The 41713-nt window shown below is 69.0% G+C and carries 38 protein-coding genes, 1 pseudogene and 1 riboswitch; of the genes and pseudogenes, 16 read left to right on the forward strand and 23 right to left on the reverse strand.

All coding sequences use genetic code 11. The features are described from left to right. Nucleotides 1–68: 68 nt before the first annotated feature. The 7 genes from CRYAR_RS42220 to CRYAR_RS44440 form a co-directional block, all read right to left on the reverse strand. Nucleotides 69–797, reverse strand: a complete 729-nt coding sequence (locus CRYAR_RS42220; RefSeq protein ID WP_084701668.1) for an AAA family ATPase — start codon at nt 795–797, stop codon at nt 69–71. Between the two features lie 59 nt (nt 798–856). Beyond that, entirely contained in the window at nt 857–1663 is an 807-nt protein-coding gene (locus tag CRYAR_RS42225) for a CPBP family intramembrane glutamic endopeptidase (protein WP_051571827.1), read from the reverse strand. A gap of 120 nt (nt 1664–1783) precedes the next feature. Continuing rightward, nucleotides 1784–2233 carry a 50S ribosomal protein L9 gene (rplI, locus tag CRYAR_RS42230; protein ID WP_035859649.1) on the reverse strand — a complete coding sequence of 150 codons (450 nt, stop codon included), beginning with the start codon at nt 2231–2233 and terminating at the stop codon, nt 1784–1786. A 13-nt stretch (nt 2234–2246) separates the two neighbouring features. After that, on the reverse strand, nt 2247–2483 hold the full coding sequence (rpsR, locus tag CRYAR_RS42235; protein WP_035859653.1) for a 30S ribosomal protein S18: 237 nt from the start codon (nt 2481–2483) through the stop codon (nt 2247–2249). 60 nt (nt 2484–2543) lie between these two features. Beyond that, complete coding sequence (locus CRYAR_RS42240) at nt 2544–3071, reverse strand: single-stranded DNA-binding protein (RefSeq protein WP_035859657.1); 528 nt, start codon at nt 3069–3071, stop codon at nt 2544–2546. A 78-nt stretch (nt 3072–3149) separates the two neighbouring features. Next, nucleotides 3150–3440 (reverse strand): 30S ribosomal protein S6, encoded by a 291-nt coding sequence (gene rpsF / locus CRYAR_RS42245; RefSeq protein ID WP_035859660.1) that lies wholly within the window; start codon nt 3438–3440, stop codon nt 3150–3152. Nucleotides 3441–3571: 131 nt separating this feature from the next. Further along, complete coding sequence (locus CRYAR_RS44440; protein ID WP_157018530.1) at nt 3572–4537, reverse strand: hypothetical protein; 966 nt, start codon at nt 4535–4537, stop codon at nt 3572–3574. A 125-nt stretch (nt 4538–4662) separates the two neighbouring features. Between CRYAR_RS44440 and CRYAR_RS42255 the strand changes: the two genes are divergently transcribed. After that, a complete protein-coding gene (locus tag CRYAR_RS42255) occupies nt 4663–5439 on the forward strand; it encodes a deoxyribonuclease IV (protein WP_035859664.1) in 777 nt (258 codons plus the stop codon). Next, nucleotides 5436–7139 (forward strand): hypothetical protein, encoded by a 1704-nt coding sequence (locus CRYAR_RS42260; protein ID WP_157018532.1) that lies wholly within the window; start codon nt 5436–5438, stop codon nt 7137–7139. The genes CRYAR_RS42255 and CRYAR_RS42260 overlap by 4 nt, the downstream gene beginning before the upstream one ends. Here the strand turns inward: CRYAR_RS42260 and CRYAR_RS42265 are convergent. The 3 genes from CRYAR_RS42265 to CRYAR_RS42275 form a co-directional block, all read right to left on the reverse strand. Next, the gene (locus CRYAR_RS42265) at nt 7095–8582 is read right to left on the reverse strand and encodes a glycosyltransferase family 87 protein (RefSeq protein WP_035859667.1); all 1488 of its coding nucleotides are present in this window, start codon (nt 8580–8582) and stop codon (nt 7095–7097) included. The two genes, CRYAR_RS42260 and CRYAR_RS42265, sit on opposite strands and share 45 nt — an antisense overlap. Nucleotides 8583–8670: 88 nt before the next feature. After that, nucleotides 8671–10815 (reverse strand): transglycosylase domain-containing protein, encoded by a 2145-nt coding sequence (locus tag CRYAR_RS42270; RefSeq protein ID WP_051571835.1) that lies wholly within the window; start codon nt 10813–10815, stop codon nt 8671–8673. A 770-nt stretch (nt 10816–11585) separates the two neighbouring features. After that, nucleotides 11586–11990 (reverse strand): DUF5318 family protein, encoded by a 405-nt coding sequence (locus tag CRYAR_RS42275; RefSeq protein ID WP_035859670.1) that lies wholly within the window; start codon nt 11988–11990, stop codon nt 11586–11588. Between the two features lie 157 nt (nt 11991–12147). Here CRYAR_RS42275 and CRYAR_RS42280 point away from each other — a divergent pair, with 157 nt between their 5' ends. Continuing rightward, nucleotides 12148–12750 (forward strand): PadR family transcriptional regulator, encoded by a 603-nt coding sequence (locus CRYAR_RS42280; protein ID WP_051571837.1) that lies wholly within the window; start codon nt 12148–12150, stop codon nt 12748–12750. A gap of 62 nt (nt 12751–12812) precedes the next feature. Next, nucleotides 12813–13886 carry an inositol-3-phosphate synthase gene (locus tag CRYAR_RS42285; protein WP_035859673.1) on the forward strand — a complete coding sequence of 358 codons (1074 nt, stop codon included), beginning with the start codon at nt 12813–12815 and terminating at the stop codon, nt 13884–13886. A 39-nt stretch (nt 13887–13925) separates the two neighbouring features. Here CRYAR_RS42285 and CRYAR_RS42290 read toward each other — a convergent pair whose 3' ends face one another. Together CRYAR_RS42290 and CRYAR_RS50535 are read right to left on the reverse strand one after the other, a co-directional pair. Continuing rightward, the gene (locus tag CRYAR_RS42290) at nt 13926–14444 is read right to left on the reverse strand and encodes a GNAT family N-acetyltransferase (protein WP_051571839.1); all 519 of its coding nucleotides are present in this window, start codon (nt 14442–14444) and stop codon (nt 13926–13928) included. Beyond that, nucleotides 14444–15130: an NUDIX hydrolase gene (locus CRYAR_RS50535; protein WP_084701670.1), complete on the reverse strand. Its 687-nt coding sequence runs from the start codon at nt 15128–15130 to the stop codon at nt 14444–14446. The genes CRYAR_RS42290 and CRYAR_RS50535 overlap by 1 nt, the downstream gene beginning before the upstream one ends. Nucleotides 15131–15166: 36 nt before the next feature. Between CRYAR_RS50535 and CRYAR_RS42300 the strand changes: the two genes are divergently transcribed. Further along, complete coding sequence (locus CRYAR_RS42300; RefSeq protein ID WP_035859680.1) at nt 15167–16498, forward strand: MFS transporter; 1332 nt, start codon at nt 15167–15169, stop codon at nt 16496–16498. 3 nt (nt 16499–16501) lie between these two features. On the opposite strand, the gene CRYAR_RS42305 is transcribed toward CRYAR_RS42300, so the two are convergent. After that, nucleotides 16502–17950 (reverse strand): CCA tRNA nucleotidyltransferase, encoded by a 1449-nt coding sequence (locus CRYAR_RS42305; protein ID WP_035859683.1) that lies wholly within the window; start codon nt 17948–17950, stop codon nt 16502–16504. Nucleotides 17951–18043: 93 nt separating this feature from the next. On the opposite strand from CRYAR_RS42305, the pseudogene CRYAR_RS42310 reads away from it, so the two are divergent. The 9 genes and pseudogenes from CRYAR_RS42310 to CRYAR_RS42350 form a co-directional block, all read left to right on the forward strand. Next, nucleotides 18044–18604: pseudogene (locus CRYAR_RS42310) on the forward strand (NUDIX hydrolase); the annotation flags it as partial. Between the two features lie 11 nt (nt 18605–18615). Beyond that, nucleotides 18616–20484 (forward strand): murein biosynthesis integral membrane protein MurJ, encoded by a 1869-nt coding sequence (gene murJ / locus CRYAR_RS42315; protein WP_051571842.1) that lies wholly within the window; start codon nt 18616–18618, stop codon nt 20482–20484. Nucleotides 20485–20874: 390 nt separating this feature from the next. Continuing rightward, a riboswitch (cyclic di-AMP (ydaO/yuaA leader) is annotated at nt 20875–21046 on the forward strand. Nucleotides 21047–21208: 162 nt separating this feature from the next. Continuing rightward, nucleotides 21209–21877 (forward strand): C40 family peptidase, encoded by a 669-nt coding sequence (locus tag CRYAR_RS44450; RefSeq protein ID WP_051571845.1) that lies wholly within the window; start codon nt 21209–21211, stop codon nt 21875–21877. 304 nt (nt 21878–22181) lie between these two features. Continuing rightward, nucleotides 22182–23594, forward strand: a complete 1413-nt coding sequence (locus CRYAR_RS42325) for a protein kinase family protein (RefSeq protein ID WP_035859688.1) — start codon at nt 22182–22184, stop codon at nt 23592–23594. An 11-nt stretch (nt 23595–23605) separates the two neighbouring features. Beyond that, the gene (sigM, locus tag CRYAR_RS42330; protein WP_035859691.1) at nt 23606–24193 is read left to right on the forward strand and encodes an RNA polymerase sigma factor SigM; all 588 of its coding nucleotides are present in this window, start codon (nt 23606–23608) and stop codon (nt 24191–24193) included. Further along, complete coding sequence (locus CRYAR_RS42335) at nt 24190–25050, forward strand: hypothetical protein (protein ID WP_035859695.1); 861 nt, start codon at nt 24190–24192, stop codon at nt 25048–25050. Before sigM ends, CRYAR_RS42335 begins: the two co-directional genes overlap by 4 nt. Before the next feature lie 92 nt (nt 25051–25142). Continuing rightward, entirely contained in the window at nt 25143–26081 is a 939-nt protein-coding gene (gene trxB / locus CRYAR_RS42340) for a thioredoxin-disulfide reductase (protein ID WP_035859699.1), read from the forward strand. Between the two features lie 27 nt (nt 26082–26108). After that, nucleotides 26109–26435: a thioredoxin gene (gene trxA, locus CRYAR_RS42345; RefSeq protein WP_035859700.1), complete on the forward strand. Its 327-nt coding sequence runs from the start codon at nt 26109–26111 to the stop codon at nt 26433–26435. Between the two features lie 292 nt (nt 26436–26727). Further along, a complete protein-coding gene (locus CRYAR_RS42350; RefSeq protein ID WP_035859702.1) occupies nt 26728–27882 on the forward strand; it encodes an N-acetylmuramoyl-L-alanine amidase in 1155 nt (384 codons plus the stop codon). On the opposite strand, the gene CRYAR_RS42355 is transcribed toward CRYAR_RS42350, so the two are convergent. Continuing rightward, complete coding sequence (locus CRYAR_RS42355; RefSeq protein ID WP_035870137.1) at nt 27875–28504, reverse strand: GNAT family N-acetyltransferase; 630 nt, start codon at nt 28502–28504, stop codon at nt 27875–27877. The two genes, CRYAR_RS42350 and CRYAR_RS42355, sit on opposite strands and share 8 nt — an antisense overlap. Before the next feature lie 235 nt (nt 28505–28739). Here CRYAR_RS42355 and CRYAR_RS42360 point away from each other — a divergent pair, with 235 nt between their 5' ends. Both CRYAR_RS42360 and CRYAR_RS42365 read left to right on the forward strand, forming a co-directional pair. Beyond that, nucleotides 28740–30053 carry an aminotransferase-like domain-containing protein gene (locus CRYAR_RS42360; RefSeq protein WP_035870141.1) on the forward strand — a complete coding sequence of 438 codons (1314 nt, stop codon included), beginning with the start codon at nt 28740–28742 and terminating at the stop codon, nt 30051–30053. Then, a complete protein-coding gene (locus CRYAR_RS42365; protein WP_035859705.1) occupies nt 30050–30991 on the forward strand; it encodes a D-alanine--D-alanine ligase family protein in 942 nt (313 codons plus the stop codon). The genes CRYAR_RS42360 and CRYAR_RS42365 overlap by 4 nt, the downstream gene beginning before the upstream one ends. Nucleotides 30992–31041: 50 nt before the next feature. Here the strand turns inward: CRYAR_RS42365 and CRYAR_RS46645 are convergent, their stop codons facing one another. The 9 genes from CRYAR_RS46645 to rpmH all read right to left on the reverse strand — a co-directional run bounded on the left by CRYAR_RS46645 (nt 31042) and on the right by rpmH (nt 41536). Next, nucleotides 31042–31686 carry a GNAT family N-acetyltransferase gene (locus CRYAR_RS46645; protein WP_157018537.1) on the reverse strand — a complete coding sequence of 215 codons (645 nt, stop codon included), beginning with the start codon at nt 31684–31686 and terminating at the stop codon, nt 31042–31044. Between the two features lie 2065 nt (nt 31687–33751). Then, a complete protein-coding gene (locus CRYAR_RS42380; protein WP_035859714.1) occupies nt 33752–34744 on the reverse strand; it encodes a ParB/RepB/Spo0J family partition protein in 993 nt (330 codons plus the stop codon). Next, entirely contained in the window at nt 34741–36120 is a 1380-nt protein-coding gene (locus CRYAR_RS42385; RefSeq protein ID WP_425389383.1) for a ParA family protein, read from the reverse strand. The genes CRYAR_RS42380 and CRYAR_RS42385 overlap by 4 nt, the downstream gene beginning before the upstream one ends. Nucleotides 36121–38143: 2023 nt before the next feature. Further along, on the reverse strand, nt 38144–38929 hold the full coding sequence (gene rsmG, locus CRYAR_RS42390) for a 16S rRNA (guanine(527)-N(7))-methyltransferase RsmG (RefSeq protein WP_084701682.1): 786 nt from the start codon (nt 38927–38929) through the stop codon (nt 38144–38146). Further along, nucleotides 38926–39447 (reverse strand): Jag family protein, encoded by a 522-nt coding sequence (locus CRYAR_RS42395; protein WP_035859721.1) that lies wholly within the window; start codon nt 39445–39447, stop codon nt 38926–38928. Before CRYAR_RS42395 ends, rsmG begins: the two co-directional genes overlap by 4 nt. A gap of 61 nt (nt 39448–39508) precedes the next feature. Beyond that, entirely contained in the window at nt 39509–40624 is a 1116-nt protein-coding gene (gene yidC / locus CRYAR_RS42400) for a membrane protein insertase YidC (protein ID WP_063725843.1), read from the reverse strand. Continuing rightward, complete coding sequence (yidD, locus tag CRYAR_RS46655; protein ID WP_084702062.1) at nt 40621–40890, reverse strand: membrane protein insertion efficiency factor YidD; 270 nt, start codon at nt 40888–40890, stop codon at nt 40621–40623. The genes yidC and yidD overlap by 4 nt, the downstream gene beginning before the upstream one ends. A gap of 101 nt (nt 40891–40991) precedes the next feature. Beyond that, the gene (gene rnpA, locus CRYAR_RS42405) at nt 40992–41381 is read right to left on the reverse strand and encodes a ribonuclease P protein component (RefSeq protein ID WP_035859726.1); all 390 of its coding nucleotides are present in this window, start codon (nt 41379–41381) and stop codon (nt 40992–40994) included. Nucleotides 41382–41398: 17 nt separating this feature from the next. Beyond that, on the reverse strand, nt 41399–41536 hold the full coding sequence (rpmH, locus tag CRYAR_RS42410) for a 50S ribosomal protein L34 (RefSeq protein ID WP_035859730.1): 138 nt from the start codon (nt 41534–41536) through the stop codon (nt 41399–41401). Nucleotides 41537–41713 lie beyond the last annotated feature (177 nt).

Genomic DNA, 41713 nt, shown 5'->3' on the forward strand with positions numbered 1-41713 from the left:
GTTGGTTACAGCGCGTATGCCTTCACATCACTGCGTACACGTTCTATCCACAACCGCGGTTCAGCGGTTCAGCGTCGACGAGCGGTCGGCGCCAGCACGATCCGGCGCGCGACGTCCCGGGTGATCGTGTGCACGGACTCGAAGCCCGGCTCGCCGTCCTCAGTGACCGGGCGCAGGCGTGACCACCTCCGCCAGTGCCGCCGCAGCGTCCGCTCGGGCACCTTCCGCCCGCGGATGCGCTGACCGTCCAGCGACTCGGCCAGCGAGACGTTCAGCCAGAGAAGCAGCGCCGGTCGACCCGAGAGACGCGCGAGAATGCTCAGCACGCGGCGGGCCCAGCCGCGGGTCGCGGTGTCGTGGAGCACGATCGTCTTCCGGCCGGGCAGCGCGAGCAGCAGCCGGACGTAGTGCTCGAGGTAGACCAGCGGACGCCAGTACCGGTAACCGCGTCGACCGCCGAGCAGCCGCTCCCAGCGGGTCCGGATGTCCTCCGGGTCGCGGACGCTGAACACACCCCGCGGCGACGTGACGCGCAGCCGGTGCAGCAGCGTGCTCTTGCCGGCCCCAGGCACCCCGCCGACGATCACGAACGCCCGGTACGGCAGGTCGAGCCGCGAGGTCTGACCGGGGTCCGGATCGGCCGGATCGAGTCGCGTCGGACCGCCTCGGGACGCGCCGCCACCCCGCGGGACCCGAGCGGCGGCTGGGACGGGCTCCGGCAGCGTGTTCAGATCGGGCACGGGGGTAGTAGGGGCGAAGAACAGGGCAGATGAAAGAACGGCGGTCCCGACCTTCATGCTTTAGTGTGCACACGCCCAGGCAAGAGTTTGCTGAGGGAAGTCGCTAGCCGGACAGTTCACGGAAGCCAGGACAGGCGGCCTTTCAACAGCGTGTACCCCACGAACGCGACGACATCGATCAGCCAGTGTCCGAGCACCAGCGGCCAGAGCCGGTTGGTGCGCTGCCAGAACCGGCCGTAGACCAGCCCCATGATCAGGTTGCCGAGGAAGCCACCGAAGCCCTGGTAGAGGTGGTACGAACCACGGAGGACGGCGGCGGAGAGCAGCGAGGCGTTCTCGCCGAGGCCGAGCTGGCGCAGCCGGGTGATGAAGTACCCGACGACGAGCACCTCCTCCGCCCAGGCGTTGGCCAGGGCGGCGAGGATCAGCACCGGCGCCCGCCACCAGACGTCGTCCAGAGCCGCGGGCACGACGGTGAGGTTGATCCCGATCGCGCGGGTGATCAGATAGAACCCGAGCCCGGGCAGCCCGATGAGAGCCGCCAGACCCGCGCCGCCGGCGAGGTCGCCGCGGATCCGGTCGCGGTCGAGGCCGATCGCTCGCAGGCCGATGCCGGAACGCCAGAGCAGATACAGGCCGAGACCGCCCCAGACGCCCAGCTGCCCGGCCGACACCAGCTGGTAGGCGAGGTCGATCAGATCCGCCGCCGCGCGCGAGACGTTGAGCGCGACGGTCTGGTCGGCCAGTCGTTCGGGCTGCAGCAGCGAGTCGAGCAACGACAACAGGCTGCGGACGCCGGAGAGCCCGAGAGTCAGGGCGAAGACGAGGAAAACTTCGAGCCCGAGGGCGCGCCGCTCGGCGGGGTCGGTCACCGTGAGCGGCTCCGCCGGCCGAGCGGGCGCCAGAATCGCACGCACGCTCACCGTCGCAGGTTACCCATCGCGTCCTCGCGAGCTCCCGCCGAGCGGCCCGCGCGTTCCGGGTGACCCCCGGACACGACGATGGCCGGCCCGCTCGGCGGTCCGGCCATCGAAGGGTCTGACTTACTTCTCCGCGACGACGTCGAGCGAGATCTGCGCGGACACGTCGGGGTGCAGGCGCACCGCGACCTTGTGCGACCCGGTCGTCTTGATGTGACCGGGCAGCTCCAGGCGACGCTTGTCGAGCTCCGGGCCACCGGCCCGGACGACCGCGGCGACGACGTCGGCGGCGGTGACCGAGCCGAACAGCCGGCCGCCCTCGCCGGCCCGGGTCGAGAGCTGAACCTTCAGCCGCTCGACCTCGGACTTGATCTCCTGGGCGTGACCGAGGTCGCGCACCTGGCGAGCGTCACGCGCGCGCTTGATCTGCGCGACCTGCTTCTCCTGGCCGCGGGTGGCCGCGATGGCCTTGCCCTGCGGCAGCAGGAAGTTGCGACCGTAGCCGTCCTTCACCTCGACGATGTCGCCGGGCGAACCGAGACCACTGACCTCAGAGGTGAGGATGATCTTCATTTCCTCGCCTTCCTCAGCGCGCGGTGCTGGTGTAGGGCAGCAGCGCCATCTCGCGGGCGTTCTTGATCGCGCGAGCGATCTGCCGCTGCTGCTGGCTCGACACACCAGTCACTCGACGGGCACGGATCTTGCCGCGGTCGGAAATGAACTTCCGCAGCAGCGCCGTGTCCTTGTAGTCGATGTAAGTGATCTTGTCTTTGTCGAGCGGGTTGATCTTCTTCTTGGGCTTCCGCACGGGCGGCTTGGCCATGGGTCTTCCTTACTCTGCTCTGGCTATCAGTGGCTCTACGCGGCTGTGGCCGACGCGGCGTCAGAAGGGGGGTTCGTCGGCGAACGCGCCGCCGCCGCCCCCTCCGGCCGGAGTCGACACGGCCCAGGGGTCGTCCGCGGGCGCCCCACCGCCGGAGTTACCGCCGCCGCCGCCGGAACCTGAACCGGACGAGCCGAAGCCGCCGCCGGAGCCACCACTTCCGCGGGTCGTCTTGTTGACCCGCGCAGTCGCGCTACGGAGCGACGGGCCGACCTCGTCGACCTCGACCTCGAAAACGGTGCGCTTCTCGCCTTCACGCGTCTCGTAGGACCGCTGCCGGAGCCGGCCCTGAATGATCACGCGCATGCCGCGCTGCAGCGACTCGGCCACGTTCTCCGCCGCCTGACGCCAGACGTTGCAGGTGAGGAAGAGGCTCTCGCCGTCCTTCCACTCCCCGCTCTGCCTGTCGTAGGTACGCGGCGTCGACGCGATCCGGAACTTCGCCACAGCCGCGCCACTCGGGGTGAAGCGCAGCTCGGGGTCGTCAACCAGGTTGCCGACCAGGGTGATGACGGTTTCGCCTGCCATGGGGTGCGATCCTCCTCAACCGGTTTCGTCGAACACCATGCACGAGGGGTACGACGAAAAGCGGTTGATCTCAGCGCATCAGCGCTGGTCGGGGCGGATGACCTTCGTCCGCAGAACGGACTCGTTGAGGTTCAGCTGACGGTCGAGCTCCGCAACGGCCGGAGGCTCCGAGTTCAGGTCGACGATGGCGTAGATGCCTTCGACCTTCTTGTTGATCTCGTACGAGAGCCGACGGCGGCCCCATACGTCGACCTTCTCGACGCTGCCACCAGCAGTGCGGATCACGTTGAGGAACGTGTCGAGCGAGGGCTGGACAGTGCGTTCCTCGAGATCGGGGTCGAGGATCACCATGACTTCGTAATGACGCAAGGTAGAACCCACCTCCTTTGGACTCAGGCGGTCACGGTCGGTCCGTGACAGGAGGGTCGATTGCGTCATGCAATCCCCGCCACCTTACCAGCGGCCACGGAGTGCAACCGCCCCGAGCAGCGGCCTGTGGATCAGGAACGACGGCGGACGGCTCGCCGGGCCCGGCTGGCCGCCTGGGAGTGGGCTCCCACCTCGACCACCGGGCGGCAGGCCAGCACCGTGCGGAATCCGGCCGTCCCCAGGCCCGCCGCGACGACGAGCGAGAGCAGGACCACCAGACCCAGCTGGTCGTGCCGGCTCGAGAAGCCGGGGAAGGGTGGGAGGGCCGGGGTCTCTTCGACCTCGGATTCCTCGGCGTCCGGTCGTGCCGGGTTCGACGGGGTCGCACGGTCACCGGCTCCGTCCCGGTCACCGTCGTCCCGGTCCCCGGTCCCGCCGGCGGCCGGGGGCGAGGCGTCGGCTGAGGGTGAGGTCGCCGCGGACGGTGACGTCGGGCTCACGGGGGTGGCGTCCTGGGTCGGGTCGGCGTCCGGGGTCGCTTCCGGGCTCGGCGTCGATCCGGATGGTGCCGATGTCGAGCCGCGGTCGGAGGGGGTGCCCGGGTCTGCGACCGGCGGATCGTCGGAGCCGGAGTTCCCGCTGTCCGACCCCTTCACGGTGCCGGACGGCCCGTCGGCGTCGCTCTCGTTCCCGCCGTCGTTGTCCTCGGCGCCGTTCCCCTTGTCCTTCCCGTTCCCCTTTCCCTTCCCGTTGCCGTTCCCGTTGCCCTGGCCATTGCCGTTGCCGTTGCCGTTGCCCTGGCCGTTGCCGTTCCCGTTTCCGTTCCCGTCGGCCTTGGTGGGAGCGCCGCCGAGCCCGATCGCGGCCGGCTGCACGACGAGCACGGATCGCACGGTCGACACCGTGACCCGCCCGACCGAGACCGTCGTGGTGCGGACCCGCGTCACCTCGCTCGTCGTGGTCACCGAGACGTCGGTGTCCACCGACTCGGCCCGACCGACACCGGGGAGAGCCAGCGCACCCCCGAACAGGCCGAGCAGCACCGCCAGCGTGAGGAATACAGAAGGCGCGGCGACGCGCTGCTGATGTCCTGACACCGGCCCTCCCGTACCTGGTCTGTACCGAGGCCAACGATGTCGCCGGACGTCGGTGACGCACGCTGTCTAGGGGCACCCCCGCGCCGGGCGCGGCGCTCGTGACACAGGGCCTAGGCTCTCGTTCCATGCGAATCGGTGCCCATGTCGACCCCGCCGACCCCCTGGCCGCCGCCTCCGTTCGCGGCGCCGACGTGGTCCAGTTCTTCCTCGGCGATCCGCAAGGCTGGAAAAAGCCGGTCCCGCGGGACGACGCCGAGGCACTGAAGGCCAGCGACGTCGACATCTACGTCCACGCGCCGTACGTCATCAATCTGGCCAGCACCAACAACCGCATCCGGATCCCGTCGCGGAAGATCCTCGGCCAGCACGCCGAAGCGGCCGCGGGCGTCGGAGCCAAGGGCCTGATCGTCCACGGCGGCCACGTCGGCAAGGGCGACGACGCCGAGGTCGGCTTCGAGAACTGGCGCAAGGCGTTCGCGCAGGCCGCCGAGTCCGGCGGGTTCCCCCTGCCGATCCTGGTCGAGAACACCGCCGGCGGTGACAATGCGATGGCCCGCCGATTCGATCGGCTGGCGATGTTGTGGGACGCGATCGGCGAATACGAGCCGGGCTTCTGCCTCGACACGTGCCACGCCCACGCCGGGGGCGAAGACCTGCTGGACATCGTCGACCGGGTGAGGGCGATCACCGGCCGTATCGACCTGGTGCACGTCAACGACTCCAAAGACCCGTTCGACTCCGGGCGCGACCGGCACGAGAACCTCGGCAGCGGCCAGATCGACCCCGACCTGATCGTCGCCACCGTGAAAGCGGCCGGAGCGCCCGCGATCTGCGAGACGCCGGGCGGCGACGACGGTCAGACCGCGGATATCCAGTTCCTGAAGGAGCGGCTGGCCAAGTGAGCGTGGCGGTACCGGAGAGAGTCCGCCGCTTCGGCACCAGCGAGTTCACGCTCGTCGGCGTCGGCTTCGCGCTCGTCGCGGTGATCCTCACCTGGCCGACGCTGAAGCACCCGGCCACCACCATCCCCCAGGACACGTTCGACCCGCTGCTCATCGCGTGGGAGATCGCCTGGGGCGGCCATGCGCTGCTCACCCAGCCGGGCGCGCTCTGGCAGGCCAACGTGCTCTTCCCCGAGCACGACTCGTTCGCGTTCACCGACAGCCTGCTCGGCTACGCGCCGCTCGGCTTCGTCGGCGAGGGACCGGTCGCGGCCGTCGTCCGCTACAACATCGCGTACGTGCTGGCGTTCTACCTGGCATCGGTCGGCGGTTACGCGCTCGCGCGCCGGCTCGGATCGGCCTGGCCCGGAGCCGTTCTGGCCGGCCTCGCCGTCGGCTACGCGCCGTGGCGGCTCGGCCAGGCCGGTCACCTGCACGTGCTCTCCACCGGCGGCATCGCGCTGGCACTGGCCGCGCTGGCCAAGGGTCACGGTTACTCGTTCACCCGCGGCTTCCGGCCGGAGGAGGTGCGCCCGGGCTGGGCCGCGGCCGGCTGGGGCCTGGCGTGCTGGCAGATCACGATCGGCTTCGGCGTCGGCCTGCCGTTCGGCTACGTCCTCGGCGGCGTCTGCCTGGCGTCCGCGATCGGCTGGCTGGTCACCGGCCGGCCGCAGCTACCGAAGAAGCTGCTGATCGCCGACGGCGTCGGCATCCTCGGGTTCCTGACGATCACGGCGCTGATGGCTCGGCCGTACCTGCGGGTCGTGGAGGCCCACCCGTACGCCCGCCGCACCGAGGCCGACCTCGGGCTGTTCTCGCCGCCGTTCCGCGGGTTCCTCACCGCGCCGGAGACGTCCTGGCTGTGGGGTGAATCGTCGGCCCGGGCCCGGGAGACGCTGCTCTGGGCACCGGAGATGACGATGCTGCCCGGCATCTTCGTCGGAGCGGCCGCGGTCGTCGGCCTGTTCATCAGTTCCTGGACGCTGCGGCAGCGGATCCTGCTCTGGGTGGCCACCGTGGTCAGCCTCGTCCTGGGGATGGGGACGACGTTCCTCGGCAGCGGCGAGTTCGGTTACCTGCTGCTCTACCGCTACCTGCCGGGCTGGGACGCGATCCGCACCCCGGGTCGCCTGGTCGTCTGGACCAGTCTCCTGCTCGCGATCCTGGCCGCCGGAGCGATCACCGCGATCGGCGAGCGATTCGCGAAACCGACCGGCTGGCCCCGGTTCGTCGTCGCGCTCGCGCTGATCCCGGCCCTGCTGGTGGGCGTCGAAGGGATCAACACCACGCCGCACCCGCGGGTGCCGGCCCAGCCGCAGTCGTTCAAGGACGTCGTCGGCCCGGCGCTCGTGCTGCCCAGCGACGCCCGCGACCAGTGGGTGATGCTCTGGTCGACCGACGGGTTCCCGAAGATCGTCAACGGCGGCTCGGGCTTCACGCCGCAGTCGCAGTCGATGATCCGGGAAGCGGCAAAGGTCTTCCCGAGCGAGCAGAGCATCGCCTACTTCCGCCGCCTCGGCATCAACACCGTGCTGGTGCTGCAGTCCGGCGACCTCAGCGCGGTCGGCGGGGAGTACCAGAACGCGCTGACGGCCGACGTGAGCGGGCTCGACGTCCTACGTCGCGACCGCGGCGACGGGGTGTTGTTCGACCTCCGGTGAGCGGGGCGGTGGTGTCTCGTCGAGCACACCGCCCTCCGGATCGTCGACGCCGTCGCGCCGGACGACGTCCAGTTCCGGACGCAGGATCTCGCGGACCACCAGACCGCAGAGCACGGCGACGCTGACCCACCGGGCGATGCTCGCCAGCGTGAACGCCGCCTCGGGGAGCACCGTGGTCTTGCCGCCGGAGACCCGGATCAGGATCTGGTAGAAGCTGAAGAAGTAGGCCAGCTCGGCGGCCTGCCAGATCAGGATCGCCCGCCACTTCGGCCGGGCCAGCACCGCGAGCGGGATCAGCCACAGCACGAACTGCTGCGACCAGACCTTGTTCGTCAGCAGGAACGCGGCCACGACGAGGAACGCCACCTGGCCGAGGCGGGGACGACGCCGGGCGAACAGCACCAGCGCGGCGATGCCGATGCAGCACAGCGTGAACGTCAGCCACGCCACCGTGTTCAGCGCCGGAATGTGTTCGCCGAGCCAGACGAACGGCGGCAACCCGAGTTCCGGCTTGCCTTCGGCGTCCCGGCCGACCGGGATGTGGGTGCCGATGTACCAGAACGTGCCCCAGTCGATCGGCCGCTCGGACGACAGCCGGAAGAAGCGCGACCAGCCGTCCGGCGCCATGATCGCGAACGGCACGTTGATCACCAGCCAGGTGAACACGCCGGTGCTGACGGTGACGAGCGCCGAGAGACGCGCCTCCGCCGTCCGCCGCCGGAAGCACAGCAGCACCAGCGGGCCGAGGATGAGCAGGGGGTAGAACTTCGCGGCGGTCGCCAACCCGAACAGCACACCGGCCCAGCCGGGGCGTTTCCGCGACCAGGCGAGGATCGCCAGCGCGGTCAGCGCGATCGCCAGGTAGTCCCAGTTGACGGTCGCGGTGACGAACACCGCGGGGGCGAGCGCGACGATCGCCCCGTCCCATGGTCGTCGTTCCCGGGTGCGGACCACCGCCCAGGCCGTCACGAGACCGAAGCCGGCCAGCGCCAGCGCCGTCAGGTCGTAGAAGACCGTGCCTTCGTTGATGTTGCCCGGCGTCAGCGCGTCGACCGCACCGCTGGAGATCAGCGCGTGGACCGGTAGCCCGATGACGCCCATCATGATGCCGGTGAGCACCGGGTACTCGACCTCGTGATCGAGGTAGGGGATGTACCCCTTGTTGAGTTCCTCGGCGTAGTAGAGCGCCAGGACGTCGGTGTAACAGGCGTTGCGGTACTGGTCGTAGTTCTCCCAGGCGCCGTCCCGGCAGGGGGACTTCTGCACCCAGTTGAACGCGAACACCAGCGTGGTCAGCAGCAGGATGACCTGCAGCGGCGTCCAGAACCGCCGGCGCAGCGTTGCGTGCAGGCCCAGCGGGCCGCCCACGGCCCCGGACAGGCCCGCCACGACCGGATCGCGGTGGCTCGGGAGCACGATGTCGACGTCGGTTCGCTCGGTCACGCCCCGATCCTGCCGCACGGGGCAAAGGCAGATGCGACAGCGCCCCACCCGGCATCTGCCGGGCGGGGCGCTGTCGACTCAGGCGGCGCTAGTTCGTGTTGAAGAAGCCGTTGCCGCCGTCCTGTTGTTGCCCGTCGGGATTCGGATTCTCACCCTGCTGCTGTCCGTCTCCGTTGGTGCCGTCGGAGGGACTGGGCGACTGGCCACCGTTCTCCCACCAGTTGCCACCGTCGTTCTGACCGTCGGGGTTGTTCGGGTCCGGCGTGTCGGACGGCGTCGGGTCCGGTTCCTCGGTCGGCGCGTTTCCTGCCTTGTCGCCCTCGTGCAGCGGATCGTCGAACTTCTGCTTGTCCACACCGTCGAGCGTCGTCTTCATGAACGCGCTCCAGATGCGGCCGGGGATTCCGGAGCCGTAGACGATGCCGCCGTTCACCCGGTCTTTGAGCTTGATGTCCTTGTCGGCGCCACTGCCGACCCAGACCGCGGTGGCCAGGTTGGGCGTGTAGCCGCACATCCAGGCGTGGGCGTTGTCGTCGGTGTTCTGGTACTGCTGCGTGCCGGTCTTGATCGCGGCGTCGCGGTTGATCTTGTTCTTCGACGCGCTGTTGTAGACCTGCTGCATCGCGTACGAGACGTCGCGGCCGACGGACCGGTCGAACGCCTGCACCGGCTGCGCCGCGTTGTCGGCCCGGTTGTAGAGCACGGTCTTGCCGTCGGCGTCGATGACCTTCGAGATGAAGTACGGCTCGTGGTACGTGCCGTAGCTCGCGAACGTCGCGTAGCCCGCCGCCTGCTCGAGCACCGAGACCGAGTACTGGCCGATGCCGATACCGGAGTTGATGCCCTTGCTGATCCGGTCCTCGACCGGCATGCCGTCGAGCGTCTTGACCCCGGCCTTCTCCGCCAGCCGCGCGACCTTCTTGGCCCCGACCTCGAGGGTCAGTGCCCAGTAGACGGTGTTGATCGACTGGATCGTCGCCTGGGTCAGCGTGCACTGCTTTCCGCAGCTGTCGTCGTCCGAGTTACGCAGTGGCGTTTCGCGGTCTTCGAACGTCTGCCCGGACGTGCCGTCCCACTTCGAGTCGATGCTGTAGCCCTCTTTGACGCCTTCCGCGAGGACGAAGGGCTTGAACGAGGAGCCGGCCGGGTGCGGGGCCTGCGACGACGCGAGGTCGAGGTTGCCGTAGCCGCGATCGCCGCCGTAGTAGGCCCGGACCGCTCCGGACGTCGGGTCGATCGAGACCATGGCGGTGGCCATGTCCTTGTCCTGACCCTTGAGCTGTTCTTTCGACGCCTTCGCGGCCGCCTTCTGGGCCTTGCTGCTGATCGTGGTCTGAACGGTCAGGCCACCGGTGTTGATGTCCTGCTCGCTGAAGCCGAGCTTCTTGAGTTCGGACTCGATCTTCTGACCGAGGATGCCGGTGGAACCGCTCCGCCACTCACCGGTGCGCTTGGCCTCCGGCAGCACCTTCGGATAGGTCATCGCGGACCGGGCGGACTTGTCGAGGTGGTTCGTCACGACCATCTGGTCGAGCACGTAGCCCCAGCGCCCCTGTGCGCTCTCCGGCTTGTTCGACGGGTCGAAGTTCCTCGGGTCCTTGATGACCGCGGCGAGAACCGCGCCTTCCTCGACCGTGATCTTGCCGATGTCCTTGCCGAAGTACGCCTGCGCGGCCTGCTGGATGCCCCAAGCGCCACGGCCGTAGTAGATCGTGTTCAGGTAGCCGCCGAGGATCTGGTCCTTCGACATGCTGTCGGAGAGCTTCCTGGCGAGGATGATCTCCTTGACCTTGCGGGTGTAACTCCGCTCCTTGGTCATGTTGAACACGTTCCGGATGTACTGCTGGGTGATCGTCGAACCACCGCCGGCGCCCTCGTCGCCCTTGACCAGGCCCCACACCGCACGCGCGGTGCCGCGGAACGAGACGCCCTTGTTGTTCTCGAAGTCGGGGTCCTCGACCGCGGTCACGGCGTACCGGACGTGTTCGGGCACCTTGTCCAGGGGCACCTCGACCCGGTTCTCGGCCGAGAACGTGGCGAAGGTGACGTTGTCCGAGAACTGGATCTGCGTGGTGCCGCTGGCGTCGGGAATCGGGGGCAGGTCGGTGCTCGCGTAAGCCACCCCGCCGCCGACGAGACCGAGCAGCATGGCGACCGCGGTGGCCACCCCGACGCCGATCAGGATCTTCTTGCGGCGTCCCGGTTTTCTGACCTTTTGGTCTTTCGGTGGCATACCACCGAATTCTGGGAGTAACTGGTCATCTTCCAGCGCTGCCGCGCGGCTACGCGGTCCAACACCGGCCGGCCGATCGCCGATGGCGGTGCTGCCGTAGGTCGTTCCGGACGACGGGGCCGAGCCGTAGGTGGTGCCGCCCGACCCGTACGTGGTGCCGCCGGGCGCACCGCCAGAGCCATAGGTCGTGCCGCCGCTGGATCCATAGGTGGTGCCGCCGCGACCGGCCGCCGACGATCCGTACGTGGTGCCGGACGACGAACTTCCCGACGCCGAACCCGAGCCGTACGTGGTGCCGCCGGAAGCAGCGCCGGAACCGTAAGTGGTACCGGACGAACTGCCGGAGGAGCCGCCGGACGAGCCACCGTAGACGGTGCCACCGCCCGATCTGGCCGCACCTGTCGATGCCGATCCGCCGTACACAGTCCCGCTCGACGGACGCTCGCGCGCCCCGGGGTTACCGTCACCGCCCTCGGGAGTCTGGCCGTAACTCATACGCCCACCATGCCCCGGAAGGACCAAGCGATCAAAACAGCCGCACGCTCCTGTGACATGCCGCTCACAGAGCAATCACCATTTCCCACGCCTTGCGTAAACGGACCTTCGCTGTCCGAGTCTCCCCTATGGCATGGGCACCACGGGGCAACCCGGTCACATCCTTAACCAGCTTTAATCCAAACGACAGACAGCAGCCGGTTGATCACTGGCCAGTACACCGTGCCCCGGCAACGCGCCGGAAGTCAGGGCCGGAATTCGAGCCGTACGGGTGATCAGTCCGCTGCTCGGCGCCGCTCGTCGGCATCGTCGCCGAGGCCGTCGCGTCCCAACACGTATTTCTCCACCAGATGGTTCCAACCGCACCCGCGGCACACCTCGACGACGTAGACGTCGAAGGCGCGGTAGTTCATGGCCAGCGCGGTCAGCTCCGCGCGCGGGCGCGCCTGCCCCGCCGACGTACGCAGCTCGTCGCCGTAGATGTAGTTGACCTGCCACAGCGGTTCGCGCCGACAGATCGGGCACGGCGCCTCGGTGGCGTCTCCGAAGAACTTCGACGCCCGGATCAGGTACGGCGACGCGTCGCAGACCTCCGTCGTGCCGACCCGGCCGGCGCGGATCTCACGCAGAAGCGCACGCCGCTTCAGCGTGTAGTCGACGATCTGCCGCTGGGTCCGCACAGCCGAAGAATACGCCGTGACCGAGTGACCACTGGTTGTCGATAAGAGCCCATGACGTGAATTACTTCCGTGTCCCGTGCGTCGAGGCATCGGTTGGATGTATCGTCTCGATACATCGGCGCGAGCCAACGCCTGGTGGACGAGAGGAGGCCCGGCGGTGCTCGAGTTCGCGGTCTTGGGGCTCCTGCACGAAGGCCCGATGCACGGGTACGAGCTGCGCAAGCGGCTGACGACCTTGCTCGGGGCGTTTCGTGCGGCGATTTCCTATGGGTCGCTCTATCCGACCCTCCGGCGGCTCCAAGCGGGGGGATGGATCACCGAGGTCGAACCTGACCCCGACGACGTGGTCACCGCTCCGCCGCTCACCGGCCGACGGGGAAGAGTCGTCTACAAACTCACCGCCGAAGGCAAGGAGCGGTTCGCCGCCCTGCTCGCCGGCTCCGGCCCCGAGACCTACGACGACGACGAGGGTTTCGGCGTCCACTTCGCGTTCTTCAGCCGCACGGATGCGGCCACCCGGCTCCGGATCCTCGAGGGTCGTCGGCGGCGGGTGGAGGAACGTCGGGACGGGCTGTCCCAGATGCTCGCCAGGGCAGGCGAGCGCTTGGACGCCTACACGCTCGAGCTGCAGCGCCATGGCTTGGAATCAGCCGACCGGGAGGTCCGCTGGATCAACGAGCTGATCGCCAAGGAGCAGGCCGGAGGCTCGCCACGCGCCGGTCTGGAGCGCCCGACGGCGGCTCCCGACGAGGAACTGTGAGCTCCCCAGTTCTTCAGGCAAACACTTTTACCGTGAGTTGAAACACAGAGAGGGAGGCCCCTATGGGCTCCGTACGTGTCGCCATCGTCGGCGTCGGCAACTGCGCCGCGTCGCTCGTGCAGGGCGTGCACTACTACCGTGACGCTGACCCCACGACGCGGGTGCCCGGGCTCATGCACGTCCAGTTCGGCGACTACCACGTCCGCGACGTCGAGTTCGTGGCCGCGTTCGACGTGGACGCCAAGAAGGTCGGGCGTGACCTCTCGGAGGCGATCGTCGCCAGCGAGAACAACACGATCCAGATCACCGAGGTGCCGCCGACCGGCATCACCGTGCAGCGTGGTCACACCTTCGACGGCCTCGGCGAGTACTACCAGGAAATGGTCACCGAGTCCGACGACGAGCCGGTCGACGTGGTCCAGGCGCTGAAGGACGCGAAGGTCGACGTCCTGGTCTCGTACCTGCCGGTGGGCTCCGAGGACGCCGACCGCTTCTACGCCCAGGCCGCGATCGACGCCAAGGTCGCGTTCGTCAACGCGCTGCCGGTCTTCATCGCCTCCGACCCGGAGTGGGCGCAGAAGTTCACCGACGCCGGTGTGCCGATCGTCGGCGACGACATCAAGTCGCAGGTCGGCGCCACCATCACCCACCGCGTGATGGCCAAGCTGTTCGAGGACCGCGGGGTCGAGCTGCTGCGCACGTACCAGCTCAACTTCGGCGGCAACATGGACTTCATGAACATGCTGGAGCGCAAGCGTCTCCAGTCGAAGAAGATCTCCAAGACCCAGTCGGTCACCTCGCAGATCCCGCACGAGATGGAGAAGGCCGACGTTCACATCGGCCCGTCCGACTACGTGCCGTGGCTCGACGACCGCAAGTGGGCCTACGTGCGCCTCGAGGGCAAGGCGTTCGGCGACGTCCCGCTGAACCTGGAGTACAAGCTCGAGGTCTGGGACTCCCCGAACTCGGCCGGCGTCATCATCGACGCGGTCCGTGCGGCGAAGATCGCCAAGGACCGGGGTATCGGTGGCCCGATCAACTCGGTGTCGTCGTACCTGATGAAGAGCCCGCCGGAGCAGTACTCCGACGACGAGGCCAAGGCCGCGGTCGAGGCCTTCATCAAGGGCGAGATCTGATCTGAGCACAAAGGGGCGCGGCCATCGGGCCGCGCCCCTTTACAGTTTCCGGGACATCAGGACTTGGTCGTAACGGAACATCCCGAACGCCACGAACCCGCGACGACGGCCGTACTCGGTGAAGCCGAGTCGCTCGTAGAGCCGGATCGCGGCCGTGTTGTCGCCTCGGACGTCAAGCGTCAGCGTCTCGATCCCGGCCTGGCGGGCCGACTCCGCCAGCAGGCTCACCAGCCCCTGGCCGACCCCGGCCTCCCGCGCTCCCGGCGCGACGAACACCTTCTCGAGGTCGGCGTTCACTCGCAGCGTCGGGCGCGAGTACCGGCGCCAGTACCCGAAGCCGAGCACCGACCCACCCACTCCCCCGGACAGCACGCCGACCGCGTCCCGGGCCCGTACCGCGTCGACCACCTCGGCGAGCCACTCGTCGAACTCCGCGCGGCTCGGGATCGCCGACCAGCCGATCGCGCCGCCGGTCGCCACCACGCCGACCACGACGCTGTAGAGATTCGCCGCCGTTCGCGCCGGTAACGGCCCGGTGAGCTGGGCATACTCTGCCATCAGCCCGGCAGGTAGCCGTTGCGGTCTCGCCATAGTTCCACGTGGAACGGTGCCGTCGCCTGCTCCCGGGTCGGCCACCAGCGGTCTAGCACGCGCTGAGTGAGCGGCCCGAGTTCGTCCTCGTCGAGTGACCGGGGATCGAGCCAGCGCACCTCGACGATCCCCTCGTCCACCTGCGGGGCGGGCTCCATGTCCGCGTTCACGAGCGTGCCCTGGTAGAACGCGCCGAGCACCACGGTGCCGGTGTCCAGCCGGTAGGAAGCGTAGGTGCAGACGAGCCGGTCCACCGACACCTCGACGCCGGCCTCCTCGCGGGCCTCCCGCACGGCTGCGGCCTCGAGCGTCTCACCCGCTTCCTGGCCACCACCGGGCACTTCCCAACGGACCCCGGTCCGCCGCTCCTGCCGAATCATCAGTAGTCGATCGTGATGGCGAACGAGGACCGCGGCACCAGCGGTGGTGCGGGTCGGGGCAATGGGTGACACACCGGCCACTAGGCCATGTCCTGCGAATCTCGCTCGCAACGAGGCCTCACCCAGGCGTCGTCCGGCACAGCGGAGGGGTGTCCGAATACCGCTGTTGCATCCGGACACCCCGACAACGCGGCCGGACGGCGCCTGGGCTGGGCGCAGCCGAGCACGGATTCGCAGGACATGGCCTCGGCCTCCTTGGAGCGACGAGTTCATGTTAGATCCCGGGTCGGCGCCCGTACGCTGGGCGCCGTGAATGGCGCGTGGCGGGAGCTGGGCGGTCTGCTCCGGCGCCGTGAGTTCCGCCGCCTGTTCGGGGTCCGGCTCGCCGGGCAGTTCGGCGACGGCGTCTTCCAGGCCGCGCTGGCCGGTTCGGTGCTGTTCAACCCCGACCGGCAGACCGAACCGGTCGCGATCGCGCTCGGCTTCGCGGTGCTCCTGCTGCCGTACTCGGCGCTCGGCCCGTTCACCGGCATCCTCCTCGACCGCTATCCCCGGCGGAACGTGCTGCTCTGGGCCAACATGGTCCGCGCCGGCGTCCTCGTCGGGGTTGCGGGCGTGCTGTGGGCCGGCGGGCGCACTGGGCCGTTCCTGCTCCTGGCCCTCCTCGCCGTCGCGGTCAACCGGTTCATCCTCGGCGGGCTCTCGGCCGGCATGCCGCACGTCGCCAGGGACCGCGAGCTGGTCACCGCGAACGCGTTCTCCCCCACCGCCGGAACCGTCGTGCTGACGCTCGGCGTCGGTGCCGCGGTCGGGCTGCGGAGCCTCGTCGACGCCGGCGACCTCGGGTACGCGGTGATCGTCCTCGTGGCCGCGGCTGCCTACCTACTCTCCGGCGCGCTCGCAGGCCGGTTCGACGTCGCCGCGCTGGGCCCGGACCGGAACGACCCGACCGCGCGTCTGGACACGGTCGGGTCGGTGGTGAAAGGCATGGCCGCCGGCGCGCGTCACCTCGCCGAGCGCCGAGCCGCCGGATACGGGCTGCTGACCGTCGGTCTCGGCCGGATCGGCTTCGGCATCACGACGATGGCGCTGCTACTGCTCTACCGCAACACGCTCGTGAGCACCGGCCTGTTCCCGAGCGGCGACACCGGGCTCGGCCAGGTGGTGCTCGCGACCGGGCTCGGTGCGTTCCTGGCCGCGGTGGTGACGCCCGGCGCGGTCCGGCGGATCTCGCGCCGGACGTGGATGGTGGCTCTGCTCGTCGTCGCCGCGGTGGCCTGGCCGGTGGTCGTCGCGGTGCCGCGCACTCCGGCCGTGGTGGCGGTCGCCGTCGTCACCGGCCTGGCCGCCCAGGGCGTCAAGATCCTGGTCGACGCCGGGGTGCAGTCCGAGGTCGACGACGAGTACCGCGGCCGGGTGTTCGCCCTCTACGACATGCTCTTCAACGTCTGCGTCGTCAGCGGGCTGTTGATCGGCGCGTTCGGCCTCCCGGATTCCGGCCGGTCCTGGCCGGTGTTCCTCGGCGTAGCGGCCGGGCACCTTGCGCTGGCCGGGTGGGTGGCCCGCTGGACCGTGCGCCACGGCTGGGCCGAGGTGAGCGTGACCACACCGCGGGTGGGTAGCCGGGCGCCGTCCCGCTGACCGCTACTCCGCTGACGTGACGCCGTTCTCCGCCGCCCACCGGAACAGCTCCGCCTCGGCGTCGTCGCGGCTGAGCTGACCCCGGTCGAGGCGCACCTCCTTGAGGTGCTTCCACGCCTTGCCGACGACCGGACCGGGCGGGATGCCGAGCAGCTCCATGATCGCGTTGCCGTCCAGATCGGGGCGGATCCGCGCCAGGTCCTCCTCGGCCGCCAACCGCTCGATGCGCTCCTCGAGCGTGTCGTAGGAGCGGGCCAGCGCCGCGGCCCGACGCTTGTTCCGGGTGGTGCAGTCCGACCGGACCAGGCGGTGCAGCCGTGGCAACAGGTCACCGGCGTCGGTGACGTACCGGCGCACGGCCGAGTCGGTCCACTCGCCCCGTCCGTACCCGTGGAACCGCAGGTGCAGGAAGACGAGCGTCGCGACCTGCTCGGTGACGTCCTTGGGGAAGCGCAGCGCCTTCATCCGGCGACGGGTCATCTTGGCCCCGACCACCTCGTGGTGGTGGAAGCTCACCCCACCGGCCGACTGGATCTCCCGGGTGGCCGGCTTGCCGATGTCGTGTAGGAGCGCGGCCATGCGCAGAACGAAGTCGGGCCCGTCCGACTCCAGGTCGATGGCCTGCTTCAGCACGGTGAGCGTGTGCTCGTAGACGTCCTTGTGCTGGGCGTGTTCGTCGATCTCCATCCGCATGTCCGGCAGCTCCGGCAGCACGTGCGCGGCCAGCCCGGTGTCGACGAGCAGGCGCAGCCCGGTGACCGGGTCGGCGCCGAGGAGGAGCTTGGTGAGCTCGTCACGCACCCGCTCGGCGGTGATGCGGGTGATCTGGTCGGCCATCGCGGTCATCGCCGTGACGACCTCGGGGGCGACCGAGAACTTCAACTGCGACGCGAAGCGAGCCGCTCGCAGCATTCGCAGCGGGTCGTCGGCGAACGAGTCCTCGGGAGCACCGGGGGTCCGGATGAGCCGAGCGGCCAGATCGTCGAGACCGCCGTGCAGGTCGACGAACCGGTGGTCGGGCAGGCTGACCGCCATCGCGTTGACCGCGAAGTCACGTCGGACCAGGTCGTCGGCGAGCGACTCCCCGTAGCGCACGACCGGGTTCCGGCTCTGCCGGTCGTAGGCCTCGGCGCGGTAGGTGGTGATCTCCAGCCGGAGCCCGTGCCGTGCGGCGCCGACCGTGCCGAACTCGATCCCGGTGGTCCACGTCGCCTCGGCCCAGCCGTTGAGCAGTTCGAGCACTCGGTCGGGACGCGCGTCGGTGCAGAAGTCGAGGTCGTCCCCGAGCCGGCCGAGCAGAGCGTCCCGGACCGAGCCACCGACGAGGTAGAGCTCGTGGCCCGCCGCTTGGAAGCGGCGACCGAGGTCGTCGGCCACCGGGAAGACCCGGAGGAGCTCGGTGACGGCGCTCTGCTGAGCGGCGGTCAGAGAAGTAGGTGCGATAGGAGCCACAGTAAGACCAGTATCGGGAGACGGTTCGGGGGTTCGGGCTGAACCTTATCTATTGGCAGCCGCCACCGACGCACGGGTTTTCCGCTTTATCACATCTGCGAGGAGCCGGTGCGACGGCCATCCCGGTCACGAACCGGTCCCTGGACGGCCTCACGGCGTTCACCCGACACGAGCGCTATCGTCAGCTTCATGGCCCGCCGAAGCTCCCCGCGTCGGCCCGGGGGTCCCGGGCGGCTGCGTCGGGTCGAAGAGGTCTCCGCAGGTGGTCTGGTCGTCCAGGGCGACGGCAGCCATCTCGAGGGTGCGCTGATCGGGAAGCTCGACCGCCGGGGGCGTCTGCTCTGGTCGCTGCCCAAGGGGCACGTCGAGGCCGGCGAGACGCTCGAGCAGACCGCGGCCCGTGAAGTCGCCGAAGAGACCGGCATCGTCGGAGACGTGCTGGCGGCGCTCGGTACGGTCGACTACTGGTTCGTGTTCGAGGGCCGTCGCATCCACAAGACCGTGCACCATTTCCTCCTGGATGCGGTGGCCGGAGTGCTCTCCGACGCCGACGTGGAGGTGACCGAGGTGGCGTGGGTCCCGCTGCGCGAGATCCCGGAAAGGCTGGCTTACCCGGACGAGCGGAAGCTCATCGCCCGGGTGCCCGACCTGCTCGAGCGTCCTGCGTGACCGGGCCGGAGTCAGCCGACTTCGATCTGCGTCGACCGCGCTCGAACCCCTACGACCCCGACTCGACCGTGGTGCTGCCCACCCACACGCCCGGCGACGAACCGACGGCCGTCCTCCCGACGATCGCCGAGTCGACGGTCACGCAGCCCGGTGGGCCGCTGCCGGTCGGTGCCGCGGAGCCGACGGTGCCGCTCGCGCCACCCGGTCCCCCCGAGCCACCGAAGCCGCCGACCGGTGCGTCCGCCAGCGGCGACGGCGCGCAGAGCGTCGCTCGCTCGAGCGGCGTCATGGCGCTGTTCAGCCTCGTGTCGCGTGCGACCGGCTTCCTGCGCACCGCGGCGATCGGCGCCGCGATCGGCGGCGGCCTGGTCGGCAACGCCTACCAGGTCTCGAACACGCTCCCGAACATGCTGTACGAGTTCCTGCTCGGCGGCATCCTCACGAGCGTCGTCGTTCCGCTGCTCGTCACCGCGCGCAAGCGTGACGCCGACGGCGGCGAGGCGTTCACCCACCGGCTCCTCACCGCGGCCGCTCTGCTGCTCGCCGCCGCGACCGTCGTCGCGCTGGCCGCGGCCCCGCTGCTGACCGCGTTCTTCGCCAACTCGAACTCGACGTCGGCCAGCCGGCAGCTCACCACGACGCTGGCTTATCTCCTGCTGCCGGAGATCTTCTTCTACGGCTTGTCCGCGCTCCTGGGCGCCGTGCTGAACACGCGGAACCAGTTCGCGGCCCCGGCGTGGGCCCCGATCCTCAACAACGTGACGGTGATCGTCACCGCCGCGGTGTTCCTGCTGCTGCCGGGCCCGGCGACTCTCAGCCCGCAGTCGATCACCGGCGCCCAGGTCGCGGTACTCGGCATCGGCACCACGCTCGGCATCGTGCTCCAGTCGCTGGCACTCTGGCCGGCCCTGCGCAAGGTCGGCTTCCGCTGGAAATGGCGGTTCGACCTACGCGGTGCGGGTCTGGGCGAGGCCGGGCGGCTGGGCGCCTGGATGTTCGTCTACGTCGGCGTCAGTCAGCTCGGCCTGCTCCCGGTGATCAAGATCGCGAACTACGCCGGCGATCGCGGTGGGCCCGGGCCACTGATCCACAACAACGCGTTCCTGATGTTCATGATGGTCCACGGCATCGTCGCGGTGAGCATCCTCACCGCGCTGCTGCCGCGGATGAGCGCGGCCGCAGCCGACCGGAACTTCCCCGAAGTCACCCGGAACCTCTCGCTGGGCACCCGGCTCTCGTCGGTCGTCCTGGTGCCGGCCACGGCGGCGTATCTGGTGTTGGGCATCCCGCTGACAGTTACGGTTTTCCAGTGGGGTGAGTTCACCCACGATCAGGCGATCGCCACCGGCTACGCGACGATGGCGGCCGCGATCGGCCTGGTCCCGTTCGCGGTAAGCCAGATGCAGATCTTCGCGTTCTACGCGCTCCGGGACACGAAGACGCCAGCGCTGATCAACCTGCCGGTGGTCGTCGCGAAGATCACCTTCGACCTCGGTGTCTTCTTCGTGGTGCCGGACGACTACGTCGTGGTCGGCCTCCAGTGCGGCAACACCGTCTCCTACATCGTCGCGGTGCTGGTGTCGGGCCACTTCCTGAAGCGGCGGCTCGGCGGTCTCGACACCGCGGCCTCGGTCCGGACGATCACCCGCCTCGGCCTAGCCGCTGCGGTCGCCGGCCTGATCGGCTGGGGCGTCGCGTACGGCATCCAGGCGGCCCTGGGCATCGAGAAGCTCGGCGCGTTCGTCTCCCTCGTCGTGGGTGGCGTCGTGCTCGTCGGTGTCTACGCGGTGGCCGCCCTGCGCCTGCGCGTCCCCGAGGTCGTCGACGTGGCGAACACCGTGAAGCGTCGCCTGCCCGGCCGCTGACCCGTAACCACGCAGGGTTATCCACAATCCTCGCGGAATAACGTGACGAAGCCCACGCCGCAGGTAGGGTCGTTTTGTCGCTCTGAACCGCGCCTCTGAGCCGACTACGCCACGTGATCGATCGACCCATTAGTCGGGTTCACTTTTCCAACTGGCAACGCGCTTCACACCTCACCGTCACCACCTCGCGACGCGCCGAGGATGTCTTCAGGCATGTGTGAAATACCCGTGAAGTGGTACAAAATTTACAAATTGACTGTGACGCACGTCGCAAAGCACTGGCAACTCCCACGAGGCGCAGGTTCAGTTCTTCGCGGCAACTGACGCGGCAGCCAAGCCGCGCACACCGACGGACTCGCACGCCGAGCCCTGTCCACGAATCCGCGGTGTCCCGACGAGTAGCCAATCAAATGGACAGGAGCGGGGGACCCACGCACGTGGGGTCGCCGGAGAACAGATCCGGCGCGATCCCTTGGGGTGAAGACGCGCTCAGCGCGACCGGGCACTACACCTTCCCGCCCGAACCCGACAGCTAACTCCGCAGGCGTGCATGGAAGGACTCTCCTTGCATACGGTGCATTCCCATCGGTGTGCCCTGCCCGCAAAACAGTACGACCGTCCCGAATTCGCTCCACAAAACGGGACCAAGGCGCGCAAAGCCACACTCCGGACCACCGCAATTGCCGGCGTAGTTGCCGGCGCGCTCGGCGTAGGCCTGATCGGCGTGACTGCCTCTCCGGCAGCAGCAGCATCCGCCGTTCCGGCCGCCGCGAAACTCTCGGGCGCCAAGACCGTCACCACCGGAGCCAAGACCACGCTCCACGCGATCGCCACGGTGAACGGCGCACCAGCCGCCTACAAGTCGGTCTCGCTGCAGTTCCAGTCCAGCCAGGGCTGGCGGACGGTCAGCACGAAGAAGGCCCGTCCGTCCGGGCAGATCGAGTGGACCGTCACGATCGGCGGCACCTCCAACTGGCGCGCACTGCTCTTCGTCAACGGGACGCAGAAGCAGGTGTCGCCCAACCACCACGTCACGGCGAAGTCCAACGGCAACGCGATCGTCCGGGCGGCTTCCCGCCAGGCCGGCAAGCCGTACGTCTTCGGCGCGGCCGGTCCGAACTCGTTCGACTGCTCGGGGTACACCCGCTACGTCTACAAGCAGTTCGGCAAGAACCTGCCGCACAGCGCGACGCAGCAGGCTCGCTACGGCAAGTCGGTCGGTAAGGGCTCCAAGAAGCCGGGCGACCTGATCCTGTTCGGCAGCGGTAGCTACTACTCCCACGCCGGGATCTACGCCGGCGGAAACTACATGTGGGATGCCTCCACCGCGGGCCAGCCAGTGGCCAAGCGGAAGATCTGGAGCAACACCTACGTGGTTCGCCGCCTGGTCTGAGTGTCGTAATGAGGAAAACCCGCGTTTGCGCGCGGGTTTTCCTCATTATTTCTCATCTCCCGCTCATTCGACCCGCCACAACCGCTGTGAACTGCCGCAACACCCGATCGGGAACCCCGGGCCGCGCGTGCAAGGCATGTGCGTCGTCGCGATACTTTGTGTCGCGGAACCATTCGTTGCCTACGAGAGCCAATCTTCCGGTGGCGTCCGACGCGCCGGAACAGGCAGGATGGACCTGTCCCCAGTAGCCGCCGCACGGCCTACCCTGAGGGGCGGAGCGGTAGATACTGCGGGAGGGCGGGTTGTGACACAGGTCGGCGCGCCCGTTCAGGGTGAGGTGCTGGCGGGCCGGTACCGGCTCGAAGAGGCGCTCTACGCCGATGCGGCCAGCGGGCACGCGCTCTGGCGCGGCACGGACAATCTGCTCAACCGCACGGTCTCGATCGAGCTCCGGGTTCCGGGTGGGCCCGCCGCCGAGCAGATGATCGCCGAAGCGGTCGCGGCCGGGCGCATCGTTCATCCGTCGGTCATCGGTGTCTACGACGCCGTCGACGAGGGGCCGCGCGCCTACGTCGTCCGCGAGTGGGTGAACGGCCAGACGCTCTACGACACGCTCGCGAACGGACCACTCCACCCGGCCCGCGCCGCATCGCTCGTGCGCAACACCGCCGACGCGCTCGCGGGCATCCACGCCACCGGTCACGCGCACGGCAACCTCACGCCCTCCACCGTTCTGATCGGCAACGACGACGAGGTCACTCTCGTCGACCTGCACCTCGGTGGCCCGGGCCAGCAGCCGGCCGACATCCGCGCGCTCGGCGGCCTTCTCTACGCCGGTCTCACCGGCCAGTGGCCCGACGTCCTGCCGCCGCACCGCACCGGCCTGCCCGACGCCACCCGCGTCGACGGCCGGATGTGCTCGCCGCGCCAGATCAGGGCCGGCATCCCCGGCTACCTCGACGCGCTGACGATGGATCTGCTCGATCCGGCCGTCCCGCCACCCACCGCCGCCGACCTGGCGAGCGAACTGCGCCGCTACGACGTCGCCGACCCGGCCTTGAGCGCGCTGGCCGTGCTCGCCCCGGAACCGGCCACGAGTGGTCCGCGGTGGACCCGGCTCGGCGTCCTCGTCGTCGGTGTCCTCGTCGTTCTCGGCGTCATCATCGGTGTCGCCGCACTCGGCCTGCCCGACTTCGGCGGGGGAGGCGACGCGAGCCCGTCGGACAAGCCCAGCACGTCCGCGTCGGCCCAGCCGGGCGGCGGACCGGTGAAGGTGGCCCGGGCGACGTTCATCGACGGTCCCGGTGGCGACTTCGCGGAGGACAAGGACCCCGGCAACGCGGTCGACGGAAAGCCCTCCACGGCGTGGAAGACCGACCAGTACAAGGGTTCGCAGCTCGGCAAGTTCAAGCCGGGCCTGGGTCTGATCCTCGACCTCGGCGGCAAGAAGAACGTCTCGAGCGTCACGATCGCGTTCGACCACCCCGGTGCGACGTTCGAGCTGCGCGCGGGCAACGAGCAGCCGTCGTCGCGGCCCACTGACATCAGCCCGTACAAGGTGATCAGCCCGTCGCAGACGAACTCGGCCGCGACGACCACGATCACCCTGAGCAAGCCGGTCAGCACGCCGTTCCTCGTGGTGTGGATCACCGACACCGGTACGAATCAGGACGGCAAGTACCAGGTCGCGATCTCCGAGATCACCGTCAAGGGCTAGTCTCTCGGCCCATGCAGCCGTTGGACGACCGTGCTCTGATGAGAGCGCACGTCGACGGTGACCCCGACGCGTTCGCCGAGCTCGTGCGCCGCCATCGGGACCGGCTGTGGGCGGTGTCGCTCCGTACGATCGGCAACACCGAAGACGCGGCCGACGCACTGCAGGACGCGCTGCTGTCGGCGTACCGCTCGGCCGGGTCCTACCGCGGTGACGCGGCGGTCACGACGTGGCTGCACCGCATCGTCGTCAACTCGTGCCTCGACCGAATACGCCGTCGGCAGGCCCGGCCGACGGTGCCGCTGCCGGAGGACGACGGCCGCGCTCCCGCCGCACCGAACGATCCGATCGCGGCCCGCGAGACCGCGCTCGACGTCCAGGCGGCGCTGGCCGAGCTCCCGGTCGAGCAACGGGTCGCGTTGATTCTGGTGGACGTCCAGGGGCATCCGGTGGCCGACGTGGCGGAGATGCTCGACGTAGCCGTGGGCACGGTGAAGAGCCGCTGCGCGCGGGGACGAGCCCGGTTGGCCGCGATGCTCGGCCATCTCCGGAACCCCGATGCCCGGAACGACGTCGAATCGACGGAAGGAGGTGCCCGGTGACACCGTCGGAACTGGATCTGCTGGCGGATTACGCCGAAGGCCTCCTCGAGGGCACACCCGACGGCGAGGTCGTCGCCGCCCGGATCGCCACCGATCAGGAGTGGTCCGACGCCTACCGTCAGCTCACCGCGGTGGCGCCGGGCATCACGGCTGAACTGTCCGCGCTGCCGGAGATCCCGATGCCCGCGGCGGTGGCCGCTTCGCTCGACGGAGCGTTGGCGTCGGTACCGGCCCCCGCCACCGACGACGAGCCGGCGTCGGCCGACCTCGGCCGGCTGCGCGCCGAGAAGGCGGCGCGGGACCGTGGCGCGCGCCGCTGGCGGGTCGCCGGGGGATGGGTGGCGGCTGCGGCGGTGGTCGGAGCGCTGTGCCTCGGCGTCGGCCAGCTGGTCACCTCGACGTCCGACGACAGTTCGGACGAGAGTGCGGCCGCGTCGAAGAACGACTCCGCTACGGACGTGCTCAGCGCACCGGCCACCCGGTCCTCCGGCGTCTCCTACTCCACGCGTGCGCTCGCCCAGCAAGCGCGCGCCCTGGTGGAGGGCCGAGAAGCCGCCGCGCCGGCGCCGAGCGCGGGCGGGTCGGCCACGCCGAGCAAGGTCCCGGCGGCGAGCGACGTGATTCCGGCCGCGCTGCAGCGCCTCACGAGCCCGAGCGAGCTCCGGAACTGCCTCACCGCCCTCGGCATCACCATCCGGCCCTTCCTCGTCGACTACGCGACGCTCGACGGCACCCCGGCGCTCGTCGTGGTCACCGAGGACGCCGACCCGAGCCGGGTCACCGTGGTGGCCGCCGGCCCGGAGTGCGGGGTCGACGGCAACGGCGACGAGCGTGCCCGGAGCTCGTACACCCGCTGAAGGTGACGTCGGGCACGCTGCCCGCGTCGGGAATGACGGCACTTACGATGGCGTTTGCGTGACTGTCAGCGGAGATAGCCCTGGAGGAAGACGTGGGTAGCGAAGAGATCCGGAACGTGATCATCATCGGGTCCGGTCCGGCGGGCTACACCGCAGCCGTCTACACGGCCCGGGCTTCGCTCAAGCCGCTCGTGTTCGAGGGTGTCCAGTCCGGTGGCGCGTTGATGACCACCACCGAGGTGGAGAACTTCCCCGGGTTCCCCGGCGGCATCGACGGGCCGGACCTGATGGACAACATGCGCAAGCAGGCCGAGACCTTCGGCGCGGAGCTGGTGACCGACGACGTCACCGAGGTCGACCTCTCCGGCCCGGTGAAGATCGTCAAGGTCGGCGACCGCGAGTACAAGGCGCGCGCGGTGATCCTCGCGACCGGCTCGGCCTGGCGCCGGCTGGGTGTCCCGGGCGAGAACGACCTGCTCGGCCACGGCGTCTCGTCCTGTGCGACGTGTGACGGCTTCTTCTTCCGCAACAAGAAGATCGCGGTCATCGGCGGTGGTGACTCCGCGATGGAGGAGGCCACCTTCCTCACCCGCTTCGGCGACACCGTGACGATCGTGCACCGGCGCGACGAGTTCCGCGCCAGCCAGATCATGGTGGACCGGGCGAAGACCAACGAGAAGATCGACTTCCGGCTCAACAACATCCCGACCGAGATCCTCGGCCAGGACGGGAAGGTCGCCGGCGTCCGCCTGAAGGACACGGTCACCGGTGAGGAGTCGGTGCTCGACGCCGAGGGCGTCTTCATCGCGATCGGCCACGACCCGCGCAGCGCGCTGTTCAAGGGCCAGGTCGAGATGGACGCCGAGGGCTACGTGAAGGTGGAGGCGCCCAGCAGCCGCACCAACGTGCCCGGCGTGTTCGCCTGTGGCGACCTCGTCGACCACACCTACCGCCAGGCCATCACCGCGGCCGGCACGGGCTGTGTGGCGGCTCTCGACGCCGAGCACTACGTCGCCGCCCTCACCGAGTAATCAGTTCGCCCCGAGTAAGGAGACATCATGGGCGCCAACACCAAGGCCGTCACCGACGCCAGCTGGACCAACGACGTCCTGCAGAGCGACAAGCCGGTCGTCGTCGACTTCTGGGCGGAGTGGTGCGGGCCGTGCCGCAAGGTTGCGCCCGTGCTCGACGAGATCGCCGGTGAGCTCGGCGACAAGATCCAGATCGTCAAGCTCAACATCGACGAGAACCCGAACACCGCGCGTGACTACGGCGTGATGTCGATTCCGACGATCACGGTCTTCAAGGGCGGCGAGCCGGTCAACTCGATCCTCGGTGCTCAGCCGAAGGGTCAGATCCTCAAGATGATCGAGAGCGCGCTGTAGGTAAACGCGCTGGGTGGAGCCCCGGGCCATTGGCTCGGGGCTTCATTGATGTTTAGCGAATTCGCGCACCGGGCCTTGTCTATGAGACGGTTCGCTTCTCGTCGGGCCGAGCTTCGATCAAGGGGCACAAACCCGACACGCGACGCGCTCGAGCACGCTACGGTGCGCTGTCGTGGCCGCGACGCGTTACGGTCGATGATCGCGGCCCCAACGCCGGTCCGGAGGTCCTCCGGCCGGTTCCCCTTCGGTTCCCCCAACCGAGGGCTGCGGATGGAAGGAGCGAGCTGACCCCATGCAGTTCATCAAGCGTGGCACCGTCGGACCTGCAGCTGCCGAGGTCAAGTCGACGCTGGTGACCCTGGGGTTGATCGCTGATACCGCCGTTTTCGAGCCCGCCGAGGACGTCCTCTTCGACGCCACGTGCGAGCTCGCGCTCCGTGAGTTCCAGCAGTCGCGCGGCCTCGTGGTCGACGGCATCGTCGGCCCGGAGACCTGGCGCGCGCTCGTCGCGGCGCGCTGGCGTCTCGGCGACCGCGTCCTGAACCGCTCGGTCAGCGAGCCGATGCTCGGCGACGACGTCCGCGAGCTGCAGGAGCGGCTGCTCGAGATGGGCTACGACAACGGCCGCGCGGACGGCATCTTCGGGCAGCGCACCGAGACCGCGCTCCGGGCGTTCCAGCGTGAGGTCGGTCTGGCCGCCGACGGCACGGTCGGCCCCCTCACCATGCGTGCGCTGCGTCAGCTCGGCCGCAAGGTCGTCGGTGGCCGCCCGCAGCTGCTGCGCGAGTCCGCGATGCTCTACCACGCCGGGCCGGCGCTCTCCGGCAAGCGCGTGGTCATCGACCCGGGCCACGGCGGTGCCGACACCGGCGTCGTCGCACAGGACGGCATGCTCACCTGGACCGAGTCGCACCTCGTCTACGACCTGGCCAGCCGCCTCGAAGGCCGTTTCTCGGCCATCGGCGTGCGTGCCGACCTCACCCGCGGCCGGGACCACGAGCGCTCCGCGTCCGATCGGGCCGCGCTGGCCAACACCGTCGGCGCCGACCTGCTGATCAGCCTGGGCATCGACACCAACCCGAATCCCCTCGCCAACGGCGTCGCCACCTATCACTACGGCACCGGCTCGGGCGTCAGCTCGACGGTGGGGGAGCGGCTGGCCGGCCTGGTGCAGCGCGAGATCGTCGCGCGCACCGGAATGCTCGACTGCCACACCCACGCGAAGACGTGGGAGATGCTGCGGTTGACGCGGATGCCGGCCGTGCACGTCGAGCTGGGTTACCTGAGCTCGCCGATCGACCGTCCCCGGCTGATCGACCCGGCGTTCCGCGACACGGTCGCGGAGGCGATCCTGATCGCCGTCCAGCGGGTCTTCCTGCCCACCGAGGCCGACGTGAAGACCGGTTCGCTCGACTTGTCGGCGCTGCACGCCATGCAACTCAGCTAGAGCGGTGCGCCGGCCCCAGTGCCAGTGACGGGCTCATCGAGCCCAACAGCTTCTCCAGCGCGTACTCGACGTCGGACTTCCAGGAGAGGGCCGTCCGCAGATCCAGGCGCAGCCGCGGCCAGCGCGGGTGCGGGCGGACGGTCTTGAAGCCCACCGCGAGCAGGTAGTCGGCGGGCACCATGCACTGCGGCTGGTCCCACCGGGCGTCGGCGAAGGCCTCGATCGCCTTCACACCGCGTTTGGTGAGGTCTTTGGCCACGCCCTGCACGAGCATGCGTCCCAGGCCGCCTCCGACGAACTCAGGCATGATGAAGGCCGTCATCAGCAGCGCCGCGTCGGGACTGACGGGGCTGGTGGGGAACGCCACCGACCGCGGGACGTACGCGGGCGGCGCGAACAGCACATAACCGGCGGCCACCCCGTCGACGTAGACGAGCTTGCCGCACGAGCCCCACTCGAGCAGCGTCGACGAGATCCACGCTTCCTTCTCCAGCCCGGGGTCGCCGCACTCGATCGCACGGTCCTGGCTGACCGGGTCGAGCTCCCAGAACACGCAGGACCGGCAGCGGGTCGGGAGGTCTTCCAGCGTGTCGAGCGTGAGGCTGACCAGCCGACGAGACATCAGCGGATCGACCTCCGACACGGTTGCGCCCCGGCCGTCGTACCAACCGGCGCTAAGCAAGGGGCTCCTGATTTCTACCCGAATGACCATGGTAAGGGCGCATCTCGCGCCGCGAAAGGGTTCGACGCGCCGGTCGGTATCGTGGTTGGTACCAACGGGGCATTAATTGGCTTGGTGAACGAGCCCGTTTCCGCCGGACAATGCAGTGCGACGGCCCATCGCGGAAGGCGAGTACATGAGCGGCACGACTCTCGACGACTACACCGATCGATATGCGCAGCGGATGCGCGGGATGACTGTCTCCGAGGTCCGCGCACTGTTCGCAATGGCAAGCCGTCCGGAGATCGTTTCGCTGGCCGGCGGGTCGCCGTTCGTGTCCGCCCTCCCGCTGGACGAGATCGCCGAGATGACCGCCGCGCTCATTCGCGATCGTGGCGCCGAAGCCCTCCAGTACGGCACCGGGCAGGGCGATCTGCGCCTGCGTGAGCTGGTGTGCGAGGTCATGGCCGTCGAGGGCGTGATCGGTTCGGCCGAGGACGTCGTCATCACGGTCGGTTCCCAGCAGGGTCTCGACCTGCTCGCGCACCTGTTCCTCGACCCGGGCGACGTGGTCCTCGCGGAGGGTCCGTCCTACGTCGGCGCGCTCGGCACGTTCGCCGCGGCCGAAGCCGAGGTCGTCCACGTCCCGATGGACCACGAGGGCCTGATCCCGTCCGAGCTCGACGCTGCTTTGCGGCGGTTGGCTTCGGAAGGTCGTCGGGTCAAGTTCCTCTACACGGTGCCGAACTTCCAGAACCCCACCGGCGTGACGCTCACCGAGCCGCGCCGGGACGCGATCGTCGAGCTCGCCGAGCGGTACGACCTGCTGATCATCGAGGACAACCCGTACGGTCTGCTGGGCTTCGAGGAGGGGCCGGGGCAGGCGTTGCGCGCGCGCTCGTCCGACCGGGTGATCTACCTGGGCTCGTGCTCCAAGATGTTCGGCGCCGGCCTGCGTACCGGCTGGGTGCTGGCGCCGCCGGCGGTGCGCGAGAAGCTCGTGCTGGTCAACGAGTCGCAGGTGCTCAGCCCGGCGATGCTCACCCAGATGATCGCGTCCGAGTACCTCGGTAAGTACCCGTGGCGCGAGCAGCTGAAGGTGTTCCGGGAGATCTACCGCGAGCGGCGCGACGTCATGCTCGACGCGCTCACGACCCACATGCCGTCCGGCGTGACGTGGACTCATCCGCGCGGCGGATTCTTCGTCTGGGCCACCGTCGGCGACGATCTCGACACGAAGGCCATGCAACCCCGCGCGCTCACCCACAAGGTCGCCTACGTGCCCGGCATCGGCTTCTACGCCGACGGCTCCGGGCGTCAGAACATGCGGCTCTGCTTCTCGTCCGCCGCTCCCGACCGGATCCGGGAAGGGATCCGGCGTCTGGCCACGGTGATCGACGAGGAGACCGAGCTACGTCAGGTCTTCAACACCCCCACCGCCCGGCGGCGCGGGCCCCACGGCGGCCCGCTGTCCCGTACCTCGTTCGCACCAGGACCGGAGCTGGCATGAGTAGGCACGTCCTCGTTCTGGCCGGTGGCCTCTCGTACGAGCGTGAGGTGTCGCTGCGTTCGGGCCGCCGAGTGGCGGACGCGCTACGCCGCAGCGGCGTCGAAGCCACCATCCGTGACGTCGACGCCGGTCTGCTGGCCGCGCTGGAGACCGAACGGCCGGACGCGGTGTTCATCGCGCTGCACGGAGCCAGCGGCGAGGACGGCTCTCTGCGCGGCGTGCTGGACCTGCTCGGCATCCCGTACGTGGGCGCCGGGGCCGACGCGTCCCGGGTGGCGTGGGACAAGGCCGCCGCCAAGGCGCAGTTGCGTGCGGTCGGCCTACCCACGCCCGACTGGATCGCGCTCCCGCACGAGACGTTCCGCGAGTTGGGGGCGCAGGCGTTGCTCGACCGCATCGTCGCGCGGCTGGAGATGCCGCTGATGGTCAAGCCGGCCGAGGGTGGTTCCGGGCTCGGTGCCCAGGCCGTGCGCACGGTCGAGGAGTTGCCCAGCGCGATGGTGGGGTGCTTCGGGTACTGCGACACCGCGCTCATCGAGCGGTTCGCCAGCGGGGTCGACATCGCGGTGAGCGTCCTCGAGACGCCGGACGGTCCGACCGCGCTGCCGGCCGTGGAGATCGTCCCGGCCGACGGCGTGTACGACTACACCGCGCGCTACACCGCCGGCACGACGACGTGGCACGCACCGGCCCGGCTGGACCCGGAGATCGCCGAGCGGGTAGCCGAGACCGCGGTCGCGGCACACGACGCCCTGGAGTTGCGCGACCTCTCCCGAGTGGACCTCCTCGTCGACGAGGCGGGCGGCATCCAGGTGCTGGAGGTCAACGTGTCGCCGGGCCTGACCGAGACCAGCCTGCTGCCGATCGCAGTACAGGCAGCGGGCCTCGACTTCGGCGACGTCCTGGCCGACTTGGTGGAGCAGGCCATCAAGCGCTGAGTTTCACGTGAAACTGCCCCCCGTGCAAAATGCGCGGGGGGCAGTTTTTGTTACAGGTCGAGCCAGAAGTGGACTTCGTCGCGGTTGTCGTTGGGGCCGACCCGGATGGCGCCGGGGATGCGACCGACCTCGCGGTAGCCGCAACGTTTGTAGAATCGCTCGGCGCCGGTGCCGCTGCGCGTCATCAAGGTGAGCGCCTCCAGCCCGAGTTGATCCCGGGCGTGGTCGGCGGCCGACGCCATCAACTTGGTACCCAGTCCGTCGCCCTGGAAAGCCGGATCGACTTGCACCCGGTACACCGTCCGCCAATGCCGACGCAGAAGACTCTCACTTTCGGCGAGTAGCAGCCACGCCACAACCCGCCCGCCCGTTAGAGCCCCTGAGAGCCCCACAGACGCCCCATTGTCGGAATCGGTACCCCGGGTATCGACCAAGTCGTTTTCGGCCGTGTCCGGCGCTTTTGCGGGGTCATTTTTTCGGAGTGATCCGCTGATTTTTTCATGATTCGACGGGACGGCCAGACAGACCAGAACATCGGTGCCTTGACGCACCCGCTCGAAGGAACGGTCGGCAGTGGGGCGGATGACGGCGGCCGACACCGGCGGAACGAATCCGACGGAGCCGCCTTCGTTGGTGACTCGCACCCACATGTCGACGAGGTGCTCGCGGAGGTCATCGGTCAGCGGTGGGTTCACCACGACACGTGGTTCTTGCACGATCTCTCCAGGCTTGAATCGAACTCGGCGCTTCGGCTCAGTGACCGACGCGTCGTCGGTCGCCGCGCACCGAGCGCACAGCGGATCGACTGAAGCGTGGGAGATACGAACTCATGCCTTCCATCCTGCCGGAGCACACCGGGCGACGCCCACCCTGTTTCCTGTGGCGTCGCCCATCGGGACGGGGAAGTGGGTGGGGTTCGCGGGGGTGTCGGGAGGTACGTGGCGGTGTGGCTCGCGGTGCGTCTGGTTGCCGGGGACTGAGTTGGCTGTGACGGCCGGGGCTGGTTGCTGGGTCTCGTCGGTGGGGGCGGCTGGGGCGCTCGGTCCAGCCGTGCCGTTCGGGCGGTTGATCTCGGTAGTGCCGCTCGGGCGGTTGATCTCGGTAGTGCCGCTCGGGCGGTTGATCTCGGTAGTGCCGTTCCAGCGGTCGATCCTGGGTGTGGCGCTCGAGCCAGCCGAACGGTTGGCCACTCGATCCGACCGCAGCAACGGGGCCTATCTGACCCGCGGCCGGACCACTCGAATGGACCCGCGGTGGAGCGTCCCGAATTAGTTGCCCCGATGAGTCGGCTGGCCCGGCCGATTCTGAAGGCGTCAGATCCGCCCACATAGCGGCCGCGCGATCCCAGCTTGACCTCGCTTCGATCGCGCTTCGGAGCCGCTCGATCCAGCACTCCCTACCGGCCCTCCGACCCGGCCGACCCTAGCGCCATGCGATCTGGGCTGCCTCCGAGGCTGTCCTATTCGGCTGCAGTGGGGGTGTCCGATCCGGCTGCACTGAAGGCGTCCTACCCCGGCTGCACTGGGGGGAGTCCGATCCGGCTCGCCTAGGGCGTCCGATCCGGCTCGCCTGGTGGCACGTCCAACCGACCGCCGGGGACCATTCGATGCGACTGACGCCAGAACCAGCCATCCGTTCGCTCTCGGAGCACCCGATCTAGGCGAGGACCAAGGTCGCCCCATCAAGCCATTGGAAGGGCGCTCAGACCGGCCGCGCGCCAGGCCTATTCAGTTCAACCAGCGTCATTCAGCGGGCTCGACTCGACCGCGCAACGAGTCGTTCGCCTGGACCCATACGACAGAAGTCACTCGAGCCGGCCGCACCAAACGATCGCTGAGCCCTGTCGTACTACGGGCCCTCTACGACTGGTCCGCATCCTAAAGTCGCTCGAGCCAGCCGCAGAGCGGAGTCGCAGGAGGCCGGTCGAGCGCCTGAAGCCTTCGACCCGACCTGTCCCGGGCCGCTCAGTTCGACTCTCCGGCAGAGAACGCTCAACCCGACCGAGGGCGAAGTCACTCGCCCGAGCCATTGGAAGGCTGCGTGCCTAACCGCATGACGAAGCCGTTTCGCCACCCGCAGAGCCTCGTTCGTCTGCGTAGCCGGCCGCTCAGCCCGACTGTCTAGCCGAACCGCCCAACCCGCCTGCAATGCAGCACCGCTAAGTCCAACTGCCCAGCCCAATTGCGCAGCAGGGTCCGCTCACTCGACTCCATCCGGCAGCGTCGCTCGACCTGACCTCCGGCAGCGCCACTCACCCCGACCACCCGGCAGCGCCACTCAGCCCGACCACCCGGGCAGCGCCACTCAGCCCGACCACCCGGGCAGCGCCACTCAGCCCGACCACCCGGGCAGCGCCACTCAGCCCGACCACCCGGGCAGCGCCACTCAGCCCGACCACCCGGGCAGCGCCACTCAGCCCGACCACCCGGGCAGCGCCACTCAGCCCGACCACCCGGGCAGCGCCACTCAGCCCGACCACCCGGGCAGCGCCACTCAGCCCGACCACCGGGCAGCGCCACTCAGCCCGACCACCGGGCAGCGCCACTCAGCCCGACCACCGGGCAGCGCCACTCAGCCCGATCGTGCGGCGGGAGCATTCGCCGGAGCCATTCGGCAGCAGCGGCTCCTGGAGATCACCCCCGCTCCAAGGGCGGACGAGCGCACCGTGATGGACTCGCAGCGGGGGAGCGGTGGGCTGTCCTGCAACAAATAAGCGGCCCCACGAGGTTCGTGGGGCCGCTGAAGATAAGTGCCGACCCGTCAGTCGGACTCGCCCTGCGACTTCACACCCATCGCATCAGCAATGCGCTCGAGGTCATCGATCGTCGCGAACTCGATCGTGATGCGCCCCTTGCGCTTCCCCAGGTCCACCTTCACCCGGGTGTCGAACCGGTCCGACAACCGGCCGGCCAGATCCTCGAGACCCGGCGACCGCATCCGCGTCCTCCGAGCCGGAGCATCCCGCTGCGGCGGCTCAGGATCCCCTCCGAGCGCAACGATCTCTTCAGTGGCACGCACCGAGAGCCCTTCGGCAACGATGCGAGTAGCGAGCCGCTCCTGGGCGTCATGGTCATCCAGCGACAGCAACGCCCGGGCGTGCCCGGCGCTGAGCACCCCGGCAGCCACGCGCCGCTGGACCACCGCCGGGAGATTCAGGAGCCGAATCGTGTTGGAGATCTGGGGACGGCTGCGCCCGATGCGCTTACTGAGCTCCTCCTGGGTAACCCCGAACTCGGCAAGCAGCTGCTGATACGCCGCGGCTTCTTCGAGCGGGTTGAGGTCGGAGCGGTGAATGTTCTCCAGCAGCGCATCACGCAGAAGGTGCTCGTCACTGGTGTACCGAATGATCGCCGGGATGGTCTCCCGACCGATCGCCTTCGACGCCCGCCAGCGACGCTCACCCATGATGAGCTCGTAGCTGCCGGGCCCCTTCTCCCGAATCACCACCGGCTGGAGAACGCCGACCTCGGTAATCGAGGTCTTCAGCTCCTCCATTGCCTCTTCGTCGAACTCGCCCTTGCGCGGCTGCTTCGGGTTGGGCGCGATCGCGTCGACCGGCACCTCGCGGAACTGCGCCCCGGGAACCGGAGCGAGCCCGGACTGATCGGCCGGCTCCGCGCTCATCGCCGAGGCGCCAGTGGCGAACGGCATCCGCTGAGCGGTGATGGGCGCGCCGTCCTCTTCCTCACCCGGCAACGGCCCCGCCGGGATCAGCGCACCGAGGCCGCGCCCCAGTCCGCGTCGGTTCTTCACAGGTTTCCTCCCCTAGCGCCGCGCTCCGCGATCTCCCGAGCAGCCTGAAGATAACTCGTCGAACCGCGCGAACCAGGATCGTAGGTGATCACCGACTGCCCGAATCCAGGCGCCTCCGAGACACGAACACTGCGGGGGATGACCGCTTCCAGCACCGTCTCGCCGAAGTGACCCCGGACTTCCGAGGCGACCTGGTCGGCCAGCTTCGTTCGGCCGTCGTACATCGTCAGCAGGATGGTGGTGATCTGGACTTCGTTGTTCAGGTGCGCCTTCACTAGTTCGACGTTCCGGAGCAGCTGACCGAGCCCCTCCAGCGCGTAGTACTCGCACTGGATCGGAATCAGCACCTCGCGGGCGGCGACTAGCGCGTTGACCGTGAGCAGACCGAGTGACGGCGGGCAGTCGATGAAGATGTAGTCGATGTCGGCCGGGAAGGCGTCGATGGCCCGACGGAGCCGGTTCTCGCGGGCGACGACCGAGACCAGCTCGATCTCGGCACCGGCGAGGTCGATCGTCGCGGGCACGCAGTAGAGGTTCGGGACGCCGTCGACGGCGACCGTCGCCTCCGCGAGCGGGATCCCGTCCACGAGGACGTCGTACGTGCTTGGCACTCCCGCACGGTGGTCGACGTTCAGCCCCGTGGAGGCGTTGCCCTGGGGGTCGAGGTCGATCACCATGACGCGGTTGCCGTGAAGCGCGAGCGCCACCGCCAGGTTCACGGTCGTGGTGGTCTTACCCACGCCACCCTTCTGATTCGCGACGCACATGACGCGACGAGCACGGGGGCGGGGGAGCGTGTTGTGTCCGGGGTTGAGCACCTGGACCGCACGCCGGGCCTCCACCGCGATCGGCAGGTCGTCATCCTCTGTTTCACGTGAAACATCGCCCGGCAGAACTCGAGCGTCCATCGCAAGAGGATCTGTTTCACGTGAAACGTCGAAAGGATCGGGCGGTGTTTCACGTGGAACAGCAGTGGCGTCGTCCAGCACAGCGCGGATTCGCCGCTGGCTCTCATCCGCTCCACTAGTGAGGCTGTGAGGGGCGGACTGAGCGGGGTCGCTCACGTCGATCTCCTGGACCTGTTCAGAACCGGACTCGGGGGAAGCTGGCGCCGAAGGACCAGCAGTGTCCGGCGACGCTGCATTCGCCGCGCCGCGCTCGAAGGAAGGGGCTTCGGCGAGGGTTGCGCCGGCACCCTCCGACGGTACCGTCCCGGCGTAATCAACCTCGGCCCGACCGACAACTCTGTGGATGAGATCGCGCAAAGAATCACTAGTTCCCGCGTTCACCTCTGCAGCCCGCCGCTCCGCCGGTGTCACGCCAAGCAAATCGTCAATCGAAGGAGCGGCCACGATCTCCAAATGCCCGTCCTCCACGACGAGCCCCTCAACCACCCGCCCCCGCGCGCGACCTTCCCCAGCCGAAGCCCCTTCGACGGCGCCACCTTGCACACTCGCGGGACTCACCTCACCAACACCGACCTCCGTCCCGGCCCCGACCTCAAGGTCGATCCCGGCTTCGGATCCAGCCCTGGCCTCACCCCTGGTCCCAGCCCAGGACTTGATCTCGGTTCCGGACCCGGCCCCGGACTCGGCCTCTGCCTCGGTTCCGACCTCGGACCCGAGATTGACCTCGGACCCGACACCGGCCTTCGACCTGACAACAGCTTCGGACGCGAGCCCGGCCCCGGACTCGGACTTGGCCGCAGACTCGGTCCCGGTCTCAGACTCGGCTCCGATTCCAATTCCCGACTCGGACCCGACTCCAGCCTCGGAACCGACTCCAGCCTCGGAACCGACACCAGCCTCGGAACCGACACCAGCCTCGGAACCGACACCAGCCTCGGAACCGACACCAGCCTCGGAACCGACACCAGCCTCGGAACCGACACCAGCCTCGGAACCCCGACACCAGCCTCGGAACCGACACCAGCCTCGGAACCGACACCAGCCTCGGAACCGACTCCAACCTCGGAACCGACACCGGCTTCGGAACCGGCCAAGGTCCCGGTCCTGGTCTCGGCCGCAGACACGGTTCCGGTCTCGGTCTCGGTCCCACCCTCAGCCTCGGTCCTGGCGTTGTCGTCCGTGACGCCAAACATGAGCGGCGACGTCAAGCCCACCGAGAGAGCGCCAGCAACTTCGACTGGACCAGAAGCGCCATCCCCAATGGGGGTCCCACCCCCGTCGGCGGCGCTGGGTGAGTTCTCACCGGGGGAATGAGGCGTGCTCGCTACGTCGGTCGTGCTCGCTGCGCTGGGATCGGCGCCCGCGTTGAGCGCACCCGACCCATTCGATGCGCCCGACCCACTCCCCGCACTAAACCCGTCCGGGGCGCCCGACCCACTCAACACGCCCGACCCACTCAACACGCCCGACCCACTCAACGCGCTCGACCCACTCAACGCGCTCGACCCGCCTACCGCGCTCACCGCGTCAGACCCACTCACCGCGCTCGATCCGCTAGACCCGCCGAACGAGCTCGAACCGCCAGAACCGCCGACCGCGCTCAACCCGTTGGGCCCACTCACCGCTTCACACGAGTCAGGCGCACCTACTGCACCGAACGCCTCGGGCGCACTCGCCACGGTGGAAGCACCCGCCTCGCCCGCCCCGTCAGGGATGGCGGAGGCGCTCACCGAGCCATCAACTGAGCCCGCATCCCTCGACCTGGAAGCGCCAGATCCCGTCCATACCGGCGCCCCACCCAGCCGAACCACTCCACCGGACCCAGCAGGCGCAGCCGTCCCCCCGAACGCAGAAGGCGCGATCGTCCCCTCGGAGGCAGAGGGCACAATCGTCCCCCCGAACATCGATCGCGCAGCCGCTTCCATAGACCCAGGCGACCCAGCGGTCCTACCGAACCCCGCCGACCCGGAGATCTTGCCAGACCCGGACGATGCGGAGATCTCTCCAGTCTCAAGCGGCACGGCGCTCTCGCCAGAAATGCACGGCGCGGCGATCTCGCCCGAAAGACGCGGCACGGCACTCTCGCCCGAAATACACGGCACGGCGCTCTCGCCGGGCCCAGACAGACCGAGGGCCTCCACAGACCCAACCGGCGCGCGATCCTCCTCAGACACAAGCGGCGCCCCGGCCCCATCAAACTCAGACGGCTCGCCCGGACCGCTCGGACCGCTCGGCACAGCGGGCGCACCGTCCGTGCCCCCCACCGCCGGCGAGACCACCCCCTCCGACGACCCGCCGGGCACCAACTGCAAAGCCGACCCGTCGGCTCTACCGCCGCGTCTAGCCGACCCCCAGCCACCCTCCAAAACCTCGAACTCAGGCCATCCCAGCTCCGAAACACCGCGTCTCGGAAACCTGATCACCGCTGATTCGTCGGCCGGTTTCAGCTCCGGCCACCCCACTGCGGTGGGCTTCCGAGATGCGTTGTCGGTCATGGGCCGTGACGTCCTCTCCGTCCGCGGCGGCTCGCCGCGGCCGGATCCGGCCGCCGCCGACGGGACGGATCACTGCCGTTGCCGGCACCTCGGGTACCGGAACGCCGGGGGCCGGTGGCTGCTGAGCCACCACGGAGAATCTCGACCACGGTCGTCGGGGGGTCGACGACGCCGCCTCCGCACTCGACGATACGAGGGGAGACGCCTCCGACCCTCGCTACCGCTGCGGCGTGTTCAGTGATCTCCTCCGCCGCGGACGAACCTTTCAGTGCGAGCATGCGCCCTTCGGGCTCGCAGAGCGGCAGGCACCAGCCGGCCAAACGGTCCAGCGGAGCCACCGCCCGCGCGGTCACGATCGACGCCGACACCTGGCCGACGACCTCTTCGGCGCGGCCCCGACGCACGGTCACCCTCGACAGCCCGAGCGACGCGATGGCCTCCGAGAGGAACGCGACCCGGCGGGCGAGCGGCTCCAGCAACGTGATCCGCAGGTCCGGCCGGACGATGCCGAGAACGAGACCAGGCAACCCGGCACCGCTTCCGACGTCGACGACCGTGGCGTCCGCCGGGAACAGGTCGGCGACGACCGCGCAGTTGAGCAGGTGCCGATCCCAGAGACGCGGAGCCTCGCGCGGGCCGATCAGACCACGTTCGACGCCGGCGGTGCTCAGCAGCGTGGCGTACTCGATCGCCAGCGGCAGACGGTCTCCGAACACCGTGGCCGCAACAGCAGCGAGCCCCGCCGGCGGACCGGCGGGGCTCGCGGAAGCAGTCTCGCTCATGCGCTCTGCAGATGGACGACCACGCGACGCTCCGGCTCTTCGCCCTCGGACTCGCTCCGGACGTCGTCGATCACGCTTATCGCGTCGTGCACGACCTTGCGCTCGAACGGGTTCATCGGGTTGAGCTTCACCGGCTCGCCCAGCGATCGAGCCTGCTCCACTGCGTTCTTCGCGATCGCGACCAGCTCTTGACGACGCTTGGCGCGGTAGCCGCCCACGTCGAGCATCAGCCGGCTGCGAACGCCGGTCTGCTGCACGACGGCCAGCCGGGTCAGCTCCTGGAGCGCGTCCAGGGTGGTGCCACGCGGGCCGATGAGCGCGTCGAGCTCCTCGCCGATCACCGCGACGATCGCGCGGTCACCTTCGACGTCCATGTCGATGTCGCCGTCGAAGTCGAGGATGTCGAGCAGCCGCTCGATGTAGTCGCCCGCGATGTCGCCCTCACGAACCAGCAGATCGGTGTCTTCGTCCACCGTGTCCGTGGCCGCCGGCGCCGTGGTGGGACCGGTCTCCGTCATCGTTGCTCCCTGGCTTGCCGCGCCGCCGCGACGCGGCGCGAATGATCCGTGGACACCCGGCTCAACGCCGGCCGCCCTTACGCTTCCGGTTCCGGTTGTCCTGCGGGCGTCGGCCGCTACCGCGTGGTGGCGTGGGCCGACGCGCGGGCGGTGGTTTCTCCGCGCCGTCGGAACTGTCGCTGTTCTGGTCGGTGGTGTCGGCGTTCTCCGCGGCGGCGGACGCGCGCTCGGCGCGGGCCTTGGCGGTGTCGAACTTCACCGAGCTGCCGGTGGACGACTGACGCGCGGTCGCGGGGCGGCCGCCCTTCTTCGGGTTGACCGGCTTGATCCCCGGCTTGGGTGCCATCGCGGCCGCCTTCTCGGGGTCGACCTTCGGGTCACCGGGCTTCGGGATCGGCATCTTGCTCAGCACCCAGAACTGCTGACCCATCGAGAAGAAGTTCTGCGTGACCCAGTAGATGACCACACCGATCGGGAAGATCGCGCCGGAGACGAGCAGCGAGGCGGGGATGCCGTAGAGCATCAGCTTCTGAACCATCGCCTGCGTCGGGTCGGCGGCGACGCCGTTGCGCGCGATCATCTGGCGCTGGGTGATGTAGGTCGTGGCGACCATCGTGATGATCAGGATGCCGGCGACGAGCGTGACCGCGAGCCGGCTGGCGTCCAGCTGCTGGAGCTGCTCGGTGGTCGACCGCAGCGCGGCGGCGATCGGGGCGCCGAAGATGCTGGCGTCGGACGCGCTCCGGAACTGCTCGGCGCTCCAGCCGTACTCGGTGGTCATCGCCTTGAAGGCCGAGTCCGAGTTCGGGTTGATCAGCCGAAGCACGTGGAACAGACCGATGAAGACGGGGATCTGCAAGAAGATCGGAAGGCAGCCCATCAGCGGGTTGGCCTTCTCCCGCTTGTAGAGCTCCATCATTTCCTGCTGGAGCTTCTGCTGGTCGTTCTTGTACTTCTCGCGCAGCTCCTTCATCTGCGGCTGCAGCGTCTGCATGGCCCGCTGCGACTTGATCTGCTTGACGAAGACCGGGAAGAGCACGACCCGGACGGTCAGCACGAGGAAGACGATCGACAGCACCCATGCGGGGCCGGACGGCATGTTGAGCAGGCCGCCCCACAGGTCGTGCCAGCGCAGCAGGATCCACGAGATACCCGTGTAGATCCAGTTCAAGTTCACCGAGCAGCTCCAGACGGACGGCGGTTGCGAGCACGACGGAGGCGGACGGCCCAGCGGGGCCGCGCCGAGGGGACGGGGTCGTACCCGCCGGGGTGGAACGGGTGGCAGCGCATGATGCGCCAGCCGGCCAACAGGATCCCCGCTACCGGACCGTGAGTCCGCAGCGCCTCCAGCGCGTAGGCGCTGCAGCTGGGGTGGAAACGACAGCGAGGCGGCAGTGCCGGACTGATCCACCGGCGATAGGCCTCGATCGGTGCGATGAGCACCGCGAGCAGCAACCGGGACAGGCGACCCGCCGGGGCGCTCGACACACCGGTGTCCGGGGCCGTCTCGGCGGAGACGCCCCGGTCGGGATGTGGAGCAACACTCATCGTCGAGCCTTCAGAATGCGTCGGAACGCGCTGTCGAGGTCGCGACCCAGTGTCTCGGACGACTGGTCGGCCGCGGCCGGGAGCGCCCGGACCACCACCGAGCTACCCGCGGGTAGCTCACGGAGTCGGTCCCGGACGAGGTGGCGCAGTTGCCGTGCGACCCGGTGGCGCACGACAGCGTTGCCGACTGCTTTAGAGACAACGAAACCGGCCCGAACGGAGTTCTCCGTCGAGCCGGTGTCGTTCGTGTCGTTACCGGCGTGCGCGGTGTCGGACGGCCCGAGCGTCGCGTGGACCACGAGCGTGCTGCGTCCCGCACGACTGCCCGAGCGCAGCACTTTGGTGAAGTCCTCGCGCCGTCGCAGCCGCGCGTGCGCCGGCAGCACGCCGCGCCCCCGCCGGATCAGGCGGAGAGGCGCGCGCGCCCCTTGAGGCGCCGTGCGGCAATGATGGCCCGCCCCGCACGCGTGCGCATGCGCAGCCGGAAGCCGTGGGTCTTCGCGCGGCGGCGGTTGTTCGGCTGGTAGGTGCGCTTGCTCACGTCGTGGTCTCCGATGCGTACTAACAGGTCGAACTGCGGTCGGCTCGGCCAGCCGCACCAGAGGCACAGGCATAGCCATAGATGCTTCCAGCGTACGTGAGCCATCACAGGGCCAGCAAATGCGGGAGCCCTCGCATCCAAACCGTCACGTTCGGTAGTCAAGTCACGCCGGTTGCC

This window comes from Cryptosporangium arvum DSM 44712, from assembly GCF_000585375.1.
Classification (GTDB): domain Bacteria; phylum Actinomycetota; class Actinomycetes; order Mycobacteriales; family Cryptosporangiaceae; genus Cryptosporangium; species Cryptosporangium arvum.

Excerpts from the sequence above, each read along its gene's own strand:
- CRYAR_RS42220 (WP_084701668.1), bottom strand. The coding sequence starts at position 797 with ATGAAGGTCGGGACCGCCGTTCTTTCATCTGCCCTGTTCTTCGCCCCT.
- CRYAR_RS42255 (WP_035859664.1), top strand. The coding sequence starts at position 4,663 with ATGCGAATCGGTGCCCATGTCGACCCCGCCGACCCCCTGGCCGCCGCC.
- rsmG (WP_084701682.1), bottom strand. The coding sequence starts at position 38,929 with ATGAGCGAGACTGCTTCCGCGAGCCCCGCCGGTCCGCCGGCGGGGCTC.
- rplI (WP_035859649.1), bottom strand. The coding sequence starts at position 2,233 with ATGAAGATCATCCTCACCTCTGAGGTCAGTGGTCTCGGTTCGCCCGGC.
- CRYAR_RS50535 (WP_084701670.1), bottom strand. The coding sequence starts at position 15,130 with ATGAACTCGTCGCTCCAAGGAGGCCGAGGCCATGTCCTGCGAATCCGT.
- CRYAR_RS42270 (WP_051571835.1), bottom strand. The coding sequence starts at position 10,815 with ATGCCACCGAAAGACCAAAAGGTCAGAAAACCGGGACGCCGCAAGAAG.
- sigM (WP_035859691.1), top strand. The coding sequence starts at position 23,606 with ATGCAGCCGTTGGACGACCGTGCTCTGATGAGAGCGCACGTCGACGGT.
- CRYAR_RS42365 (WP_035859705.1), top strand. The coding sequence starts at position 30,050 with ATGAGTAGGCACGTCCTCGTTCTGGCCGGTGGCCTCTCGTACGAGCGT.
- CRYAR_RS42290 (WP_051571839.1), bottom strand. The coding sequence starts at position 14,444 with ATGGCAGAGTATGCCCAGCTCACCGGGCCGTTACCGGCGCGAACGGCG.
- CRYAR_RS42240 (WP_035859657.1), bottom strand. The coding sequence starts at position 3,071 with ATGGCAGGCGAAACCGTCATCACCCTGGTCGGCAACCTGGTTGACGAC.
- rpsR (WP_035859653.1), bottom strand. The coding sequence starts at position 2,483 with ATGGCCAAGCCGCCCGTGCGGAAGCCCAAGAAGAAGATCAACCCGCTC.
- CRYAR_RS42350 (WP_035859702.1), top strand. The coding sequence starts at position 26,728 with ATGCAGTTCATCAAGCGTGGCACCGTCGGACCTGCAGCTGCCGAGGTC.
- trxA (WP_035859700.1), top strand. The coding sequence starts at position 26,109 with ATGGGCGCCAACACCAAGGCCGTCACCGACGCCAGCTGGACCAACGAC.
- CRYAR_RS42285 (WP_035859673.1), top strand. The coding sequence starts at position 12,813 with ATGGGCTCCGTACGTGTCGCCATCGTCGGCGTCGGCAACTGCGCCGCG.
- CRYAR_RS42355 (WP_035870137.1), bottom strand. The coding sequence starts at position 28,504 with ATGTCTCGTCGGCTGGTCAGCCTCACGCTCGACACGCTGGAAGACCTC.
- CRYAR_RS42395 (WP_035859721.1), bottom strand. The coding sequence starts at position 39,447 with ATGACGGAGACCGGTCCCACCACGGCGCCGGCGGCCACGGACACGGTG.
- CRYAR_RS42360 (WP_035870141.1), top strand. The coding sequence starts at position 28,740 with ATGAGCGGCACGACTCTCGACGACTACACCGATCGATATGCGCAGCGG.